64 protein-coding genes (2 of these 64 cut by a window edge) are annotated in these 57671 nt (G+C 29.6%); 42 read left to right on the top strand and 22 right to left on the bottom strand.

Going from position 1 to position 57671, the window contains the following annotated elements:
* The 17 genes from dinB to H0I27_RS00535 all read left to right on the top strand — a co-directional run.
* Positions 1 to 171, top strand: partial view of a DNA polymerase IV gene (dinB, locus tag H0I27_RS00615; RefSeq protein ID WP_218732028.1) — the 3' end only. It extends 912 nt beyond the left edge of the window; only the last 171 of its 1083 coding nucleotides appear in the window; its start codon lies beyond the left edge, outside the window; it ends in the stop codon at positions 169 to 171.
* Positions 172 to 453: 282 nt separating this feature from the next.
* Positions 454 to 906, top strand: coding sequence for a GNAT family N-acetyltransferase (locus H0I27_RS00610; RefSeq protein ID WP_218732027.1), 453 nt, complete (start codon positions 454 to 456; stop codon positions 904 to 906).
* 27 nt (positions 907 to 933) lie between these two features.
* Positions 934 to 2055 (top strand): NAD(P)/FAD-dependent oxidoreductase, encoded by a 1122-nt coding sequence (locus H0I27_RS00605; protein ID WP_218732026.1) that lies wholly within the window; start codon positions 934 to 936, stop codon positions 2053 to 2055.
* Positions 2055 to 2774 carry a methyltransferase domain-containing protein gene (locus H0I27_RS00600; protein ID WP_218732025.1) on the top strand — a complete coding sequence of 240 codons (720 nt, stop codon included), beginning with the start codon at positions 2055 to 2057 and terminating at the stop codon, positions 2772 to 2774. The genes H0I27_RS00605 and H0I27_RS00600 overlap by 1 nt, the downstream gene beginning before the upstream one ends.
* 86 nt (positions 2775 to 2860) lie before the next feature.
* Positions 2861 to 3913 (top strand): type III polyketide synthase, encoded by a 1053-nt coding sequence (locus tag H0I27_RS00595; RefSeq protein ID WP_218732024.1) that lies wholly within the window; start codon positions 2861 to 2863, stop codon positions 3911 to 3913.
* A gap of 28 nt (positions 3914 to 3941) precedes the next feature.
* Entirely contained in the window at positions 3942 to 4613 is a 672-nt protein-coding gene (locus H0I27_RS00590) for a hypothetical protein (protein ID WP_218732023.1), read from the top strand.
* Positions 4614 to 4621: 8 nt separating this feature from the next.
* Positions 4622 to 5065: a 3-hydroxyacyl-ACP dehydratase FabZ family protein gene (locus tag H0I27_RS00585; protein WP_218732022.1), complete on the top strand. Its 444-nt coding sequence runs from the start codon at positions 4622 to 4624 to the stop codon at positions 5063 to 5065.
* A gap of 1 nt (position 5066) precedes the next feature.
* Positions 5067 to 6341 (top strand): beta-ketoacyl synthase, encoded by a 1275-nt coding sequence (locus H0I27_RS00580; RefSeq protein WP_218732021.1) that lies wholly within the window; start codon positions 5067 to 5069, stop codon positions 6339 to 6341.
* Between the two features lie 67 nt (positions 6342 to 6408).
* Positions 6409 to 6660, top strand: a complete 252-nt coding sequence (locus H0I27_RS00575; protein WP_218732020.1) for an acyl carrier protein — start codon at positions 6409 to 6411, stop codon at positions 6658 to 6660.
* Positions 6653 to 7219, top strand: coding sequence for a 4'-phosphopantetheinyl transferase superfamily protein (locus H0I27_RS00570; RefSeq protein ID WP_218732019.1), 567 nt, complete (start codon positions 6653 to 6655; stop codon positions 7217 to 7219). Before H0I27_RS00575 ends, H0I27_RS00570 begins: the two co-directional genes overlap by 8 nt.
* Positions 7220 to 7227: 8 nt before the next feature.
* Positions 7228 to 7686 (top strand): 3-oxoacyl-ACP synthase, encoded by a 459-nt coding sequence (locus H0I27_RS00565; protein ID WP_218732018.1) that lies wholly within the window; start codon positions 7228 to 7230, stop codon positions 7684 to 7686.
* 48 nt (positions 7687 to 7734) lie between these two features.
* Positions 7735 to 8595: a helix-turn-helix domain-containing protein gene (locus tag H0I27_RS00560; RefSeq protein WP_218732017.1), complete on the top strand. Its 861-nt coding sequence runs from the start codon at positions 7735 to 7737 to the stop codon at positions 8593 to 8595.
* A gap of 458 nt (positions 8596 to 9053) precedes the next feature.
* A complete protein-coding gene (locus H0I27_RS00555; RefSeq protein ID WP_218732016.1) occupies positions 9054 to 9671 on the top strand; it encodes a hypothetical protein in 618 nt (205 codons plus the stop codon).
* Between the two features lie 205 nt (positions 9672 to 9876).
* Entirely contained in the window at positions 9877 to 11493 is a 1617-nt protein-coding gene (locus H0I27_RS00550; protein WP_218732015.1) for an aspartate:alanine exchanger family transporter, read from the top strand.
* A 150-nt stretch (positions 11494 to 11643) separates the two neighbouring features.
* Complete coding sequence (locus H0I27_RS00545; RefSeq protein WP_218732014.1) at positions 11644 to 12321, top strand: succinate dehydrogenase cytochrome b subunit; 678 nt, start codon at positions 11644 to 11646, stop codon at positions 12319 to 12321.
* Positions 12322 to 12331: 10 nt separating this feature from the next.
* A complete protein-coding gene (locus H0I27_RS00540) occupies positions 12332 to 14344 on the top strand; it encodes a fumarate reductase/succinate dehydrogenase flavoprotein subunit (RefSeq protein ID WP_218732013.1) in 2013 nt (670 codons plus the stop codon).
* Between the two features lie 10 nt (positions 14345 to 14354).
* Positions 14355 to 15095, top strand: coding sequence for a succinate dehydrogenase/fumarate reductase iron-sulfur subunit (locus H0I27_RS00535; RefSeq protein WP_218732012.1), 741 nt, complete (start codon positions 14355 to 14357; stop codon positions 15093 to 15095).
* A 118-nt stretch (positions 15096 to 15213) separates the two neighbouring features.
* On the opposite strand, the gene H0I27_RS00530 is transcribed toward H0I27_RS00535, so the two are convergent.
* Complete coding sequence (locus H0I27_RS00530) at positions 15214 to 15357, bottom strand: hypothetical protein (RefSeq protein ID WP_218732011.1); 144 nt, start codon at positions 15355 to 15357, stop codon at positions 15214 to 15216.
* Positions 15358 to 15899: 542 nt separating this feature from the next.
* Here H0I27_RS00530 and H0I27_RS00525 point away from each other — a divergent pair.
* The 5 genes from H0I27_RS00525 to H0I27_RS00505 all read left to right on the top strand — a co-directional run bounded on the left by H0I27_RS00525 (position 15900) and on the right by H0I27_RS00505 (position 21430).
* Positions 15900 to 16121, top strand: coding sequence for a hypothetical protein (locus H0I27_RS00525; protein WP_218732010.1), 222 nt, complete (start codon positions 15900 to 15902; stop codon positions 16119 to 16121).
* A 104-nt stretch (positions 16122 to 16225) separates the two neighbouring features.
* Positions 16226 to 16969 carry a GLPGLI family protein gene (locus tag H0I27_RS00520; RefSeq protein WP_218732009.1) on the top strand — a complete coding sequence of 248 codons (744 nt, stop codon included), beginning with the start codon at positions 16226 to 16228 and terminating at the stop codon, positions 16967 to 16969.
* 259 nt (positions 16970 to 17228) lie between these two features.
* Positions 17229 to 17957 carry a GLPGLI family protein gene (locus tag H0I27_RS00515; protein ID WP_218732008.1) on the top strand — a complete coding sequence of 243 codons (729 nt, stop codon included), beginning with the start codon at positions 17229 to 17231 and terminating at the stop codon, positions 17955 to 17957.
* 7 nt (positions 17958 to 17964) lie between these two features.
* The gene (locus tag H0I27_RS00510) at positions 17965 to 20613 is read left to right on the top strand and encodes a carboxypeptidase-like regulatory domain-containing protein (protein WP_218732007.1); all 2649 of its coding nucleotides are present in this window, start codon (positions 17965 to 17967) and stop codon (positions 20611 to 20613) included.
* A 499-nt stretch (positions 20614 to 21112) separates the two neighbouring features.
* Complete coding sequence (locus tag H0I27_RS00505) at positions 21113 to 21430, top strand: GIY-YIG nuclease family protein (RefSeq protein ID WP_218732006.1); 318 nt, start codon at positions 21113 to 21115, stop codon at positions 21428 to 21430.
* A gap of 307 nt (positions 21431 to 21737) precedes the next feature.
* On the opposite strand, the gene H0I27_RS00500 is transcribed toward H0I27_RS00505, so the two are convergent.
* Positions 21738 to 22373: a viroplasmin family protein gene (locus H0I27_RS00500; protein ID WP_218732005.1), complete on the bottom strand. Its 636-nt coding sequence runs from the start codon at positions 22371 to 22373 to the stop codon at positions 21738 to 21740.
* Complete coding sequence (locus H0I27_RS00495; RefSeq protein WP_218732004.1) at positions 22366 to 22938, bottom strand: phosphoribosylglycinamide formyltransferase; 573 nt, start codon at positions 22936 to 22938, stop codon at positions 22366 to 22368. Before H0I27_RS00495 ends, H0I27_RS00500 begins: the two co-directional genes overlap by 8 nt.
* Positions 22939 to 23109: 171 nt before the next feature.
* On the opposite strand from H0I27_RS00495, the gene H0I27_RS00490 reads away from it, so the two are divergent.
* The 6 genes from H0I27_RS00490 to H0I27_RS00465 all read left to right on the top strand — a co-directional run bounded on the left by H0I27_RS00490 (position 23110) and on the right by H0I27_RS00465 (position 28295).
* Positions 23110 to 23346, top strand: coding sequence for an acyl carrier protein (locus tag H0I27_RS00490; RefSeq protein ID WP_004569249.1), 237 nt, complete (start codon positions 23110 to 23112; stop codon positions 23344 to 23346).
* A 6-nt stretch (positions 23347 to 23352) separates the two neighbouring features.
* The gene (fabF, locus tag H0I27_RS00485) at positions 23353 to 24606 is read left to right on the top strand and encodes a beta-ketoacyl-ACP synthase II (RefSeq protein WP_218732003.1); all 1254 of its coding nucleotides are present in this window, start codon (positions 23353 to 23355) and stop codon (positions 24604 to 24606) included.
* A 6-nt stretch (positions 24607 to 24612) separates the two neighbouring features.
* Complete coding sequence (gene rnc, locus H0I27_RS00480) at positions 24613 to 25350, top strand: ribonuclease III (RefSeq protein WP_218732002.1); 738 nt, start codon at positions 24613 to 24615, stop codon at positions 25348 to 25350.
* A 91-nt stretch (positions 25351 to 25441) separates the two neighbouring features.
* On the top strand, positions 25442 to 25912 hold the full coding sequence (locus H0I27_RS00475) for an IPExxxVDY family protein (protein WP_218732001.1): 471 nt from the start codon (positions 25442 to 25444) through the stop codon (positions 25910 to 25912).
* A gap of 2 nt (positions 25913 to 25914) precedes the next feature.
* The gene (gene pyk / locus H0I27_RS00470; RefSeq protein WP_218732000.1) at positions 25915 to 27342 is read left to right on the top strand and encodes a pyruvate kinase; all 1428 of its coding nucleotides are present in this window, start codon (positions 25915 to 25917) and stop codon (positions 27340 to 27342) included.
* 482 nt (positions 27343 to 27824) lie between these two features.
* Positions 27825 to 28295: a CBS domain-containing protein gene (locus H0I27_RS00465; protein WP_218731999.1), complete on the top strand. Its 471-nt coding sequence runs from the start codon at positions 27825 to 27827 to the stop codon at positions 28293 to 28295.
* Here H0I27_RS00465 and H0I27_RS00460 read toward each other — a convergent pair.
* The 3 genes from H0I27_RS00460 to H0I27_RS00450 are packed head-to-tail and all read right to left on the bottom strand — an operon-like array spanning position 28292 to position 29914.
* Positions 28292 to 28996, bottom strand: a complete 705-nt coding sequence (locus H0I27_RS00460; protein WP_218731998.1) for a GIDE domain-containing protein — start codon at positions 28994 to 28996, stop codon at positions 28292 to 28294. The genes H0I27_RS00465 and H0I27_RS00460 overlap by 4 nt on opposite strands.
* Before the next feature lie 35 nt (positions 28997 to 29031).
* Positions 29032 to 29382 carry a hypothetical protein gene (locus tag H0I27_RS00455; protein ID WP_218731997.1) on the bottom strand — a complete coding sequence of 117 codons (351 nt, stop codon included), beginning with the start codon at positions 29380 to 29382 and terminating at the stop codon, positions 29032 to 29034.
* Positions 29372 to 29914, bottom strand: coding sequence for a GNAT family N-acetyltransferase (locus tag H0I27_RS00450; protein ID WP_218731996.1), 543 nt, complete (start codon positions 29912 to 29914; stop codon positions 29372 to 29374). The genes H0I27_RS00455 and H0I27_RS00450 overlap by 11 nt, the downstream gene beginning before the upstream one ends.
* Positions 29915 to 30092: 178 nt before the next feature.
* Here H0I27_RS00450 and H0I27_RS00445 point away from each other — a divergent pair, with 178 nt between their 5' ends.
* On the top strand, positions 30093 to 30428 hold the full coding sequence (locus H0I27_RS00445; protein WP_165731467.1) for a single-stranded DNA-binding protein: 336 nt from the start codon (positions 30093 to 30095) through the stop codon (positions 30426 to 30428).
* An 80-nt stretch (positions 30429 to 30508) separates the two neighbouring features.
* On the opposite strand, the gene H0I27_RS00440 is transcribed toward H0I27_RS00445, so the two are convergent.
* From H0I27_RS00440 to H0I27_RS00425, 4 genes are all read right to left on the bottom strand, one after another.
* A complete protein-coding gene (locus H0I27_RS00440; RefSeq protein ID WP_218731995.1) occupies positions 30509 to 30970 on the bottom strand; it encodes a pyridoxamine 5'-phosphate oxidase family protein in 462 nt (153 codons plus the stop codon).
* Between the two features lie 185 nt (positions 30971 to 31155).
* The gene (locus tag H0I27_RS00435) at positions 31156 to 31452 is read right to left on the bottom strand and encodes a chaperone modulator CbpM (RefSeq protein ID WP_218731994.1); all 297 of its coding nucleotides are present in this window, start codon (positions 31450 to 31452) and stop codon (positions 31156 to 31158) included.
* Between the two features lie 2 nt (positions 31453 to 31454).
* Entirely contained in the window at positions 31455 to 32339 is an 885-nt protein-coding gene (locus tag H0I27_RS00430; RefSeq protein ID WP_218731993.1) for a DnaJ C-terminal domain-containing protein, read from the bottom strand.
* Between the two features lie 85 nt (positions 32340 to 32424).
* Positions 32425 to 32832 carry a hypothetical protein gene (locus H0I27_RS00425; RefSeq protein WP_218731992.1) on the bottom strand — a complete coding sequence of 136 codons (408 nt, stop codon included), beginning with the start codon at positions 32830 to 32832 and terminating at the stop codon, positions 32425 to 32427.
* 136 nt (positions 32833 to 32968) lie between these two features.
* On the opposite strand from H0I27_RS00425, the gene H0I27_RS00420 reads away from it, so the two are divergent.
* The 9 genes from H0I27_RS00420 to H0I27_RS00380 all read left to right on the top strand — a co-directional run bounded on the left by H0I27_RS00420 (position 32969) and on the right by H0I27_RS00380 (position 41562).
* The gene (locus tag H0I27_RS00420) at positions 32969 to 34210 is read left to right on the top strand and encodes a PAS domain-containing sensor histidine kinase (RefSeq protein ID WP_218731991.1); all 1242 of its coding nucleotides are present in this window, start codon (positions 32969 to 32971) and stop codon (positions 34208 to 34210) included.
* Positions 34207 to 35256, top strand: a complete 1050-nt coding sequence (locus H0I27_RS00415; RefSeq protein WP_218731990.1) for a response regulator — start codon at positions 34207 to 34209, stop codon at positions 35254 to 35256. The genes H0I27_RS00420 and H0I27_RS00415 overlap by 4 nt, the downstream gene beginning before the upstream one ends.
* Positions 35257 to 35346: 90 nt before the next feature.
* Positions 35347 to 36186, top strand: coding sequence for a universal stress protein (locus H0I27_RS00410; RefSeq protein ID WP_218731989.1), 840 nt, complete (start codon positions 35347 to 35349; stop codon positions 36184 to 36186).
* A gap of 12 nt (positions 36187 to 36198) precedes the next feature.
* Positions 36199 to 36585, top strand: coding sequence for a hypothetical protein (locus H0I27_RS00405; RefSeq protein ID WP_218731988.1), 387 nt, complete (start codon positions 36199 to 36201; stop codon positions 36583 to 36585).
* 81 nt (positions 36586 to 36666) lie between these two features.
* Positions 36667 to 36969 (top strand): ribosome-associated translation inhibitor RaiA, encoded by a 303-nt coding sequence (gene raiA / locus H0I27_RS00400; protein WP_068447682.1) that lies wholly within the window; start codon positions 36667 to 36669, stop codon positions 36967 to 36969.
* 273 nt (positions 36970 to 37242) lie between these two features.
* Positions 37243 to 38094, top strand: a complete 852-nt coding sequence (locus H0I27_RS00395) for a universal stress protein (protein ID WP_218731987.1) — start codon at positions 37243 to 37245, stop codon at positions 38092 to 38094.
* A gap of 88 nt (positions 38095 to 38182) precedes the next feature.
* Entirely contained in the window at positions 38183 to 38629 is a 447-nt protein-coding gene (locus H0I27_RS00390; RefSeq protein ID WP_218731986.1) for a hypothetical protein, read from the top strand.
* A gap of 234 nt (positions 38630 to 38863) precedes the next feature.
* Positions 38864 to 39325 carry a (2Fe-2S)-binding protein gene (locus H0I27_RS00385; protein ID WP_218731985.1) on the top strand — a complete coding sequence of 154 codons (462 nt, stop codon included), beginning with the start codon at positions 38864 to 38866 and terminating at the stop codon, positions 39323 to 39325.
* 20 nt (positions 39326 to 39345) lie between these two features.
* The gene (locus H0I27_RS00380; RefSeq protein WP_218731984.1) at positions 39346 to 41562 is read left to right on the top strand and encodes a molybdopterin cofactor-binding domain-containing protein; all 2217 of its coding nucleotides are present in this window, start codon (positions 39346 to 39348) and stop codon (positions 41560 to 41562) included.
* Between the two features lie 328 nt (positions 41563 to 41890).
* Here H0I27_RS00380 and H0I27_RS00375 read toward each other — a convergent pair whose 3' ends face one another.
* On the bottom strand, positions 41891 to 44251 hold the full coding sequence (locus H0I27_RS00375) for a hypothetical protein (protein WP_218731983.1): 2361 nt from the start codon (positions 44249 to 44251) through the stop codon (positions 41891 to 41893).
* A gap of 198 nt (positions 44252 to 44449) precedes the next feature.
* Complete coding sequence (metG, locus tag H0I27_RS00370; RefSeq protein WP_218731982.1) at positions 44450 to 46504, bottom strand: methionine--tRNA ligase; 2055 nt, start codon at positions 46502 to 46504, stop codon at positions 44450 to 44452.
* A gap of 172 nt (positions 46505 to 46676) precedes the next feature.
* Here metG and H0I27_RS00365 point away from each other — a divergent pair, with 172 nt between their 5' ends.
* A complete protein-coding gene (locus H0I27_RS00365; RefSeq protein ID WP_218731981.1) occupies positions 46677 to 47624 on the top strand; it encodes an LD-carboxypeptidase in 948 nt (315 codons plus the stop codon).
* Here H0I27_RS00365 and H0I27_RS00360 read toward each other — a convergent pair.
* On the bottom strand, positions 47608 to 47967 hold the full coding sequence (locus H0I27_RS00360; RefSeq protein WP_218731980.1) for a hypothetical protein: 360 nt from the start codon (positions 47965 to 47967) through the stop codon (positions 47608 to 47610). The genes H0I27_RS00365 and H0I27_RS00360 overlap by 17 nt on opposite strands.
* 114 nt (positions 47968 to 48081) lie before the next feature.
* Here H0I27_RS00360 and H0I27_RS00355 point away from each other — a divergent pair, with 114 nt between their 5' ends.
* Both H0I27_RS00355 and H0I27_RS00350 read left to right on the top strand, forming a co-directional pair.
* On the top strand, positions 48082 to 48441 hold the full coding sequence (locus H0I27_RS00355; RefSeq protein WP_218731979.1) for a YraN family protein: 360 nt from the start codon (positions 48082 to 48084) through the stop codon (positions 48439 to 48441).
* Positions 48442 to 48697: 256 nt separating this feature from the next.
* On the top strand, positions 48698 to 49606 hold the full coding sequence (locus H0I27_RS00350) for a DMT family transporter (RefSeq protein ID WP_218731978.1): 909 nt from the start codon (positions 48698 to 48700) through the stop codon (positions 49604 to 49606).
* Here the strand turns inward: H0I27_RS00350 and H0I27_RS00345 are convergent, their stop codons facing one another.
* From H0I27_RS00345 to H0I27_RS00335, 3 genes are all read right to left on the bottom strand, one after another.
* Entirely contained in the window at positions 49607 to 50098 is a 492-nt protein-coding gene (locus H0I27_RS00345; protein ID WP_218731977.1) for a TlpA disulfide reductase family protein, read from the bottom strand. It abuts the gene before it with no gap.
* The gene (locus H0I27_RS00340; protein ID WP_218731976.1) at positions 50098 to 51462 is read right to left on the bottom strand and encodes a thioredoxin-like domain-containing protein; all 1365 of its coding nucleotides are present in this window, start codon (positions 51460 to 51462) and stop codon (positions 50098 to 50100) included. Before H0I27_RS00340 ends, H0I27_RS00345 begins: the two co-directional genes overlap by 1 nt.
* Positions 51463 to 51544: 82 nt before the next feature.
* Positions 51545 to 51895, bottom strand: coding sequence for a hypothetical protein (locus H0I27_RS00335; RefSeq protein WP_165731484.1), 351 nt, complete (start codon positions 51893 to 51895; stop codon positions 51545 to 51547).
* Positions 51896 to 51978: 83 nt separating this feature from the next.
* On the opposite strand from H0I27_RS00335, the gene H0I27_RS00330 reads away from it, so the two are divergent.
* The gene (locus H0I27_RS00330; RefSeq protein WP_165731485.1) at positions 51979 to 52482 is read left to right on the top strand and encodes a CvpA family protein; all 504 of its coding nucleotides are present in this window, start codon (positions 51979 to 51981) and stop codon (positions 52480 to 52482) included.
* A 59-nt stretch (positions 52483 to 52541) separates the two neighbouring features.
* On the opposite strand, the gene H0I27_RS00325 is transcribed toward H0I27_RS00330, so the two are convergent.
* The 6 genes from H0I27_RS00325 to H0I27_RS00300 all read right to left on the bottom strand — a co-directional run.
* Positions 52542 to 53168, bottom strand: a complete 627-nt coding sequence (locus tag H0I27_RS00325) for a carbonic anhydrase (protein WP_218731975.1) — start codon at positions 53166 to 53168, stop codon at positions 52542 to 52544.
* A 150-nt stretch (positions 53169 to 53318) separates the two neighbouring features.
* Positions 53319 to 53948 (bottom strand): carbonic anhydrase family protein, encoded by a 630-nt coding sequence (locus H0I27_RS00320; protein WP_218731974.1) that lies wholly within the window; start codon positions 53946 to 53948, stop codon positions 53319 to 53321.
* Positions 53949 to 54087: 139 nt separating this feature from the next.
* A complete protein-coding gene (locus H0I27_RS00315; RefSeq protein ID WP_218731973.1) occupies positions 54088 to 55680 on the bottom strand; it encodes a SulP family inorganic anion transporter in 1593 nt (530 codons plus the stop codon).
* A gap of 80 nt (positions 55681 to 55760) precedes the next feature.
* A complete protein-coding gene (locus H0I27_RS00310) occupies positions 55761 to 56054 on the bottom strand; it encodes a hypothetical protein (protein WP_218731972.1) in 294 nt (97 codons plus the stop codon).
* Positions 56055 to 56107: 53 nt separating this feature from the next.
* Entirely contained in the window at positions 56108 to 56866 is a 759-nt protein-coding gene (locus tag H0I27_RS00305) for an SH3 domain-containing protein (RefSeq protein WP_218731971.1), read from the bottom strand.
* A gap of 58 nt (positions 56867 to 56924) precedes the next feature.
* Positions 56925 to 57671, bottom strand: partial view of a BatD family protein gene (locus H0I27_RS00300; protein ID WP_254713116.1) — the 3' portion only. It continues 1020 nt past the right edge of the window; the window shows 747 of its 1767 coding nt (coding positions 1021-1767); its start codon lies off the right edge, out of view — the gene reads right to left on this strand; its stop codon occupies positions 56925 to 56927.

Below are 57671 nucleotides of genomic sequence, written 5' to 3'. Positions count from 1 at the left end.
AAAACTAAAGATTATTTTATGCAAACTAAAAACGAATTTTTTCCTGTAGTAAAAGAGTTGTTGCTTCAAGATAAAATTACCAATTCGGTACGTTTATTAGGTTTGTCTTTTGGTAATTTAAACACCGAAAATAAAGAACCTGTTTGGGTACAATTAAAGTTTGAATTCTGACGCTAAGCGTCTTTTTGTATGCTACAAAATTATGGTAAGTATTACTTAGTAATCTGTTAATTTAAATTATGAAGAGTTCAATTCCCGTAGGCTTGCCTAAAAATGGAAAGGATTAATAATACTTCAAATTGTCATTTCGACGATAGGAGAAATCTCATAACCGTAAAAGCACAAAACTGAAAGAAATACTACGAGGCTTATCATAGAAAGGACTAAATTGTACGTTATTATTTCTGATCGATTTTTTTATCGGGTCTTAGAATGACATAAATAACATTAGAAATGAAAATAGAAATTATTAGAACAAATTCTGAAAACCCAGATTTTATCAATTTGGTAAAACAGTTAGATGCCTACTTAAAACTTATGGATGGAGCAGAACACGATTTTTACAATCAGTTTAATAATATTGATGTTTTAAAGAATGTGGTGGTTGTTTCTGTTGATAAAATAGCAGTTGGCTGCGGAGCAATTAAAAAGTTTGATAATACTTCTTTAGAGGTAAAAAGAATGTTTGTTTCTAAGGATGATAGAGGAAAAGGAGTTGCACAAAAAGTATTACAAGAATTAGAAACTTGGGCAAAAGAATTAGGGTATAAAAAATGTGTATTAGAAACTGGTAAAAGACAAGTAGAAGCTGTTAAATTCTATCAGAAATGTAATTACAAAGTGATTAAAAATTATGGTCAGTATACAAACATGGAAAATAGTATTTGTTTTGAAAAAGCATTGTAAAAGTCAATAAATTAAAATGGAAAACCTATGAACGCAGATGTAATTATTATTGGTGGCGGTTTAGCAGGTTTATGTAATGCAATTCATTTATCAAAATTTGGTAAAAAAGTTTTACTGATTGAAAAAAATGAATATCCGAAACATAAAGTTTGTGGTGAATATATTTCAAATGAAGTATTGCCTTATTTAGAATTTTTAGAGATCAATCCGTTTGATTTTGGTGCGGTAAAAATTAAAAATTTTCAATTATCAACGACCAAAAATAAACTGATTTCAGCAAAATTACCTTTGGGTGGTTTCGGAATTTCTAGGTATCAATTAGATTTTGTATTATCAGAAAAAGCAACAAAAAATGGAGTTACAATACTACAAGATTCAGTAGTAAATATTGATTTTAAAGAGGATGTTTTTTCAGTTGAAACCAAAGAGCATAATAGTTTTCAATCTAAAATTTGTATTGGCGCTTTTGGCAAACGTTCTTTATTAGACGTAAAATTAGAAAGAGATTTCATCAAAAAAAAATCACCTTATTTAGGCGTAAAAATTCATGTAAAAGGAAATTTTAAAGAAGATTTAGTAGCACTTCATAATTTTAAAGGTGGTTATTGCGGTGTTTCTAAAGTGGAAAATGATGCGATTAATTTGTGTTATATCACCAATTACGCGTCTTTTAAAAAGTATAAAAATATTGATGATTTTCAGGAACAAGTCGTTTTTAAAAATCATTTTTTAAAAGAAATATTTAATAATTCTGAAGCTGTTTTTGAGAAACCTTTAACCATTAGTCAGGTTTCTTTTGAAACCAAAAAACCAGTAGAAAACCATATTTTAATGTGTGGCGATTCTGCAGGAATGATTCATCCACTTTGTGGAAACGGAATGAGTATGGCAATTCAGTCTGCACAAATTGCGTCTAAATTGATTCTAAATTACTTAAATGACGAAATCAAGTCAAGAAAAGAGCTTGAAAAGCGATACCTTAGAGAGTGGAATAAAAAATTTAGTTTCCGTTTAAAAGCGGGACATTTTATAGCAATGTTGTTTCGAAAAGATAGAATTGCATCGATTTTATTACAAATTTTAAAGAAACTACCTTTTTTATTACCAATTATAATTAAGCAAACTCATGGTAAACCAATGAAAATTTAATGGACTTTTTTATCAGCACAAAAAATAGAACAGACAAAGAAGAACTGATGGATGATTTTTCTATTGGTGGAGATTTACTGCGAGATACTTTAGATAAGTTAGAAAATATTAATCGATATTTAGGCGGAAATTTAGTTACTTTAAACTCCCTTAAAAAAGTACTAAAAAATCATTCAAAAGAACAAGAGTTAACCATTGTAGATATTGGTTGTGGTCATGGAGATATTTTACGAGATGTGGCAAAATTTGGAAGAAAGAAAGGCTATAAAATGAAATTGTTAGGTATTGATGCAAACCCAACAGCAATAACATATGCCAATGAATTATCTACAGCGTTTCCAGAACTGAGTTTTAAAACGGAAGATATTTTTTCTGATTCTTTTAAAAACAGACAATTCGATGTGGTGTTGGCAACCTTATTTTTACATCATTTTAAAGAAGAACAATTGGTTTCTTTTTTAGGAGACACTTTAAAACAAACAAAAATAGCAATTGTAGTAAACGATTTGCATCGACATAAATTGGCGTATTATCTGTTTATGTTATTGTCTCTTTTTATCAAAAATAAAATGATTATTGAAGATGGATTAACATCCGTATTAAGAGGATTTAAAAGAAAAGATTTAGAAAGAATCTCTCAAAAATTAAATGTAGAGCCACAAGTTTCTTGGAAATGGGCATTCCGTTTTCGATGGATGCTATCAAGTTTAAAGTTTTAGATTTTTAATTTAAACCACAAACAACATCCGGTGAAACCTGTGTCGAAATAAATTAGTGCGAATTCGTGAAATTAGTGTCTAAAAATATGAAAGTAAAAATAACATCGGTTGCAAAACAACTTCCAAAATATTATAGAGAAACCAAAGATATTATTCCGTTTGTAAAATTATGGATGCAAGATCAAGATACTCGTTTTCAAAGAAAAGTTATTAAACTTTTTGAAGGAGCAGGAGTAGATAAAAGGTATTCAATTATGGATCCGGAAGAAGTTTTTATAGCGACTTCTTTTGAAGAAAAAAATAATATTTATACAAGAGAAGTTGTAAAACTAGCAGAACAATCTTTAACAAAATCATTAGAGAAAGCAAATTTAGAACCTACGGATATCGATTATATAATTACGGTAAGTTGTACCGGAATTATGATTCCGTCTATGGATGCTTATTTGATTAATTCTCTGCAAATGAAACAAGATATTGTACGTTTGCCCGTTACAGAAATGGGTTGTGCAGCAGGAGTTTCTGGTATTATTTATGCGAAGAATTTTTTGAAAGCGAATCCGAATAAAAGAGCTGCTGTAATAGCTGTTGAAGCACCAACAGCAACGTTTCAGCTAGAAGATTATTCGATGACAAACATTGTAAGTGCTGCTATTTTTGGTGATGGAGCTTCTGCTGTTATTTTGTCTTCTTATGAAGACGATAAAGGTCCAGAAATTATTGATGAAGCCATGTATCATTTTTACGATGCTACTTCTATGATGGGTTTTAAATTGGTAAATACAGGTTTACAAATGATTTTGGATAAGGAAGTTCCACAGAAAATATCAGATCATTTTCCGGCAATTGTACATCCGTTTTTAGAAAGAAATAATTTAACGATTGATGATATAGATCACTTAATTTTTCATCCGGGAGGAAAAAAAATTGTACAAACTGTAGAAGATTTATTCGGTGTTTTAGGCAAAAATATAGACGATACAAAAGAAGTTTTACGATTATACGGTAATATGTCTAGTGCAACCGTTTTGTATGTTTTAGAACGATTTATGGACCGAAATCCTGCAAAAGGAGAACGTGGTTTAATGTTGAGTTTTGGTCCAGGTTTTTCTGCACAAAGAATTTTGTTGGAGTGGTAATTTCCTGTCAAGAAATCAAACAAATAAAATGAAACTAAGTAAAACTCGAGAAATTGAAGTATTTATAAGGGATGTAATCAATAATGGAAAAACTTGTATTGATTGGGGTAGGTTAGAAAAGGAAAATAAAACATTTTTAACGAAAGTGAAAGAATTATTCAAGTTTGAAAATGATAATTCTTGGAAGTTTTTAACTTCATCTTTAGATGTTATTGGAGATTCGGAATTTGCAATTAATAAATTTTTAGAAAGTAAAAATATTCAGGTTAAGGATGATGGTGAAGCGTATTTAAAGATTTATGGAGTCTTTTCAGCAGTATATATTCAATACAAATCGATAAAAACTATTGCTAAAATAGTAAAGTTAAAAAATGAGAAAAAGTTATATAAAGACTTTGAAAAACTTGATATCATATTTTTGAGACATATAGTTTCAGCCCATCCAATAGATTTTAAAAATAATGAAAGCCTATTAGAATCTTATAAACTTGATAGAAGTTCTGTGAAAAATTTTAATTATTTCACTGTTATTAATGAAACGAATGAATTTAGTGAGTACAACATATTTAATTGTATTGAAAAATTTAATGAATTAACCAATTTTTATTTGAAGTTAGTAGCTGAAAAAATTATAGAGAATAGATACTCTAAAGGTTCTGTCAAAACTAAAAACTTAATAAGTAAATTAAATATGATATAATACTAAAAATGAAATCATCAGAAATCATAAAATTATTACCTTACAAAAAACCATTTTTGTTTGTTGATGAATTGACAGAAATTTCAGAAAATGGAGTTACTGGAAATTACACATTCAATGAAAGTGCCTTTTTTTATGAAGGTCATTTTAAAGGAAATCCGATTACTCCTGGTGTTATTTTAATCGAAACTATGGCGCAAATTGGCGTTGTTTGTTTGGGTATTTATTTATTAAAAGAGGAAATTTTATCAACAAAGAAAAAAACACAAATTGCGTTAACTTCTAGTCAGGTTGATTTCTATTTACCTGTTTTACCAAATGAAAAAGTAACGGTAATTTCTGAGAAAGAATATTTTAGATTCAATAAATTAAAGTGCAAAGTAAAGATGATGAATGCCAAAAATGAATTGGTTTGTAGAGGAACTATTTCTGGAATGATAATAGCTAAATAAGATGAAAAATAGAGTTGTAATTACTGGTTTAGGAGTTGTAGCTCCAAATGGAGTAGGTTTGCAGGAGTTTACAAAAGCAATAAGATCAGGGAAATCTGGAATTACCTTTCATCAGAATTTAATGGACAAAGGGTTTTCTTGCTGTATTGGTGGAATTCCGGAAGTTTCCGAAGAAAAAAAAGCAACATATTTAACATCTTTACAACTACGTGGGTTTAATAGTACTTCTATTTTATACGGATGTATGGCAGGAATTGATGCCTGGAAAGATGCAGGTTTTTCTGTAGATGAAAACTCTAAATTAGACTATGATACAGGTTCAATTTTTGGAACAGGAACCTCTGGAATTGAAAAATTTAGAGAAGCAATTTATAAAATTGACGATAAAAATGTAAGACGTTTAGGAAGTACTTCTGTAGTGCAAACCATGGCAAGCGGAATTTCGGCTTATTTAGGCGGGATTCTAGGTTTAGGAAACCAAGTAACCACAAATTCATCTGCTTGTACAACAGGTACAGAAGCCTTGTTATTAGGTTTCGAACGTATTAAAAACGGAAAAGCAAAACGAATGTTGGTTGGCAGTTCTAGCGACAGTAGTTTGTATACTTGGGGCGGATTTGATGCCATGAGAGTGATGTCTTATAAACACAATGAAACTCCAGAAAAAGGATCGAGACCTATGAGTGAAACTGCATCTGGATTTGTTCCAGGAAGTGGTGCAGGAGCTTTGGTTTTAGAATCTTTAGAGAGTGCTTTAGCAAGAAATGCGACTATTTATGCAGAAGTTTTAGGAGGAAATATAAATTCTGGCGGACAAAGAAATGGCGGAACGTTAACGGCTCCAAATGCAGAAGCTGTTCAGAAATGTATTACGGATGCAATTTTAGATGCCAATATTTCTGCTGATGAAATTGATGTTATTAACGGACATTTAACAGCAACCTCAAAAGACAGTTTAGAAATAGAAAATTGGACCAAAGCATTGCAAAGAAAAGGAACAAATTTTCCACATATTAATTCATTAAAATCTATGGTTGGCCATTGTTTGGCTGCTTCTGGCGCTATTGAATCTGTAGCTGCTGTTTTACAAATTAAAGAACAATTTGTGTTTCCGAATATCAATTGTGAAGATGTTCATCCAGAAATTTCTGAATTAATTTCTACAGATAAAATTCCGACAAAAATGATGGAAAAAAACATTACTATTTTAGCAAAAGCAAGTTTTGGTTTTGGCGATGTGAATGCTTGTGTTATCTTTAAAAAGTATAAACTGTAACTAATTTAAGAAAAAGAAAGACCTCAAAGGTTTTAAAAGTTGTGAGGTCTAAAACAATAAATAAAATATGACAAAAGAAGAAATTATATCAAAGTTAACTACAATTGTAAAGCCTTATGTTCAAAATGAAGATGGGTTTAAAAAGTTAAATGAAGAAACAGATTTTATAAATGATTTAGAAATAAATTCTGCAAATCTCGTGGATATTATTTTAGATGTAGAAGACGAGTTTAAAATAGAAATAGACAATGCTTCTATGGAGAAAATGCTTTCTGTAAAGGCAACCATTGCTGTAATTCAATCTAAAATGGATGCATAATATTGGTAATGATATTGTAGATTTAAACCTTGCTAAAACCGAAAGTAATTGGCAACGAAAAGGGTTTTTAGAGAAGCAATTTACCCAAAAAGAACATGAAGAAATTCGTAATGCAGACAATCCGTTTATAAAAGTTTGGCAATTTTGGTCTATGAAAGAAGCGGCTTATAAGAGTTATACTCAAAAAGTAGAAACACGTTTTTTTGCGCCTCAAAAATTTGAATGTAGTTTCATTTCGTTAACAGAAGGGGTTGTTCTTTTTGAAGATCATAAATATTATACAAATACAAGTTTAAACTCATTTTATATCCATACAATTGCCAAAGAGTTGAAAAGTGAGGATGCCATTTATTTTAAGATTGGCTCATCAAAAAATATTCATATCGATTTAAAAACACAGTTGGCGATAGAAACAGGAGTTTTATCCGATGAAATCGTAAAAATAAAAACAACTGTTGGTGCTCCTTTGTTTTATCACAAGAAAAAAATATTAACAAAATCTTGCTCAATTTCGCATCATGGGAATTATGGTGCCTTTGTATTTACTTTAGAAAATTAAAATAATATATGTCGCAATTAAAAGTTAAAGAAGCACTTTATAAGCAATGTGAAACTTTTGTAAATAAACGCTTAGATACGGTTACTGAAATTATTTCCTCTAATCAAAAAGCATTGCAATCAGAAACTAAAAGTTCTGCTGGCGATAAGCACGAAACTGGTAGAGCCATGTTGCAGTTAGAAATGGAAAAAGCGAGTCAGCAACTTGTCGGAATTACACAAATGAAAGAAATTTTAGCTAAAATTGATGTTTCAAAAACGTCAAATATTGCACATCTAGGCACGGTGATTGAAACAAATATGACTAATTATTTTTTATCTATTTCTGCAGGTAAACTTACGGTTGATAATAAGGTGTATTTTGCTATTTCTGTTTCGTCTCCAATCGGTAAGTTGTTGTTAGGTAAAAAGATAGAAGATGCGATTGTTTTTAATGGAAATACAATAATTGTAAAAGGACTAAAATAATAATCTGTATTTTAGAGTTTTAAACACCTTAAATAAATGTCGATTAACATGCATAGAACTCATAATTACTTAAAGCTCCAACAATCAAATTTTGATATTGTAAATTTTCTGGACTTAGAGAAGTTCGAAAGTGAAGAAATTCTTACAGAAAATCATAAAGTAGATTTTTATGCATTAATTTTTATAACAGAAGGAAAAGGCAAACACTCAATTGATTTCTCTGATTATGAGTATGATAAAGGGACTATTTTGGCTATTAGAAAAGATCAAATGCATCGGTTTTATTTAAATAAGGCAACAAAAGGTTTTCTATTATGTTTTAAAGAAGAGTTTTTAAATAGTTATTTAAATGAAATTGAGGTTGCAAATGCAATTCAGATGTTTAATGAGTTATTAGTTTCTCCAAAAACACAATTAAAAGACTGCGATTTTGAGAGTATTTTTAAATTAATAAAAGGAATAGAAAAAGAAGTTTTAGTTGTAAATGATATTTACTCTTTTAAACTGATAAGGAGTTTACTACATATTTTAATTACTTTGATTTATAGAATAAAATCGACCGGATATAACACTTTGCAGCAAAGTAAGTATTTAAAAGAGTTTATTATATTTCAAAATTTACTAGAAGAAGATTACTACAAAACTAAAAAAGTTTATGATTATGCAAATAAGTTAGGGTATTCTGCAAAGAAGCTTAATATGGTTGTAAAATTTATAGCAAATAAATCTGCTAAAGAGTTTATAGATGATACTGTTATAATTAAAGTGAAAAGATTGCTGATACATTATAATCTTTCTATAAAAGAGATTGCTTTTAAAACTGGTTTTAATGAGCCTACTAATTTGTATAAATATTTTAAAAAACACACTAATTCTACACCAGAAGAATTTAGAAAAAAATATGTGTAATATTTTTTTTGAATATAAAATTTATTTAAATAACATTAAGCTTCTATGATTTAAAGGCTGTATTCTCTTAAAAAAATATATTCTGAATAGGTGAATTCTTATTTATTTTCCCATTTCTACAGTTTTTAGGAGTATTATTATTCAAAAATGTTTTTAATTAACTTTAGTTTTGCTACAAATAATTAAGATTTCCCCCAATTTCTTCAATTTTTAGGAAGCGATTCCTGTTTTTTAAAAACATATATTTAAATCATTTTAATTTTTATAATTAAGATGATTTTTTTTGTGCTAAATTTTTAAAATTGATTAATATTAAATATTACTACTTTGAATTTAAGACTCATAAAGAAGTTTGCTGTTGAAGGCTTTTTTTTAAATAAGTGGTCTTGAAGTTTACGCATCAATTTTTTTTCAATTAAAAGGAGTATTTTTGTTTTTTACAAATCATTATTTTCAAAATGAAAAAGACACTATTTCTCTTAACGATGCTCTTTGCTGTACATTCATTTGGACAATCTAATTTTAAAAGTTTTTTTAAGCTCTCTCCACCAATTAAAAAATGGGTGTTTTTTCATCCTTTTAAAGCAACAAAATCTTTAGAAATTTCTAAAGAAACAAATAGGGTTGCAGATTCAATTGCAAAAACAGACTTGTTAGATAAAGATGGAGCAGGTGGGCAGGTAGATGCTTTTAGGCATGCTTACTGGATGGCAAGATTAGCACAAGAAATGGGTGTGAGTTCTGCACGTTCTTTAGGAGAAGCACATGAAAAAGAAAATTATTTAACATACAAAAAACAAAAATTAGAAGATGGTGTTGTGCCAGATGAAATTTCAACTGAAATGGATTTACACAATAATGAAGAAGGGTTAAAACTAATAACAAAAGGAAGTGTTGTTTCTAGAAAAGGGTTAATCTATAGAATTGTAAATGCTATTGAGGAGGGAAAAATGAAAATCATAAAAAAAGATAAAAAAGGTAATTTTTTAACTTGTAATGGAGAAGTGATTCACAAAGAGGGGCTTAGAGGTAAATGGGAAAATGATAAATGTCTAATCTCTTCGGATACTAAATAAGTGGCTTGTTTTAATTGGTAAAATATACTACAACGTATTCGTTCAATAGATATAGTGGTTGGAGGGCGTGTAGTTTTAAAATATCAGTAACAGCAAGGTTTCTAGTGATAATTATCATAAAAATTAAATACACTAAAGACCTACTTTTGTCTACTTAAATTAAAGTCAATTTTTATAAAAAATAATAAAATTAATATTAAAAATTATGGAATTTTTTTTAGAATTACTCACTAAAGATTACTTTGTGTTATTTCTAGTTATTGGTTTAGGAATCGCCTTAGGAAACATTCGTATAAAAGGGATAAGTTTTGATACTTCTGCGGTTATTTTTGTCGCTATCTTTTTTGGATATCTGTACAATTTAAATGGCATTACTTTTAATATTCCTCCAATTATTCAAAGTGTAGGTTTGGTGTTATTTATTTACACCATAGGTATGCAAGCAGGACCTTCTTTTTTTAGTTCTTTTAAAGAACAAGGAGCTAAATTAATCCTTTTGGCAGGTATTACGGTTATAACAGGTGGTATTACTGCTGTGTCTATTTCTTATATTTATGATGTAGATATGAATATGATGAGTGGTTTGTTAACAGGAGCACTAACATCTACACCTGGTTTGGCGGCTTCTATAGAGGCTTCTCAATCTCCTTTAGCGTCTATTGGTTATGGTATTGCATATCCGTTTGGAGTTTTAGGTGTTATTTTGTTTGTAAAATTAGGACCTGCATTATTTAGAATAAACATTAAGAATGAAGAAAAAGATTTTGAAGAAAAATCGAAATCGAGCACTCCAATGGTGATCAATAAAAACTTAATTATCTCTAATGAAAACGTAAATGGTAAAACGATTAGAGAGTTGAGAATTCGTTTTATGACCAAAGCGAATATTTCACGTATAATGAAGCCTAATCAGTTACCTATTTCTCCTACAAAAGATACTATTTTAGAAACGGGAGATATTATAAAAGCAGTAGGTACGGTAAATGCGTTACAAAGAATAGAGGTTTTATTAGGTAAAGTTACCGATATTAAAATTCCTAGAAGTGGAACTTACGAAGTAAAGTGGTATGTAGTAAGTAATGATGCTGTGGTAAATAAAACCATTGAAGAACTTAATCTTCTAGAAAATTATTCTGCTACCATAACACGTATTAGAAGAGCTAGTATCGATTTAGCTCCACATCCATCAACCAAAATAAAATATGGTGATAAGATTTTAGTCTCTTGTTCTAAAGGAAATGTTCCTGCGGTGACACAACTCTTTGGAGATAGTTTAAAAAGAATAGGTCAAACAAGTTTTTTACCTGTAGCATTTGGTATTGTTATCGGTATTCTTGTAGGTGCTATTGCTATTCCGTTAGGAGGAATTGGTTTAAAATTAGGGCTTACAGGGGGTGTACTTTTATCTTCTATATTTTTAAGTTGGAAAGGAAAGTTTGCTACTGTAATTTGGAATTTATCAGGTCCTGCAAACCAAATATTACGTCAGTTTGGGCTTTTGTTATTTCTTACTCCTGTTGGTTTAAAAGCAGGACAAAGCTTAATTTCAGCAATCGAAAAACATGGTTTTATTTTATTTCTATATGGCGCTTTAATTACTTTGATTCCTATGATTATTACGGTGCTTGTTGGGCGATTTCTCTTAAAAATAAACTTTTTGTCTGTTTTAGGAGCCTTAACAGGAGGTATGACTTCTACACCAGGATTAAGTGCAACAGACTCTATGACCGATTCGGATGCTCCGCAAATTGCTTACGCAGCTGTGTATCCTTTTTCATTGGTGCTTATAATTATTGTAGCAGAAGTAATGTCAGTGTTATAACACGTTAAAAAATAAGGTAATATTTAAAACAAAAACATCATATTAAAACGATTCTAAATAACCAAAAAACAACCATTATTATTTCAGTAAAGCGTATCTAAATGGTACATTTGTAAAACAACAATTATAACTTAATTATACATTTATACAATGAGCGGATTTTTCAAATCTTCAGTTGGAAGAAAGATAGCCATGGCGCTTTCTGCATTCTTTTTAATGTTCTTCCTTTTACAGCATTTTGCAATCAATCTTTTATCAGTTCTAAGCCCAGATACTTTTAACGAAGTTTCACACTTTATGGGAACAAACCCTTTAATACAGTTTGCCTTGCAACCAGTATTAATTTTTGGTGTAGTTTTTCATTTTGTAATGGGATTTATCTTAGAATTAAAAAACAAAAAAGCAAACGGAGTTGGGTATGCAAAAAACAATGGTGCAGCTAATTCATCTTGGATGAGCAGAAACATGATTTGGAGTGGTGCTGCTATTTTAGCATTTATCATTTTACATTTTATCGATTTCTGGTTTCCAGAAATTAACACAAAATTTATTCAAGGCGATTGGTCTGGTACTTTAGAAGGAATAGAAGGTTACCGTTACCATGAGGAGTTGTTGCATAAATTTGTAAACCCTATTAGAGTTGCTGCTTATGTTGTTGCTTTTGTTTTCTTAGGATTGCATTTAGCACACGGGTTTACATCAGCATTTCAATCTATGGGTTCTACATCTGGACGAAAAAAAACATTACAAACAATAGGTAAAGCATATTCAATTATAATTCCTTTAGGATTTATTTTTATTGCACTTTATCATTACTTAAACCATTAATCTATACAATATGGCTTTAGATTCAAAAGTACCTCAAGGTCCAATTAAAGATAAATGGACAGATTATAAAAATAAAATAGACTTGGTAAACCCTGCAAACAAACGTAATATAGACGTTATTGTTGTAGGTACAGGATTAGCTGGTGGTTCTGCCGCAGCAACATTAGCAGAGTTAGGGTATAATGTAAAAGCATTTGCTTACCAAGATTCTCCAAGAAGAGCGCATTCTATTGCTGCACAAGGAGGTATCAACGCTGCAAAAAATTATCAAGGAGATGGAGATTCTACTTACAGGTTATTTTACGATACTGTAAAAGGTGGAGATTACCGTTCTCGTGAAGCAAACGTGTATCGTTTAGCTGAGGTTTCTGCAAATATCATCGATCAATGTGTGGCACAAGGAGTTCCTTTTGCACGTGATTATGGTGGTTTGTTAGACAATCGTTCTTTTGGTGGAGTTTTAGTTTCTAGAACTTTCTATGCAAAAGGACAAACTGGTCAACAATTATTATTAGGAGCTTATTCTGCAATGAATAGACAAATTGCTCGTGGTAAAATAGAGATGTTTAACAGACATGAAATGTTAGACGTTGTTATTGTTGATGGAAAAGCAAGAGGAATTATTGCTAGAAATTTAATTACAGGAGAAATTGAGCGTCATTCTGCACATGCTGTTGTAATTGGTTCTGGAGGTTACGGTAACGTATATTTCTTATCTACAAATGCAATGGGTTCTAATGCTACTGCAGCTTGGAAAATCCATAAAAAAGGAGCATATTTTGCAAATCCTTGTTATACACAGATTCACCCAACATGTATTCCACGTTCTGGAGATTATCAGTCTAAATTAACATTGATGTCTGAATCTTTACGTAATGATGGACGTATTTGGGTTCCTAAAAACATGGAAGATGTTTTAGCTATTAGAGAAGGAAAGAAAACGCCTAAAGATTTAACAGAAGACCAAAGAGATTACTATTTAGAAAGACGTTATCCTGCATTTGGTAACTTAGTACCGCGTGATGTTGCATCTAGAGCAGCAAAAGAACGTTGTGATGCTGGTTACGGAGTAAATGCAACAGGAGAGGCTGTGTATTTAGATTTTGCATCTGCTTTTGAACGTTACGGAAAAGAGCAAGCAAAGATTCATAATATAGAAAATGCATCGCCTGCAAAAATAAAAGAATTAGGACAAGAGATCGTTAGAGCAAAATATGGAAACTTATTTCAGATGTATGAGAAAATCATAGATCAAAACCCGTATGAAACTCCAATGATGATTTATCCAGCGGTACACTATACAATGGGTGGTGTTTGGGTTGATTATAACTTAATGACAACGATTCCAGGATGTTACTGTATTGGAGAGGCAAACTTCTCTGATCACGGAGCAAACAGATTAGGAGCTTCTGCATTAATGCAAGGTTTAGCAGATGGTTATTTTGTATTACCTTATACTATTGGAGATTATTTATCTGATGATATTAGAACTGGAAAAATTTCAACAGAAACTCCAGAATTTATTGAAGCAGAAAAAGAAGTTACAGAAAGAATTAATCACTTTATTAATAATAAAGGAACAAAATCTGTAGATTATTTCCATAAGAAATTAGGAAAAGTAATGTGGGACAAGGCAGGAATGTCTAGAAACGCAAAAGGTTTAACAGAGGCAATGGCCGAAATTAAAGCCATTCGTGAAGAGTTTTGGAAAGAAGTTTCTGTACCAGGATCTTCAAATGAAATGAACCCAGAATTAGAAAAAGCAGGTAGAGTTGCAGATTTCTTAGAATTAGGTGAGTTATTTGCTAAAGATGCTTTAATGAGAGCAGAATCTTGTGGAGGTCACTTTAGAGAAGAATCTGCAGAATTAGATGGTCCTCAAAAAGGAGAAGCAAAACGTAACGATGTAGATTTCGCTTTTGCAGCTGCTTGGGAATATAAAGGAGAACCTGCAGATGCGGTTTTACACAAAGAAGAATTAGAGTTTAACGATATTGAATTGAAACAACGTTCATACAAATAAGAAAGACAAGATGAATTTAACACTTAAAATTTGGAGACAAAAAGACGCTGGTTCAAAGGGTCAAATGGTAGACTATAAAGTGAATGATATTTCAGAGCACATGTCTTTTTTAGAAATGATGGATGTTTTGAATGAACAATTAGTAAATGGTGGTGAAGAACCAGTTGCTTTTGATCATGATTGTAGAGAAGGTATCTGTGGTGCTTGTTCTTTATATATTAATGGAGAAGCTCATGGACCAGACAGAGGTATAACAACCTGTCAGTTACACATGCGTATGTTTAGCGATGGAGATACTATTACAATAGAGCCATTTAGAGCAGCAGCATTTCCTGTTATAAAGGATTTAGTAGTAGACAGAATGGCTTTTGAGCGTATTCAGCAATCAGGTGGTTACATTTCTGTAAACACTTCTGGTAATACACAAGATGCAAACTCTTTACCTATTTCTAAACACGCAGCAGATGATGCTATGGATGCAGCAACTTGTATTGGTTGTGGTGCTTGTGTGGCTACTTGTAAAAACTCTTCTGCAATGTTATTTGTTGGTGCAAAAGTATCTCAGTATGCTTTGTTACCACAAGGACAAGTAGAGGCTGCAGATCGTGTTAAAAACATGGTTGCACAAATGGATTTAGAAGGTTTTGGTAACTGTACAAATACAGGTGCGTGTGAGGTAGAATGCCCTAAAGGAATCTCTTTAGACAACATTGCAAGAATGAATAGAGAATTGATGAAGGCTAATTTATAATAAGATAGTTTAAACGTCATTGCGAGTTTTAACGAAGCAATCTTAAAGTAAATTAATAAATATAAAAACCCAAAACTATTTTAGTTTTGGGTTTTTACTTTTTGTTTGTAATCTACAATTAGTCTTTATAATCTTTAAAAAATTCCTTTGGAGAAATAGCTAATTTATTTAAAATAAGTAATAAGCGTTCTACATCTAACTTTGTGTGTCCTTTAATAACCTTAAAATAACCATTTTCTGTTAAGCCTAAATGAAGTGCCATTTCATAACGGCTTACACCAACTTGTTTTCTTTTTCGATGTAAAAATAAGTAAAATTAGTATTTAAAATATTTCCATTTTGGCATACCTGAAAACAGTGATTCAGTATACCTATAATTGGGTATGCTATAATGGAAAGTGATTCTTTAGGTTTTTAAAAATATCTTTTCCATCTTTGGAAAGAGAAAAATACTGTGAAAAAGAAAATTTCTTCCCTTCAAAATAACATTATTACTACGAGTTTTACGCGAATTAATCTATCAATAGATTATAACGAGTGTTATTCCGTAAAGAGAGTTCATTAAAGTGATTTAAGAACCTCTTAATTAATAGTAAAAAAAAACTCCGCTTGCGGAATTAAGAAATATAAAAATGAAACGATTGTCATTTCGAAATGAGCTTTTTTAAGCGATTGAGAAATCTCATTGATGTGTAAGCCTTTTTCTACCAATTTTATAGAATTTTAAACTTGTTAACTCATCTAAAGTTCTAAATATTTTTAAATCAATAAACCTAAATAATTTAGGTTACAAAATTTTATAGTATGAAAAAAGTGATTTTAGCAATGGTTTTTATTTTTGCAACAGGAGCTATGATGAGTTCAACCAATATTTTAAATGATGTGTGCTGGGATAATGCGGAATCTGCTGTTTATTTCGCAGAGATTGAAGCTACGCCTTGGTATGGTTTTGGAGGTTTAAGCTATGAAGAATCGTATGATGTCTTTGCAGAAGCTTATGATTCGTACCTTGGAAATTGGCAATAATGAAAACGGTTTTACAGTTTTTCACTATCAAGACAAAAAAAAATAATAATAAATTAAAGACCTCAAGAATTGCATCTTGAGGTTTTAATTTAAAAAAAATCAATATGAGAATACTTAAAATAACAATTATATTATTTTTTATTACTTATAACATAAACTCTCAAAATTCATTTAGAGCATATTATAATGTAGAAGTAATAGATAGTACAAAATTTAAAGTTCCTGAAAAGTATTTGGGAACCAAACATGAAGTGTTACTTATAAAAAGAAAAAAAGAGACACTTAAAACTATTTCACTTTCAAAAAAAATAGACTTTATTTTAGATTTTGATAATATGAAATCTATTTTTTATTTACCAAAACAGCTAGACATAAAAAAAGGATATATTTCTATAATTAAAAGAATAGGAAGATTTAAGGGTACTTACTTTACAAATCAAGAAGGCGTTTTATGGGAAAAAAATTCTTTTGGTCAAGATTTCTTAGTTACACTTCCTGCAAATAAATGGAATATTACGAACTTATCAAAAAAATGTGGAAAGTACTTGTGTTATAAAGCAACTTTAATAAATGAAATTGAAACTAGTAGAGGTTTAAAAAAAAGGCACATTACAGCTTGGTTTTCATCCGAAATTCCCTTTAGTTTTGGGCCAAAAGAATTTAGTGGGCTTCCAGGTTTAATTATGCAATTGCAAGAAGGTAATATGCAATATCAATTAAAAGAGATTGTTAAAGTTGACAATTCAAAAATTGGACAAACCAAAATTGGAAGGAAAATTAATTTGTATGAATTCAATTTGTTGAGTAAAAAAATGTACAAAAGTTTAAAATTAAAAAATCCAGATTAGTATTTATCATTTTTTTGTTTACATTTTAACCCTTTAGTTGTGATGATTTAACAGGGGTAATTCTAGAATTAGTAACGTACAGGAAAATATATTATGCTAATAAAATTACTTTAAACCTAAAATAGTATTTGAAATAATTGACGGAATTAAAATAACTAAAGAAGCATATTCAGATTTTTATAAAATTTAGTTTTTTTATAATTGAAACCTTTTATTTTTTATTTCGTTTTTAATAGTAAAGTTGTATAAATTAATTGACATGAAAAATTTTATAACCCTTATAATTTGTTGCTTTTCAATAACGGTTTTTTCTCAGAAAATAAGTGGTAAAGTTACTTATGTGGTTTCTATGGAATCATTTTCAAAAGAAAAAATAGATTCCATATCTAAAAAATTGAAGTCAAAAAAAGTAAAAATGGACAAATGGATGCGAGATGTTTTTGAAAACACACCCAATGTAAATGCCTATTTAGAGTTTTCTAATGATGAGTCTTTATATTACGTAGAGGATAAAATGCAAAATGATGGAAAACCCATTTTTAATGTAAATAGAACTTTTGCTGGAGGAGATAATAGATATTACAAAAACACAAAAACGAATGAGTATTTTAATGAAAGTAGCACTTTTGGAGAATTATTCTTAATAGAAATTAATCCTAAAAAGTGGAAAATAACACAAGAATCTAAAAAGATTGGTAGATATCTATGTTTTAAAGCAATTGATATTGAATCAACCAGCAAAAAAATGAAACCTGTAGTTTGGTTTACACCAGAATTACCTGTTAGTTTTGGTCCTTTAAAGTATAATGGTTTACCTGGTTTGGTGCTTTTAGTAGAACTGTCTAAAAGAACTATTAGTGCATCAGAAATAATTATAAACCCTAAAAAAGAAATTGTAATTAAAAAACCTACAAAAGGTAAAAAAATGACAGCAGAAGAGTCTAGAAAAAGAGGAGAAGCGTTTTGGAAAAGTATTGAAAAACAATAAACATTCTATGAAAAAGAAAAGTCTATTTGTATTATTTGTTGGAATCTCTATTTCGTTTTTTGCACAGAAAGTAACCCTTTCAGGTTCTGTAAAAGACAGTTTACAAAATCCAATGCCGTATGCAAATGTAATAGCAAAACCCAAAGATGTTTCTAAAAACTTACAATTTGCCATAACAGATAACGAAGGCTATTATAAGTTGCTTTTAGAAAAAGGAGACACCATAACAATTAGTATTTCTTATTTAGGATATAAACCTATAGAATATCAATTTATAGCCTTAAAAACCACTAAAAAAGACTTTGTATTACAGCAATCTTCAGAACAATTAGATGAGGTAATTATAGAAATGCCAGTTACGGTTAGAGGAGATACCACTACTTATAAAACCGATAAATTTATAAACGGTACAGAACGCAAACTTAAAAATGTTTTAAAAAAATTACCTGGAGTAGAAGTAAGTAAAAACGGAACAGTTACCGTGCAGGGTAAAAAAGTAACCAAAATGTTGGTAGATGGTAAAAAGTTTTTTGGTGGTAATTCTAAATTGGCAGTAGAAAACATTCCTGCAAATGCTGTTGGTAATATAGAAGTAATCGATAATTATAACGAAGTTTCATTTTTAAAAGGATTAACAGATTCTGATGAGATGGCAATGAACATCAAACTAAAAGAGGATAAAAAACGCTTTCTTTTTGGTGATGTAGAAGCGGGTAAAGGCAACAAAGACTTTTATAAAACTAGCGCCAATTTGTTTTATTATTCACCCAAAACCAATGTCAATTTTATAGGAAACATTAATAATATAGGCGAAAAAACATTTACGTTTAGAGATTATATGAGTTTTTCTGGCGGTATGAATGCTATATTTAGCGGTAATTTTAAATGGAAAGGTGGTGATTTTTCTCAGTTTTTAGAAAGTAGAGATTTGCAGACAAGTAGCCAAAAATTTGGAGCTTTAAACATTACAAAAACGGCAACTTCTACCTTAGATGTTTCTGGTTATGCTATTTTTTCGAATACAAATACCAGTAGTTTTGTAGAAAACCAAAACGAATACACCACGTTTACAGAACAAAGAACTAATAAAACGGCTACAGATAATTTGTTAGGTATTGGGAATCTAAATATAGAGTACACACCAAATAATAAAGAAAAATGGTATGCAAGAACACAAGTAAAAAGGACTAATAACACCAAAATAAATACAGTTGCTTCCTTAATAAATGCCAACACAAATACCATTGCTACAGACAGCCATTTAACAGCAACGTATATCAACCAAAATATAGAATGGCACAAAAGACAAAATGATAAACACACGTTTTCATCCATTTTTAATTATGTGTTTGATAAAAGTGATAAAACCAATTATTGGCAAACGCAAGATGCTATTTTACAAGGTTTAATTCCGGCAGATACAAATCAAGAATTGTTAAGAATTCATCAACTAAAAAACACCAAAGAACAAAATATTGATGCTATTTTTAAACACTTTTGGGAAATTAACAACAGCAATCATATTTACACAACGTTGGGTAATAAATTTTTAAACGAAGATTTTGTTAGTGATGATTTTCAGACGTTAGATAACGGCACCACAAATAATTTTTCTTCGGATGATTTTGGCAACGATTTAAATTTAAAGCTAAACGATTTCTTTGTAGGATTGCATTATAAGTTTAGAGCAGGAATTTTTACTTTAAAACAAGGTGTAGAATTACACAATTACAAATGGCAACTAGACAAACAAACCCATTTAGAAAACAACAAATGGATTGTTTTACCCTATTTCTTAGCAAAAATTGAGTTTAATAAATCCAAAAAAATTACCATTAATTACAATTTAAAAACGTCTTTTTCTGATGTAGATAAATTTGCCAATCGTTTTTATTTACAATCGTATAATTCGGTTTTTAAAGGAAATGATACGCTAGAAAATAACTTGTATCACGCAGCGCGTATTTATTACAGCCGTTTTAGTTTGTATAAAGGCTTAATGCTTTTTGCAAACTTAAACTATAGTAAACAGATAAAAGGAGTTAGAAATACAGTAGATTTTAATGATGTTAACCAGTTTTTAACCGTAAAAATGTTCGACAATCCGTCTGAAAATCTTCATGGAAATATACATTTAGAAAAAAGTATTAAAAATATAAAATATAAGTTTGATGTTGGTTTTAGTAACAATAAGTACCTACAAGAATTAAACGGAAATACCCAAACCAATAAAAATAATGGGTATAATTACGAAGTAGGTTTCGAAACCTTGTTTGATAATTTTCCGACAATAGAAGTTGGTGTAAGTAGAGATATTGGTAAATTTATTTCTAGTAATGCTACTTCAAAATTTATAACTACAGAACCTTTTGTAACCGTAGATTACGATTTTTTAAAAAGCTTTATTTTTAATTTCGATTATAAGTTAAGCAACTATCAGAATAAAACATTGGGGCAAAAAAATGTGTATGAAATAGCAAATACAACCTTGTCTTATCAAAAAGAAGATGCTGCTTGGTCTTATAAAATAAGTGTCCAAAATATGTTTAATACACAATTTAAACAAAGTAATAGTTTTTCAGATTATTTAATATCAGATAGTAAAACTTTTATTTTACCAAGAATAATCATGTTTAGTATTGGGTATAATTTGTAGTTTTTTTCATACAGTTTTGTCATTCCGACGATAGGAGAAATCACATAATACTGTTGAGTTTTGTGTTATCACTGTTATGCGACTTCTCAATACTTCGAAGTGACAAGTTTTGTGGTTTATTTTCATACAGTTTTGTCATTCCGACGATAGGAGAAATCACATAATGCTATTCAGTTTTGTGTTATCACTATTATGTGACTTCTCAATACTTCGAAGTGACAAGTTTTGTGGTTTATTTTCATACAGTTTGTCATTTCTACGAAAGGAGAAATCACATAATGCTATTCAGTTTTGTGTTATCACTGTTATGCGACTTCTCAATACTTCGAAGTGACAAGTTTTGTGGTTTATTTTCATACAGTTTGTCATTTCGACGAAAGGAGAAATCACATACTGTTTGATAGGTTTTGTGCTATCACTGTTATGCGACTTCTCAATATTTCGAAGTGACAAGTTTTGGAGATTCTTTTTATAATACATACCTTTTAAGAAAAAAAGGATGCTAAACCCACAAAAAGGATTTCATAGTTATTATGTTTATATAATTACTAATAGTTACCGTTCCACGTTTTATATTGGAGTAACGAATAACTTAAAAGAACGTTTACAGCAACATAAAACGAACATACTTGAAAAAAAGAAAACTTTTGCTGCAAAATATAATATTGAGTTCTTAGTGTATTACGAAAAACATGCTTGGATTCAATTGGCTATTGCAAGGGAAAAAGAATTGAAAAAATGGAGGCGTGAGAAGAAACTAACACTTATAAGAGAAATGAACCCTTCTTTTACTTTTTTGAATAATGAATTTGATTAATAATGTTTGGTTTTCATGCAGTTTGTCATTTCGACGATAGGAGAAATCACATAATGCTGTTGAGTTTTGCGTCATCACTGTTATGCGACTTCTCATTACTTCGAAGTGACAAGTTTTGTCGTTTATTTTCATCCGGTTTGTCATTTCGACCTTTTAGGAGAAATCACATACTGTTTGATAGGTTTTGTGTTACCACTGTTATACGACTTCTCATTACTTCGAAGTGACAAGTAGTATGTATTAATAAGAATTGTTATGTTTTCTATTGGATAGAAGTCATAGAATTTTTAAAATCTGATAACTGAAATCACTTCCTCCCAAAATCTGCAGGAATTTCTCCCCAAGCTTTGGTTTCCCATTTTAAAATGGGGTTTTTAAACGTGTTTTCTTTTAGCCATTTTTCGGCTCTTTTTATCAATTCTAATAAATCTTTGTTAGAAGCATCAAAATGCATGTTGGTTTTGCATCTTTTTTGTTTTACCCAACTCATGGCAATTTTAGAATCGGAGTAAATAGGGATATTTTCCTTGTTCTTGCTCTTTAATAAAGCGATTCCGTGGACTAGAGCTAGAAATTCGCCAATATTGTTAGTTCCTCTAGCAAATGGGCCTTTTATAAAAATTTGTTGCTTATTATGCGTTAAAACACCTCTGTATTCCATTTTACCAGGATTTCCAGAACAAGCTGCATCTACAGAAATACTTTCTAAAATAGGTCTCCCAATTTTTTCTTTTTCTGTTGATGATAACGTCTTCTTTTTAGTATCTTTCCCTACATAGTCTGCATAATTTTTGGTTGCAGCTATTTCGGCTTCATTTAAATCTGCGAACGATTTATATTGAGCACCTTCAAAACCATCAATTTGCTTTTTACAGACTTTCCAAGAAGTAAAAACTCCTTTTCTGTGTCCGTTCCAAACTACATAAAACTTTTTTTTACTCATTTATGGCTAAAATTACATCTTCAATAACTCTAGGAAAGTAACGTTGCTCTAAAATATGAATCTTTTCTGCAATATTACCAGGAGAATCTGCTTCATTTAAGGCTGTTTTTGCCTGATAAATGATGGCACCTTCATCATAATTGGCATTTACGTAGTGAATTGTAATACCCGTTTCTGATTCTTTATTTTCTTTTACTGCCTTATGAACGTTCATACCATACATCCCTTTTCCACCATATTTTGGTAACAAGGCAGGGTGAATATTTATAATTTTATTTGGAAAAGCATCGATAATTTTGGTTGGAATTTTCCATAAAAAACCTGCTAAAATAATGTAATCTGCCTGCTCTTTTAATAGGTTTAGTATTTCATCCGAAGTAAAAAAAGCTTCTTTTTTAAAGTGTAAACATTTGATGTCTAATTTTTTACATCTATCAAATACTTTGGCATGTTCATTGTTACATAGCACAGTGGTAACCTTAGCGGTTTTAGTATGATTAAAAAATTTAATAATGTTTTCTGCGTTCGTTCCAGAACCAGATGCAAAAATAACAATACGCTTCATAACTTCATTTCTAAGCTACAAAAAAAAGAATAATTATTAACAAATTGATTATTTTAAGAGAAGATTAAATATTTTTATTTACTTTTAAGAATCATTTTTAGGACAAAAATTAGTTTTAATTGCTAAGATTTGTATTTTTGCCCCGATTAAAATTTTAAAAAACACAAAATTATGTCAGACATTGCATCAAGAGTAAAAGCTATTATCGTAGACAAATTAGGCGTAGACGATAACGAAGTAACAACAGAAGCTAGCTTCACAAACGATTTAGGAGCAGATTCTTTGGATACTGTTGAATTAATTATGGAATTCGAAAAAGAATTTGATATTCAAATACCAGATGATCAAGCAGAGAACATCGGAACAGTAGGTCAAGCAGTAAGCTATATTGAAGAAGCTAAAAAGTAAATTTATATGCAGTTAAAACGAGTTGTAGTCACTGGACTTGGCGCACTTACGCCAATTGGTAATAATATTGAAGAGTATTGGAATGCTTTAGTTAACGGAGTTAGCGGTGCAGCACCTATCAAGCGGTTTGATGCTGCCAAGTTCAAAACTCGTTTTGCATGTGAATTAAAAAACTTTGAGGTAACGGACTTTATTAATAGAAAGGACGCTAGAAAAATGGATCCATTTACGCAGTATGCAATGGTAGCTTCTGATGAGGCTATTGCAGATGCAAATTTTGATCTAGAAAAATTAAACAAATTACGCGTTGGTGTAATTTGGGGAGCAGGAATTGGAGGCTTAGAAACTTTTCAAAACGAAGCTATAAATTTTGGAGCCGGAGATGGTACACCAAAATTTAACCCATTTTTTATCCCAAAAATGATTGCAGATATTGCGCCAGGAAATATTTCTATTAAAAATGGATTTATGGGGCCAAATTATACTACGGTTTCTGCATGTGCGTCATCTGCTAACGCAATGATTGATGCTTTAAATTATATTCGTTTAGGTACTTGTGATGTTATTGTAACTGGTGGCTCGGAAGCTGCAGTTGTAATTTCTGGTGTTGGTGGTTTTAATGCCATGCACGCCTTATCTACAAGAAACGAAAGTCCTGAAACAGCATCTAGACCTTTTGATGCAGAACGAGATGGTTTTGTATTAGGTGAAGGAGCAGGTGCTTTGGTTTTAGAAAGCTATGAGCATGCTAAAGCTAGAGGAGCAAAAATTTATGCTGAGGTTATTGGAGGAGGAATGTCTTCTGATGCCCACCATATGACGGCACCACACCCAGAAGGAATTGGTGTGATTGCTGTAATGAATAACTGCTTAGAAAATGCAGGTATTAAACCAGAAGATGTAGATCATATTAATACACATGGTACTTCAACTCCTTTAGGAGATGTTGCAGAATTGAAAGCAATTTCTGCAGTTTTTGGAGAACATGCTAAAAACATTAATATTAATTCTACAAAATCTATGACAGGTCACTTGTTGGGAGCTGCAGGAGCTATAGAGTCTATAGCTGCAATTTTAGCCATGAAAAATGGTATTGTACCTCCAACAATTAATCATGTTAATGTAGATGAAAATATCAATCCAGAATTAAACTTAACTTTAAATAAAGCTCAAAAGCGAGAGATTAATATTGCTATGAGTAATACTTTTGGTTTCGGTGGACATAATGCATGTGTTGCATTTAAAAAACTTGATGAATAATACTCTATGAATTTTATTCGTAAAATAGTAAAACCTCACAGTGAAGAGGATGCACAATTATACAACGAATTAAAAAAACTACTTAATTTTTCTCCAAGAAGAATAAATAAATACAAAAAGGCATTTACACATAGGTCTGTGCAAATGTTAGACAGCAAAGGAATACCTATTAATTACGAACGTTTAGAATTTTTAGGTGATTCTATTTTAGGATCTGTAATTGCATCTTATTTATACAAAAAAGTACCTACAGGTAGTGAAGGCTATCTTACACAAATGCGCTCTAAAATTGTTAGTAGAGAGCATTTAAATGAGTTAGGAAAAGATTTAAACCTAATACGTTTTGTAAAAAGTAATATAGATCAAGCTAACGTTGGAGATAATATTCATGGTAATATATTTGAAGCATTAGTAGGCGCTATTTATTTAGATAAGAACTACAATACTTGTCAGAAATTTATTTATGAAAATGTAATTGTACCCTACGTAGATATCGAAAAACTAGAGGGTAAAGTTACAAGTTACAAAGGGCTTATTATAGAATGGTGTCAGAAACAAAAGAAGAAATATACTTTTGATACCTATGAAGATTCTGGTAACGAAGCTATCAAACATTTTAGTGTAAAGGTAAGTATCGATGGAGAGCAAATAGCCAAAGGTAGAGCTACTTCTAAGAAAAAAGCAGAAGAGCAAGCTGCTAAAAGAGTCTATTTTGCATTTCAAAAAGAAATTAATTTAGGCTAATTCACGATAACGTTTTCGTTAAAATTAACGGTAAAGTTCATAAACAATTAGTAATTTTGGTTTTCATAAAAACGAGTATTAGTTATAATCTATGCAGGTACACGCTTTAGAAATGGACGAATTTTGCGAAGAAGAATATTCTTTAATAGGAATCCATTCTACTTTAGAAGATTATAAACTTGCCTACTTATTAAATAAAAACCTTAATACCAGGTTTTATAAAGCAAAAGAAGATTTAAAATTTGTTATAGAAGAAAAGAAAGCCTCTTTTTCTATATATAATTATGAAAATATAGAATATGATTACAAGTGGTTTTTAATAACAAACAGTTATAGAACAGAAAACCAAACAGCAGCCAATGGGTTGTTATTAACATCAGAAACAATAACATATCTGATTCCAGAAAAGAAAAAAGTAGATTTTTTTTTAAAAATATGTGGAGATTCAGACGATGGTTTTGTTACGAAAACAGTAAATAGAATTAAAAGTATTGAGAATGTAATTACCGCATATTCAATAGATAAAAACACCTTAAAGTCTAAAGACTTTTTAATATTTTAAACATGAAAGACTACAAAAAAACAAAAATAGTTGCAACCTTAGGTCCAGCAATAGACACTAAAGAAAAGATGAAAGAGTTGGCAGTTGCAGGTGTCAACGTTTTTAGAATTAATTTTTCTCATGCAGATTACGATGTTGTAAAACAAAATGTGCTAAGAATTAGAGAAATTAATGAAGAAGAAGGATTTAATGTTGCCATTTTAGCAGATTTACAAGGACCAAAACTTCGTGTAGGAGTAATGGAAGAAGATGTTATTTTAAATGATGGAGACTTGTTTACTTTTACTACAGAAAGATGTATTGGTAACAACAAAAAAGCATTTATGACCTACCAACGTTTTCCTAAAGACGTAAAAGTTGGAGAGCATATTATGGTAGATGATGGTAAATTGTTATTTGAAGTAGTTTCTACAGATAAAGACAAAGAAGTTGTAGTAAAAACAGTAGTTGGTGGACCTTTAAAATCTAAAAAAGGAGTAAACTTACCAAACACAGCTATTTCTTTACCAGCTTTAACAGAAAAAGATAAAGAAGATGCCGTATTTGCATTAGGTTTAAATGTAGATTGGATGGCACTTTCTTTTGTAAGAACACCAGAAGATTTAAGAATGTTACGCGATTTAATCGATGAGCATTCAGATTATAGAGTACCCGTAATTGCTAAAATTGAAAAACCAGAAGCAGTTGCAAATATTGATGCATTAATTCCTTTTTGTGATGGTTTAATGGTTGCTCGTGGAGATTTAGGAGTAGAAATTCCTATGCAAGACGTTCCATTAATTCAGAAGAAATTAGTAAGACGTGCTAAGAGAGCAAGAATTCCTGTAATTATTGCAACTCAAATGATGGAAACAATGATTGATAATCCTGTTCCTACAAGAGCAGAAGTAAATGATGTTGCCAATTCTATTATGGATGGAGCAGATGCAGTAATGTTATCTGGAGAAACTTCTGTAGGGAAGCATCCTTTAAAAGTAATTCAGAAAATGTCTGAAATTATTAGAGCTGTTGAAAACTCTAGAATGATTAAAGTACCACATGAAGCGCCACATATTAGAACAAACAGATTTATAACAAAATCGGTTTGTCATCACGCAGCTTTAATGGCAAATGATATCGATGCAACCGCAATTTCTACTTTAACAAATAGTGGTTATACAGCATTTCAAATTTCAGCATGGAGACCACAAGCTAAAATATTAGCATTTTCATCAGAAAGAAGAATTTTAGGAAAACTAAACTTACTTTGGGGTGTAAAAGCTTTTTATTACGATAAAAACTTAAGTACAGATGATACTGTTGTAGATATTAACAAAATATCTAAAGAAAAAGGATTTGTTAAAGAAGGAGATTTAATGATTAACCTTACTTCTATGCCAGTTGAGGCTAAAGGTATGGTAAATACATTAAGAGTTTCTGAAATAGACTAAAAACAACCTAAAATTATATTTAAAAAGCATCTAGAGATCTCTCTGGATGCTTTTTTTTATGCGTTTACTTTCTAGAAGCTATTTCCAGCTTTCTACTATATCTTTTTTCTTCTGTTCTCGATACAATTTTTCTTCCTTCGTCATAAAAACCACTCGAACTGACAGAAAAAAGGATGCCGTTTCAATCTGGGCTAAACTTGTTTGGTAGCTATTTTTATTTCTTTAAAAGTCAAAGTGGATTATTTATAGAGAATTCTGTTTAGACGCTATTTTATTTTCGATAAAATGTAGGTTTTAAATCAGAAAAACTCCAAAGAATAACGCCAGTAATTATAAATACAGATATAAGAGAAGAAAAGGATTTTATTTGATGATTTGATAAAAAAAAATATTTAAATGTAGGAAATAAAAAAAAACTTGATAGAAAAGTTGTTTAAAACAGAAAAAACAGTAAATTTAAGAGAACCAAAAACGAAACTATTATGGCAATTAAAAGCTTTCAAGGAAAAAGAGATACCAGTCAGGGAAAAGAAGATGCTCAAATTTTAGTATCTGATTATATGACAAAAAAATTGATAACTTTTAAAGCTGAGGATACCTTAGATCATGTAATTGAACAATTAATTACACATAAAATTTCTGGTGGGCCGGTTGTAAATGATAAAAATGATTTAATAGGTATTATTTCTGAAACTGATTGTATTAAACATATTTCTGAAAGTAAATATTACAATATGCCTTCTGATGTTAATAATACAGTAGGTAAGTATATGGCTACTGGTGTGGATACTATTGATAAGAATACGAATATTTTTGATGCTGCTTTTAAATTTATTAGTTCTCACAGAAGAAGATTTCCTGTGGTAGAAAACGGAAAGCTAATTGGTCAAATAAGTCAAACAGATGTTTTAAAAGCTGCCATTAGTGTAAAAGGAAATACCTGGAATAGTTAAAACCTTTTTTTAGATTTAATATTTGGTAAATCTGTAATAATTAATTTTTGTTTATCAGAACTTTCTAGTTCGGCTATTTTAGAATATGAATAGCCTTCTATGGGCTCTCTTAAACTTTTCCACTTTGCAATACCTGCAACGGTAATTTCTTCTCCAATTTCTATAATTGCTTCAGAATAGCGTAAGGTTTTATTTAGGCCTAAAAAATTATCACTTTTAATATGATAGCTTTCTAGTAGTGCTTTAAACTCTCTTGTTGGATCATTAAAAGTACCCGATTTTATTTTTTTATCAGCTACTAAATAACTGGTGTAGTTTTTAGGATTTTGATGGAGTCTTACCATGGCAAAATCACTATTTTTTTCTAGGAAAAAATCTTGTACTTTTTCTTCATGTACAATTGTTCTCCAGCGTTGTTGTTTTCCGTTACTTTTTTGCTGTTCAATTTTTATGACATAAAACACACATTTTCTTTTGCTAAAAGGTGCAATTAAAGGCTCTTTTACATGTAAAGCTTTACCTGTAAACCTTGTAAGTTCATTATTTTTTAAGCTTCCTATTTGTTTGATTGGTAGTTTAGAAAGAGCTCTTATAATTTTTTGTTTTGTACTAAAATAGTAAGTTATGAATAGTATTAAACCAACGATTACAATAAATAGCATCGGAATTAAAAAAGGTTCGAAATCTGTAACTAAAAACATTTTAAACAAGTATAAGTTGCAATTTATATAAGGTTTTACTCTTTTCTGATTAATAAAAAAGTCTCATTTTCTAAAGGCAAATAGCCTTCATTGTAAACGTAAAAATAGGTATTCCCAGTTTTTGTTTTGTAAATAGAAGTAAAGAATTGAAAATCGAAACCTTTATCGTATAATTTGGTTCTGGTTACTTTTGTTTTTCCAGTTGTATTTAATTCTGATAAAATCTTGTAATTTTTTCTAAGTCGGTTGTTTATATTTCTAATGAGATTTTTACTGTCTTTGTTCACACGATTGTTATACGCATTTCTACAATAATCAGAACAGAACTTCTTATCAACTCTACCTTTAACAATTTCGTCACACTCTAAACATTTTCTACTTTCCATAGTTTTCTTTCTTTAGTTCGTACCAATTTACCAGCTCATTACCTTCTTTAAATTCGTTTACAAATTGTAATCCAATTTTTTGTAAAATTTTATTAGAACCAATATTTTCTATTTCTGCAGCACCATAAATAATGTCTAAATTCATTGTTTTAAAACCATATTCTAAACAAGCAATAGCAGTTTCTAAACCGTATCCTTTTTTCCAATATTTAGGAATGAAACGATAGCCAATATCAATAAAATCTTGAAAACCATTTAAGCTTTCTTTTGTTCCTTTATTTAGTTTTAAGCCAGACCAACCTATAAAACTACCTGAAGATTTTTCTATAACAGCAAATCGACCAATACCGTTTTCCTTATACTGTTTTAGAATAAATTCAATCATTTTTTTTGCTTCCTCTTTCGTTTTAATTGTCTTTTTTCCTAGATATTGATGAACTTTTGGGTTAGAATCTAACTCAAACATGCCATCTACATCAGTTATTCTAAATTCTCTAAGAAGTAGCCTTTCTGTTTCTAAATGAAATTTCATAAGGTAAATATACTTAAATTTTATCCGTTTACAAACGACTACAAATAATTACAACCGAAAGTAATTGTTTTGTAACCGAATAAAACTGCAATGGTGTCGCAACTTTGCAGAGTCAAAACGAATTGACAAAAACAAATTATAAATCTGCATTCAATAAAAATGCATAAAAACTTATCTTATGAATACGTTAAGAAACAAAGTACAGTTAATTGGTAGATTAGGTCAAGATCCAGAAATAGTAACTTTTAAAGATGGCAATAAAATGGCTAAATTTTCTATGGCTACAGATGACAGTTACAAAGACAAAGCAGGTAATAAAGTAGAGCGTGCTTATTGGCATAATATTGTTATTACTGGAGGTTTGGTTAAAGTAGTAGAAAACTATGTAAATAAAGGGCAAGAAATTGCTGTTGAAGGGAAGTTAACAAACCGTTCTTATGATACCAAAGAAGGTGAAAAAAGATATGTTACCGAAATTATGGTGAATGAATTATTGCTTTTGGGAGCTAAATAATTTACATAGAAAGAGGCTGTCTAGAAAGTATTGAACTTTTTTAGATGGTCTTTTTTTAATTAGATATTTACGTTGTCTGATTAAGAACGCTCGTTTGTAATTTTTTTACCGGTCATTTCATCAACAGTAATTCTAAAAACAATTGGAATTTTTTTCTGTGTTCTTTTATTAGAGAAATCGCTTATGCAATGCAAATTTCTGTGTTCATTTTTTAGAATAATTGCTTTAATACCTTCGGTAAAATCGTGCAAATATTTTTTTGCTACAGAACCAGATAGTTCTTCATAAATACCATGAACTAAAACAGAATTACAAGTATTACTGTCTGCTCTTTCTGAAACCTGCAGAGAAACTTTTCTATAATTTCTCATTGCCTTTGTTTTATGACCTTCTTCGGAATAGCCTACAATACTATTTTTCTTGTCAAAAAAATAAGTCATGGGTACAATAAAAGGTCTTTCTATATAAATATAGCTCAGTTGCCCTACATAGTTATTTTCTAATATGTTTATGCATTCATTCTCTTTTAAATTAGTTATCATGATGCTTAGTTTTGGTTAAAGGGAGTAACTAATGTATTAAAAATCAATTAAATAAAATATGATAAAAATCAGTTTATTAATTTTTTATTTAGAATTATATGATTTTTTAGGTGTAAAAAGCCTAAAAATTGTAGGAGGTAAAGCTAAAATAAGGAACTATTTTTATATGAAATTATTTTAGAATTTTATTCGTTTTCGTAAAACTTTAGCTTGTTTTGTAAATCGGTTATTTCTTTTTTTAAAGAATCCACTTGGTTTAATAAGTTGGAAATTACATCAACGCCTTCTAGGTTTATGTTTAAATCATAATGTAAACGAATCATTTTTTCAACTTCTGTTATTTGAGTGATTTTAATATAATGATCATCGTTTTCTACAATAATCTCTATTAATTCATACTCTTTTAACTCATTTATAAAAGCTGTAGGAATGCTGTAGTGGGCACAAAACTGCTGAATAGATATTAAATTTTGAGTTTCCATGTTTAGCGTAGTTTTTGTAATTCTTTAATTAGTGCTATTTCTTTTTCGTTTAATTTAGTTGGTATTTTAAGTTGATAAGTAATATATAGATCTCCAAATTGATCTTCTTTTTTATATTTAGGAAATCCCTTTCCCTTTAGTTTTACCTTGGTTCCGTTTGCTGTTTCTTGCTTAACGGTTAATTTTACTTGTCCATCAAAAGTATCAACGGTTAATTGTCCGCCTAAAAGAGCGGTATATAAATCTAAATCAACATCAATATAAAGATTGTCTTTGTCTCGTTTAAATTTGGTGTTATTTATAATAGAAAACTGAATGTATAAATCGCCATTCGGACCACCATTTACACCTTTTCCTCCATGCCCTTTTATTTTGATAACTTGTCCGTTTTCTACACCAGCCGGAATTGTAATTCTAATGTTTTTTCCATTAACAGTAATTACCTGTTTTTGTGTTTTGTAAACATCGTTTAAGTTTAGTTGAATTTCAGAATTGTAATCTTGCCCTCTAAATTTAGCATTCGTTCTTCTTCCTGAAGAAGCGCTACCAAACATGTCTCCAAACATATCAGAAAAATCTTCTTGAGAGTAACCACCTTGATTACTCTGAGACCTACTTTGATGTTCTTGCTGTCTTCGTTTTTCTTGTTCGTAAGCTTCTCCGTTTTGCCAATGCTCTCCATATGCATCGTATTTCTTACGATTTTCTGGATTGCTTAAAACTTCATTTGCTTCATTAATTTCTTTAAAGCTTTTCTCGGCAGTTTTATCATTTGGGTTTAGATCTGGATGGTATTTTCGTGCTAATTTTCTGTAAGCTTTTTTAATATCAGCTTCAGAAGCACTTTTGGTAATTCCTAAAATTTTATAATAATCTATAGAAGCCATCAGTTAAGGTGTTTAAAAAGTAATATACGTATTTTTTTTAATTTGGTTGTGTATTACAACTTGGTTAAAATAATACTTAAATTTATTATTTTTCAAGTTCTAAACTTAGTTTTGCAACCAATCTTAATTCAGATTTATTTAAATCTGCAACAGATGCAGCAATTTTAGTTGCTGTTTTTATAATTAGACTTTTTATTTCTTCGGTAAATAAGGAAGGATGTTCTTTTTTAAAATCGATAAACTCATTGTAACAAGTTTCTGAATTAGAAAAACTTTCAATATTTAACCAATCGAACACGGTTTCTATTTGATAGGCTGCATCAGAATGAAAATCATCATCTACAGGATCTATTTTAGTCCATTTGTCTTTTACTATTTTTTTTAAAACATTAAATTCTACTTCTTCTACAATGTTATCTGCAGCTGCAATTGCGAAAAATAATTTACCTAAGTTTTCATAAAAAGAAATAATTGTGTTTTGTGATGGTTTCATAATTAAGAATTTATGAATATGAGTAAAGTTATATAATTATGAGCTATATAATTATGATATTAGTCATAAATTACTATAATTTGAATATAAAATGTAGTATTTTTAATCTTTGTTTAATTAGATAATTTATTGTCAAATGCTAAGTAAAGATCGGGATGTTTTTAATGTGCTTTTTGAGGCTGTTTCAGAGGGAGTTGTTGTTGTAAACGATAAGCAAAACATAGTTTCTGTAAATTCATCTGTAGAGAGAATGTTTGGTTATGATTCGGGAGAACTCATAAATAAACCACTCGATATTTTAATCCCTAAAAATTATCACTCAGGTCACGGAGCCCATTTTAAGGGTTTTATGAAGAACAAAGAAAAAAGACAGATGGGGAATGGGAGAGACTTGTATGGAGCCCGAAAAAATGGAGCTATTTTTCCGTTAGAGGCAGGTTTAAATCCGTTTCAAATTAATGGACAAACTTTTATAATGGCTTTGGTAATCGATATTTCTGTTCGAAAACAACAAGAAGAAGAAATACATCAATTAAACAATGAGCTAGAAAAAAAGGTTTGTGAGCGAACAAAAGAGTTAAGTAAAACAGTTCATGAATTAAAAGCTGTAAATATAGAGCTAGATACAGAGAATCATAAACGGCTAGAAGCAGAGAATAAAATTAAAGATGCTTTAAAAAAGCAAAAAGAACTCAATGAATTAAAAACAAAGTTTTTGTCATTAGTTTCTCATGAATTTAAAACACCTTTAAGTGGTATTTTAACGTCTACAATGCTTTTAGGTAAATATAAGTTAGCAGAACAACAAGAAAAAAGAGATAAGCACTTAGAAACCATTACCAATAAAGTACATTATTTAAATAATATTTTAAATGATTTTTTATCTATAGAAATACTAGAAACGGGTAAAGTAAATTACAAGTTTCATACTTTTAAATTGAGTAAAGTAGTAGATGAGGTAATTTATAATGCAAACATGCTTTTAAAAGTAGGGCAAAGAATTAAATACCCAGAAGATATAGATGATATTTCTTTACTGCAAGACGAAAAAACAATCGCTTTGGCATTATCTAATTTAATAAACAATGCTATTAAATATTCGCCAGAAAATTCTGAAATAGACATTAAAATAAAGCAAGACAACACGACGACTACCATTAAAATAAAAGATCAAGGAATTGGGATTCCGAAGGCAGATCAAAAAAATATATTTAACCGTTATTTTAGAGCAGAAAATGCATTATTAACGGAAGGAACAGGAATTGGTTTAAATATTATTAAAAGTCATTTACAAAATTTAGGAGGAACGATTACTTTTGAAAGTGAAGAGAATATAGGATCAACTTTTACATTGAAGATTATTAACAAAGCAATATGAGAAAAATACTATTAATTGAGGATGATGTAGTTTTAAGAGAAAACACATCAGAACTTTTAGAATTATCAAACTATGAAGTTATCAGTGCTGCTAACGGTAAAATAGGGGTACAGCTAGCAAAAAAAATAGTACCAGATATTATTGTTTGTGATATTATGATGCCAGAGTTAGATGGTTACGGTGTTTTAGAAGCTTTAACTAATAACGAAATAACGCAACACATTCCGTTTATATTTTTATCAGCAAAGACAGAAAGATGTGATGTAAGAAAAGGAATGGATTTAGGAGCAGATGATTATATAACAAAGCCTTTTAATGAAGATGAACTAATTAGTGCTATAGAAAGCAGATTAGCAAAAGCAGCGATACTAAAAGATCGTAGAGAAAAAATTGAAGTCGTAAAAGAAGAGGAAGAAGACATAAGAAGCCTTAATGACTTAAAAAATTATTTTGAAGATAATGGAGAAACTTTTACTTTTCTAAAAGATGCAAGCATTTATAAAGAAGGGAATAACTCTAATTATATTTATTTAATAAATAAAGGGCTTATAAAATGCCATAAGCTAGATGAACAAGGAAAACAACTTACAACTGCTTTATATAAAGAGGATGATTTGTTTGGCTATACTTCTTTTTCTCAAAATTTAGCATATCAAGAATCTGCAACGGCAATTCAGAAAACAGAATTAGTTGGTCTTTCTAAAAAAACATTAACGGGTGTTTTAAATAAAAATCATAAAGTAACACTAGAGTTAATAGAATTGTTAACAGAAGACTTAGCTGTTGTAAAAGACCAACTTTTGCAAATGGCGTATAGTTCTGTAAGTAAAAAAACAGCGAAGACAATTTTAATGTTTGCAGAAAAATTAAATAGAAAACCAGAAGATCAAATTAAAATTTCTAGAAATGATTTAGCTAGTGTTGCAGGTATTGCAACAGAAACTTTAATAAGAACCATGTCTAGTTTTAAAAAACAAGGTTTGATAGAAATAGAGGGTAGAACAATTAGAATCTTAGATTTAGAAAAACTAAAAGAAATTTCTTGATAATAAATGTATTAGTGGCCATATGACTAATATCATTTTTTAAAAAGTATTCTAGCAATAAATTTGTCTTTTAGATAAAGATGAATTTAAATGAAAGCAATTTTACTCCCTACAGATTTTTCAGACAATTCTTGGAATGCAATTGAGTATGCTTTAAATTTTTATAAGCACGCAACGTGCAATTTTTATTTGTTACACGTTAATAGGATAAATAATGTTGTAGTAGATGATTATTTCTATGATAACACGCAAGAAGTTATTGTAGATGTAAACATAGAAAATGCAAAAAAACAATTAAAAGGACTTCAGCAAAAAATAGCTCTAAACTTTAATAATAAGAACCATAATTTTTACACTTTAACAGATACTAATTTTTTTATTGAGTCTATAAGACAGCAGGTAGAAGAAAAAAAAATAGATGTTATTGTTATGGGCACCAAAGGAGCTAGTGGCTTTCAAGGATATATTACTGGGAGTAATACGGGAGATGTTATTACAAAGGTAAAATGTACAACCTTAGTAGTACCTGAGAATGCCAAATTTAAGAAAATAGAAGAGGTGGCATTTCCTACAGATTTTTCTTTATATAATGAATTACAAATATTAGAACCAATAATAAAAATCTTAGAAGAAAAAAGCGCGTCTTTAAGGGTTTTAAATATCAGTAAAAAGGTAACCTCATTAAATGAGGGGCAACAAAAAAGTAAAGAACTATTAGAAGATTATCTTTATAATTACCAACACAGTTTTCATTTTTTAACAAATAAAAAAGTAGAAGATGCTGTGCAATGTTTTGTAAATAGTAGAAATATAGATATGATTGCTATGGTGGCAAAAAATCTTAATTATTTTCAACAAATACTATTTCATACCAAGGTAGCGGAAATAAGCTATCATACCGATGTACCTTTTTTAGTACTACATGAATAAAAACAATATGTTATGGATAATTCAATTTTTTTAGCAAAGTTTTGGGGTTATTACTTACTTATTTTTTTCGTTATACTAAGTTTTAATCCAAAAAGGATTAGGCAAATATTTAATGATTTAGAAGATCAAAAATTTCTGATTATTTTTTCTTTTTTAGCCATTATTATTGGATTGATAAATATTCTATTCCATAACATTTGGGAGCCTAATTGGAAACTTATAATTACCCTAATTGGTTGGTCATCATTACTTATAGGGTTATCTCTTTTTAGTATTCCTAAGCAAACCATACATTGGTTAAAACTTGTAAATATTAGATTTGTACAGGCAATTTATACACTACTTTTTCTAATAGGTTTATACTTATTAAATATTGCATATGCTATTATAATAATTTAATTAAAAAGGATTATCTTAGAACTACATATGAAACGATAGGTTTCAATAATTTTTTTATTAATAACTAAAAACACCATAAAGATGAAAATGAATATTCAATTTGTTAACATGTCTACAAGTGAAACTATGGAAGCTTATACAGAAAAAAAGCTAGATGGTTTGGTTAAAAAATTCGAAACAATTATTAAAGCAGATGTGTTTTTTAAAAAGGAAAATGATTCTAAAAACAAAGGCGTAATTTGTGAAATAGAATTAAGTGCACCAGGACCAAGATTATTTGCATCTTCAAATGAAAAAAATTACGAGCTTGCTGTAAAAAATACTATTTCAGATTTAGAAAAGCAATTACAAAAGAGAAAAGCAATTACAAAACCTTATCTGTAAATACAGATAAATGCTCGGTTAAATTATCATCAGGCTAATAAAGACTTTTTTTAGTCTGATAATAATTCTGCAACAGATGTGCTTTATCTTTCTGATAGATATTTAACTCTTTATTAAGGAGAATCTAAGAAATTTAGAGGTCCATTTTATACTTAAAAAGCAACACATTCTATTTTAAAACCATATAGATAAAATAAATTTATAGGTAAAAATCTCTTCTAGGAAGATTATGGAATAGGAAATGTAATTAAGAATTTATTAAAAACAAACATCATGAAAAATATACTTTTACCTACAGATTTTTCAGATAACTCATGGAATGCAATTCAATATGCAATTCAATTATTTAAGGACGAAAAATGTAATTTCTTTATAATGAATACTTATACACCAATGATTTATGATGTAGAGTATATGAACCCAGGTGTTGAAGGTTTTAATTTAGTTGATGTTGTAAAAAACACATCAGAGGAAGGACTTGATAAACTTCAACAAAAAATTGAAAATCAATTTAAAAACCCAAACCATACGTATCGTAAAATAGCTTCATTTAATACTTTAACAAATGAGATAGAAGAGTTGCATAAAAAACATGTAATGGATCTTATTGTAATGGGAACCAAAGGAGCAACGGGTTTAACCGAAATTTTATTTGGTTCTAACACCGTGCATATCATTAAAAATGCAAAATGCCCAGTGTTAGCAATACCAAGTAATTATGCTTTTGAAGCTCCTAATGAAGTATTATTTCCTTCGGACTATGAAGTTTCTTTTAATGAAAAACAAACAAAGTTAATTGTAGATATTGGCCTTTCTAATAGTTCTAGAATAAATATAATAAACACTACTTATGGTGATGATTTATCTAAAAATCAAATAGAAAATAAACAGAAGTTAGATAAAATATTAAAAAATGTTACCCATTTATTCTATAGTGTAAGCAACCAAAGTGTAACAGGTGCAATTTCTGAATTTCAATTAAAAATGCGAATAAATCTGTTAGTGATGATAAACAATAAGCATTCTTTTTTCGAAAATCTATTTTTTAAATCAACTATTAGTCAAATAGGTTTTCACTTAAATGTACCTTTCTTAGTAATTCCTTCAGGGGAAAAGACAATCTAATTTAGATGATATTAATCATTTTATAAGCTTGTTATTTTAGGTAAATTAGGGGTAGATAAGTTTTTTAGTGTAGAATTTAATACTATTTATGATGAAAATTAAACATGTAAATACAAGTTATATAAAATGGTTAAGTGCAGAAGAAATGCATAATGATTCTAAAGAATGGCGTTTAGAATTAGAATTTTTAAATGATGAATATCTCTTTTTCGAAGACTTAATAAAATGGAACACGCTTCAGTTAATCGATTTTCAATCTTATGGTAAGAGTAAAGAAATTATTGAGAAATTAAGTAACTCTATAAAGACAAATGATGCATTAATTCAATTGGTTCAAAAACATGAAAATAGCCTCGAAGTTATAGATATTAAGGCTGATAAACAAAAAGAAACTTATAAGAACGAGCATAAAACACTACTTATTTTATTTAAAAATCACTTAAAAGAACATAGAGAGTTAAAACTAAATTTATTTGATATTTTAAAAAAGATAAAGAAGACAGAAAAACAAAAACGAATTATAGATGTGGAGTAAAGAAATAGTAAGATAAAGCTGCGTAAAATTGATTTGAAAAAGTTGAATCCACCCTTTCTTAGGGTGGATTTTTTTTAGCTTTAAACTGTTTTTTAAACTACTATAGTGTTGTTGTTTAGGTGATTATGGATTTTTTTTGTTAAAATAATCCCAAAATGTATTCATTTAACTTCTAGTTAAAATAACAAAAGCAATTTTTTGTAACTTCCAACATCAATTTAAAACCGACTTTCTATGCCAAATTATACACTTCATATTAACGGAACAGCCCGAAAAGTATCTGCAGATGCAGACACTCCATTGTTATGGATTTTAAGAGATGAATTCAATTTGGTAGGTACAAAATTTGGTTGCGGTATTGCACAATGTGGTGCTTGTACAGTTCATATAGATGGTGTTGCAACAAGAAGTTGTCAAATGCAAGTTTCTATTTTAGATGATGTAAAAATTACCACTATAGAAGGGTTGTCAACTGAAGGTAAACATCCAGTACAAGAAGCTTGGAAAGAGATTGATGTGCCACAATGTGGATATTGCCAAGCGGGACAAATAATGACTGCTTCTGCTTTTTTATCAGAAAATAAAAATCCTTCAGAAGAAGAAATTAGAGAAGCCATGCACGGTAATATTTGTAGATGCGCTTCTTATAATAGAATTGAAAAAGCGGTAAAAGTTGCTGCAAATAAAATGTCTTAATCATAAAACTACTTCACAAAATGGAATCTATATCAAAGAATAATTTTAGCAGAAGAAACTTTTTAAAGACATCAGTTTTAGCAAGTGGTGGTTTATTAATTGGGTTTAATTTATTAACAGCTTGTAAACCAGAAGCAGTAATGCCTGTGGATATTACAAAATTAAACTTCAATGATTTTAATGCATTTATCAAAATTTCTGATGATGGCTATGTCACTATTTTTTCTCCGAACCCAGAAATAGGGCAAGGTGTAAAAACAGCAATGCCTATGCTTATTGCAGAAGAATTAGATGTAGAATGGAGTAAGGTAAACGTAGCTCAAGGTAATTTAGACACTAATAATTTTACCAGACAATTGGCTGGTGGAAGTCAGTCTATTCGTTTTGGTTGGGATGCTTTAAGGCAAACAGGAGCAACTACTAAACAAATGTTGATAAACGCTGCAGCTACAAAATGGGGTGTAGATGCCAATACGTGCAAAGCATCAAAAGGAATTATTACCAATGCCAATGGAGACACATTAGGTTATGGAGATGTTGTTAAAGAAGCTGCATTATTAGAAGTTCCGGAGAATGTAGCGTTAAAAGAAACGAAGGATTATACCATTATTGGTCAAGAAATTGTAAATGTAGATATTGATAAAATTATCACTGGAAAACCTCTCTTTGGGTTGGATTATAAAACAGATGGAATGGTGATTGCAACTGTTTTAAGACCACCAGCTTTCGGGCAAATATTAGAAAGTTTTGATGCTACAGCCGCAAAAAAAGTAAAAGGCGTTATTGATGTAATTACTATTGGTGATAAGATAAGACAGTATGTGGCATCTGGTAAGACAAATTGGACATTTACCATGTCTGAAACAGATAAGGTGGTTGTTATTGCAGAAAATACTTGGGCGGCAATAAAAGGAAAAAAAGCACTTACTGCAATTTGGAAAGAAGATAGTAATTTAGAATCTACAGAAAACCATGATACAGTTTTAACCGATATTTTAGATGGAAAAAAACTAAATACAAGAAGAGAAGATGGAGATGTAAAAAAGGCTTTTGCCACTGCAGATAAAGTGATTGAAAAAACATATCATTCTCCTTTTTTACCACACAATTGTATGGAGCCCATGAATTTTTATGCTGATGTTACATCAGAAAAAATACATTTAGCGGGACCTGTACAAACACCAGAATTTGCAGCAAATGTAGTTGCAGATTTATTAGATTTTGATATCGAAAAAATCTCTTTAGAAATGACCAGAATGGGTGGTGGTTTTGGTAGAAGATTGTACGCTGATTTTGTGTATGAAGCTGCAGAAATATCTAATGCAATTAAGAAACCTGTAAAATTGGTTTCTACCAGAGAAGATGATATGACAACGGGAGTTTATAAGCCAGCTGTAAAATATAGAATAAAGGCAGCTTTAAAAGACGGAAAGGTAACTGGTTATCATTTAAAGGAAGCCGCCGTAAATGGAAACATGTACGGATTGATCCCTAACTTTTTTCCTGCAGGATGTATCCCTAACTATAAAGTAGAAACAGGTAGTTATAATAGCAATATAACAACCGGAGCATGGAGAGCTCCTTACACCAATTTTTTAGCGTTTGCAGAACAAAGTTTCTTTGATGAATTAGCAGCAGAATTAAATATAGACACCATTCAATTACGTTTAGATTTATTGCAGTCTGTAAAAGGATCTACCGATGAAAAGATTGAATATTCTGGACAAAGAATGGAAGATACTATTAAATTAGTGAGAGAAAAAGGAAATTGGGGTAAAACAAAAGAAGGTGTTTACCAAGGTTTTTCTGCTTATTATAGCCATAATACACACGTTGCGGAAATTGCCGAAATAGTGTTAAAAGATGGTTTTCCTGTAGTTAAAAAAGTAACTGTTGCCGTAGATTGTGGTATTGTTGTAAACCCAACGGGAGCAAGGAATCAGGTAGAAGGTGGTGTTTTAGATGGAATAGGGCATGCTATGTATGCAGGTTTCTCTTTTAAAGACGGAAAACCAAATGCAAAAAACTTTGATACATATCGTTTAATTAGAATGCAAGAAACGCCAAAAGTAGTAGTTCATTTTGTAGAAAATGATTTATCTCCAACCGGATTAGGAGAACCAGGTTTACCACCAGCAGGAGGCGCAGTGGCAAATGCAATTAACGCTGCATTGGGTAAGAGACTATATCGTCAGCCTTTTGTTAATGAATTGAATAAGAGTGAAATTTTAGGATAGTTAAAAGCATTATTAAAGTAAAATGAAAATCGCCAAAATAAATTAATGTTTTGGCGATTTAACAAAAGTGAGGGTAACTTTTATTTGTTAAAAATTATAGGGATTTCTTAACATGTTACTTCTCTAATATCTTTAAGGTAAAAATGTTTTTCTACTACAAATTTAATTCATTAGGTATTAGAAAAAATATTAATTCGTTAAAAAGAACATAACTTTCTGTGAATTGTTTGTGATTATCGGTGAAAAGTTAAACTTTAAGATGCATTTTTTGAATAAAATTCAATTATTATTAATAAATAAGGCATAGTTTTTAAAAGAACTAATTCTATTATTCTACATCAATTGATAGCTTCTTAGAAATAAACTGACCATCTGCAGTAATTCCTTCAACAAATAGATTCACATTTTTTTGATCCGTATTTTTAAATGTTACTTTTAAAGTTCCGTCTTCTTGAATTTTGTTCTTTGGGAGCCAATCTATAACACCATAACTTCTATAAAATGAGTTTTGATAATTTTTATATTTTGGCACATAAAACTTTTTAGAAGAGCTAAATGTAATAGGGAAATTAAACTTTCTTACAGTCTTTTTTTTATTTACGGAATTTAATAAAGGATCTGTTTGTATTCTTATAACACCCCCAGCACCATATGCTAGACCACCAGATAAATCTCGTAAATTAATGTCTATATATTCCACATTATAAAGATTATAGTAGAATAATAAACGTCTACTTGTTACTTGAAAACCATCTAGAAAGAAAGTTATTGGAGATTTATTTGAGCGATTTATTGCTACTATTTGTCCAGATTTAAAGTCGTCGTAAGCATAAATACCAGGTTTAAAACCTATAAAATTCGCAAGTGTTCGGTTTTTATCAAAATCATTTAATAGGAAGAAACTTCCCATAGATTGGTTTCTGAGTTTTTCAATTCTTTGTTCTTTTAAGTTTACTTTTACAGAAATTTCATCTAAAGTATTTGTTTTATTTAAAAAATAAAAATTAGAATAATTTTCAACTTTAGGATCACTGTAGTATATTTTAGATTCTAATACTTCTTTTGTCTCATCTAGTTTTGGAATATGATTTGGATAATATTGAATATAAAGAGGAGGTCCTTCAAGTTTCTTTTTTTTATTTATTTTTGAAATGAATAGATTCTCATTATTCATAGGGAAATAAGAATACAATTGAAAAGATTTTACTTCTTCTTTAAAACTTAAAATATTTCCATTTCTATTAGATAAATGATGAATTAAATAATCACTTTCGTTTTCAACATTAGGAATATTTACTTTTATACTTATTCCTTTTTCAAATTGATGTATTCTGTTTTGTTCTTTATCTGTGATAGATTTCCAATCAAAACTACTCCAACCTTGAGTAATCAACAGATTGTCTAAATCATATTTTTTTTGGTCGTTGATGTTTTTAAAATAATAGCCTCCATTTTCTACAATGCCTTTTAAATAAGGGTTTAAAAGTGTTTGAGAAATGATATTTGAACTTTTATTATAAGATTTAGTTCTTTTTGGAAGTATAGAAATACTTGCATTACTATTTTTAAAATTAATTTTATCATCAAATTTTAAATAAACTTCTAAAGAGTCTTTTACTGTTTTTACAGAAGTTTTATTAAAATCTAAAAGAGGTAATCCTTCGTAATTAAAAAATAATCTTTCGGCTATAGGGTTGTTTTGGTCATCAACTAAAGTAAAAATATTTACTCCATAAGCTAAATTATCAAGTTTTATATTTTTAATTATAGAGGTATTTTTTACGAATTTAATTTTTAGTTTATTTATTTTTTCACCGTTATGAAAATTCAAAAAATAATCTTTGTTTTTAATTTTTGGCAAGGAATTTTTATTGGTAATTAAAGAAACAAAGATCTCTTCTTGGTTTTTTGTAATTTTTAGTAAAATGCCATTTATTTTGGTATTTGTATTAATAGGTTTCGTTATTTTTTGTCCATTAAATTTTATACTAGCATAGTATTTTTTGTTTTTTTCAATAGTAAAAGACGTTCTACCAATACCTAATTTATTTAATTTAAAATCTCCTATTATAAGGTTGTTTTCTAGTATTTCTCCAGAAATATTAGGAATTCCATATCCTAAACTATCTTTTGCAATTATACCAATTGTGTTGTGAACATTATTTAAAAAAGTACCACTTTCAGGTAAAAACTGAATGTCGATTTTATCATTTTCAGTAATGTTGATTTTTTTATTTGGTTTACCAGGAGCAATAATTTTAATTGTTTCTATAAAGTAATTTTGTTCCTTAAAGTTTAACATCCAGTTTGTGTATGTCTTAACCTTATAGCTTCCTGTTGTAAAAACGGAATCTATTTTAAAACTACCGGATGCAATACCGTTTTCAACTTTTACCAGTTTTTCTTTTAAAACATTATCTTTTTTATCTGTAATAACACAGTAAAGATTGGTTGTTAAAAGAGAGGGTTTTTTTGTTTTTTTATTGAAAACATAAGAAGTAAAACCTATTTCTTCCCCTTTAATGTAGGTCGATTTATTTAGATGAGAATACACCGTTTCTTTATAATCTAACGGAACATTTTTATCAATGTTTTGATTGATTTTACTTTGTCCTTGAAAAAGAAGAATTGAAAAAAAAATAAAATAAAGTGTTGCTGTAAGCTTTTTGCTAAGTTGTTTTTTTTTCATAGTTTTTTTCAGAATTAGCATCAATATTCATGCCGTATTTGAATAAAATGTAAGTAAAATTGATTTTTATTATGTGTTTATTAGTTTTTTATGAAAAATTAACTAATTTTTCATAATTCTAAAAATTATGTGATAATAAAAAAGCCATTGACTTTCAGATGAAAATCAATAGCTTTTAACTATTTGTATTTTTAGTGATTAACTTACTTGTTGTCCGTTTTTAACTTCTTTTTCTGGTTCTACAAATGCTAATTTCCCATCAGGAGTATCTGTCATTAAAATCATTCCTTGGCTTTCTACACCTCTTATTTTTCTTGGCGCTAAGTTTACCAAAACAGACACTTGTTGCCCAATAATATCTTCTGGCTTAAAACTTTCTGCAATACCAGAAACAATTGTTCTTGTATCTATACCAACATCAACTTTTAGTTTTAAAAGCTTTTTAGTTTTTGCTACTTTTTCTGCTTCTAAAATAGTACCAATTCTAATATCTAATTTGGTAAAATCATCAAAGTCAATCGTTTCTTTTTGAGGTTCTACCACTTTGTTTTCTTGTTCGTTGGCAATTTTTGTAGCTTCTAATTTTTCAATTTGAGCTTCTATCGTTTTATCTTCAATTTTAGAAAATAATAATTCAGCTTTATTTATTTGATGATTTTCTGCAAGTAAAATATCTTTTTCAGTAATATCTGTCCAAGAAAGTGTTTCATCAAGATTTAAAATACCTTTTAATTTTGCTGATGTAAAAGGGATAAAAGGTTCTGAAGTTACAGCTAAAGCCGCAGAAATTTGTAACGCAACATACATAATTGTTTGTACACGTTCTGCATCTACTTTTATCACTTTCCAAGGTTCTTCATCTGCTAAATACTTGTTACCAAGTCTTGCTAAATTCATTAATTCTTGGCTAGCTTCTCTAAATCTGTAACGTTCTATAGATTTACCAATAATATTTGGAAACTCTTTTAGAGCAGCTAAAACATCTTCATCTACTTCTGTAAAATCATTAGGTGCTGGTACAATTCCGTTATAATATTTGTTGGTTAAAACGACAACTCTGTTGATAAAGTTACCAAAAATGGCTACCAATTCGTTGTTGTTTTTTGCCTGAAAATCTTTCCAAGTAAAATCGTTGTCTTTACTTTCTGGTGCATTTGCCGTTAGTGTATAACGTAAAACATCTTGCTGATTTGGAAATTCTTCTAAATACTCATGCAACCAAACCGCCCAGTTTTTAGAAGTCGATAATTTATTTCCTTCTAAATTTAAAAATTCATTGGCAGGCACGTTGTCTGGTAAAATATAATCTCCGTGTGCTTTTAACATCGCAGGAAAAATAATACAGTGAAAAACAATATTGTCTTTTCCTATAAAATGAACAAGTTTCGTATCGTCTTTTTTCCAATAGTCTTCCCAGTTTTTTCCTTCTCTCGCAGCCCATTCTTTGGTTGATGAAATGTAACCAATAGGTGCATCAAACCAAACATATAAAACTTTGCCTTCTCCGCCTTTTACAGGTACAGGAATTCCCCAATCTAAATCTCTAGTTACGGCTCTTGGTCTTAAACCATCTTCTACCCAACTTTTTACTTGTCCGTAAACATTAGGTTTCCAATCTTTTTTATGACCTTCTAAAACCCATTCACGTAAAAAAGCTTCGTGTTTATCTAAAGGTAAAAACCAGTGTTTTGTTTCTTTTAAAGTAGGAGTATTACCAGTAATAGCAGATTTAGGGTTGATTAAATCTGTTGCGTTATGACTTGTTCCACAGCTTTCGCATTGATCTCCGTAACTTTCTTCGAAACCACATTTTGGGCAAGTTCCTACCACAAATCTATCTGCTAAAAATTGATTTGCTTCTGCATCGTACAATTGTTCAGAAGTTTCTTCTATAAACTCACCATCATTATACATCTTTGTAAAAAACTCTGAGGCAGTTTTATGATGAATTTCTGCTGAAGTTCTCGAATAGTTGTCAAAAGAAATTCCGAAATCTTCAAAAGATTTTTTGATGATTCCGTGGTATTTATCGATAATTACTTGCGGAGAAACTCCTTCTTTTTTTGCTCTCATTGGTATGGCAGCACCATGCTCATCAGAACCAGAAATATAGGCAACGTCATTACCAGTTAATCGTAAATAACGTGCATAAATATCTGCAGGAACGTAAACGCCTGCTAAATGCCCAATATGTATTGGACCGTTTGTATATGGTAATGCGGCAGTAATTGTATATCTTTTAGGAGCACTCATGTGTTCTGTGTATTAATTATGTACTGATTTTTGAAGTGCAAAAGTACGAAAAAGAGACTTTTAAAAACCATTGAAAATTGATACATTTACAGGAAATAGATTTTTACTAGATTAGAACCCATAAATAAGACATATTTTGAATAAAAAAACACTTTTTACACTTGCACTCTTTATGATTTTTTCAACAATATATGCACAAGAAAAATTAATTACACCAGCTTATTTACAACCAGGAGATACGATTGCAATTCTTGCACCTGCTGGAATTTTAAAAAATAGAGAAGCAACCATATATAGAGCTAAAAAAATGGCCGAAAGTTGGGGTTTAAAAGTGATTTTAGGGAAACATATTTTTAATCAGAATAGTCATTTTGCTGGTACAGATAACGAAAGAGCTGAAGATTTTCAAAACGCATTAGACAACCCAAATATTAAAGCAATTTGGTCGGGTCGTGGCGGTTACGGTTCTGTGAGGGTTTTAGATAAATTAGATTATAGTGCTTTTCTAAAACAGCCTAAATGGATCATTGGGTATTCAGATATTACAGCTTTTCATAGCCATATTCATAATTTAGGCGTAGAAACGATGCATGCAATGATGGGGACAAGTGTAGATGAGAAACCAGCGTTAATTGTAGAAACAGTAGCTAGTTTTAAAACAGCAATTTTTGGCAAGCAATTAAAGTACACGATTCCTTCTTCTAATTACAATAAAAATGGAGTGGTATGCGGACAAATAGTAGGAGGAAACCTTGCATTATTATCCTCTATGTTGGGATCCAACAGTCAGATAGATACCAGTGGAAAGATTCTTTTTATTGAAGAAATTGGTGAGTATAAATATTCTATAGATAGAATGTTACAAAGTTTAAAGCGTGCTGGTTATTTTGATAATTGTGCGGGTTTAATTATTGGTGATATTTCTAAAATCAAGAGTAATTCTACTAATTGGGGTAGCTCTATAGAACAACTTGTTTTAGATGTTGTAAAAGAGTATGATTTTCCTGTGATGTTTGATTTTCCTGCAGGACACGAACCAGATAATAGAGCTTTAATTTTTGGAAGGAATATTCAGTTAACTGTTGGCTCTGGACAGAGTTCTGTTATTTTTGAAGAATAGATTTTATTTTAAATAGAGAAGTATCTAAGTCATTGTAAAGTTTTAAAAAACGTTGTTTACGGTTTTCTTGTTGTTTAAATTCTTTGCCTTTAGAACCACCGATGATGTTTAACCATCTGTATTTTTGATGATTATGATTTTCTTCATTTAAATTGAAATCAATTTTTACAATTTCTTGTTTTATCTCTTCTGATGATAAAAGATTATTGATGTTGTTTATAAACAGTTTTATTTCAATTTTTAACTGATTGATTTCATCATCTGTAATAATTTTATCATTAGAATGTCTTAAGCACTCCGTTTTTAGAAATTCCAAATATTTAATCAAGGTTTCTTCACTCATAGTTTATAAAAGTAATCAATATTGTGTAAATTAACACATTGGTAATTTCATTTAATAATAATTTAAGGTTTAGTTATGACTGAAAACTGCCACTGAATACTGTAAACTCATAATATGGCAGAACACAACGAGCTTGGTAAAAAAGGAGAAAAATTAGCCATTGCGTTTTTGTTAAAAAACGACTATAAAATTTTAGAAACAAACTACCGATATTTAAAGGCTGAAGTAGATATTATTGCTCAAAAAGGAGGAGTATTAGCTGCTGTTGAGGTAAAGACAAGAAGTTCAGACTATTTTGAAGAACCACAAGATGCTGTAAAAGCTAAAAAGATTAAATTATTAGTTTCTGCAATCGATTATTATGTGGTAGAAAAAGATTTAGATGTGGAGGTTCGGTTTGATATCATTGCCATTATTCATCAAAAAAATAAAACAAAAATTGAGCATTTAGAAGATGCTTTTCTACATTTTTAATCGCAGGGCGATAGCCAAGTATTTAATACCCCATAGACTTTCCTATAAATGAAAAGTATTAGTATCGGAAGCATACTCCTTGCCAGTGTAGTTTATCAAGGTTGTTTATTAAGTTTTTGACAATCGATATTTTATAGTGCTAAACGTATTTAGGTAAATCTAAATCTCAGAATTAATGGCGTAGATGTCTTTCTGAACATCGTAATTGTTTAATTCTAAAACAACTTTATAAAACGGTAAGTTTTAGTTTCGTTTTATGATGAAAAAAAACTTTTGGTTGGGTGTTTTCTTAGGTGTCTTGGGCATTGTGCTTTTTTCTTCTAAAGCGGTAATGGTTAAGCTTGCATACAAGTATAATGTAGATGCAATAACCATGTTGTTGTTAAGAATGTTATTTTCCTTTCCGTTTTACGTAGTGATTGCCTATTTATACCGAAATAAAAATAAGGAGATCAAAACTACCAAAAGTGATTATTATTGGGTGGTATTTTTTGGGGTAGTAGGTTATTATCTAGCAAGCTATTTCGATTTTGAGGGTTTAACTTATATTAAAGCGAGTTTAGAACGTATTATTCTATTTGTGTACCCCACAATTGTAATTTTATTAAATAGACTTTTTTTTAAGCAGCCGATTACTAAATTTCAAGCTTTAGCCATCTTTTTATCCTATTTAGGAATTGTAATTGCTTTTTCTGATGAAGTAGATGTTTCTGGAAACAACGTTTATTTAGGAGGCTTTTTTGTGCTTTTAAGCGCTATAACCTATGCTTCTTATTTGGTTGGAAGTGGTTGGTTAATTCCTAAATTCGGAGTTGTAAAATTTACAGCGTATGCCATGTTAGTTTCTTGTTTTTGTGTGTTTATACACTTTAGTTTTATGGGAGAAACAGATTTGTTTAATTTGCCTTGGCAAGTATATGGTTTCGGACTTTTAATTGCTGTTTTTGCAACGGTAATTCCTTCGTTTTTAGTAAGTACTTCTATAAAAATGATTAGCTCCTCAAATTTTGCAATTGTGGCTGGTGTTGGGCCAATATCTACTATTGTTTTAGCCTCTTTTTTCTTAGGAGAAAGATTAACGTTACTTCAGTTTTTAGGAGCATTTTTAGTAGTCATTGGTATTGTGATTACTTCTTTAAAGCAAGCAAAGAATAAGAAAACGTAATTACTTTAATGCTTCAATAATAGCTTTTCTTAAATCCTTGTCATTAGATTTTTTACTGCCACTATCTATGTATGCAATTTTCCCTTTTTTGTTGATGATAAAATAGGATGGATAAACTTGTTGTTTATTAAATTTCTGACTAACATCCATCGCAGAATAGGCTATTTTAAAGCTAAATGGATGCACTTTTAGCAATTTTTCTATAACAGGTTTTCTATCTAAAGCAGGTGCAATAAAAAGAATGTCATCTCTCTTTTTAAACTCTTCTACAAGGTTGTTTAACTTAGGAATATCTGTTAGGCAAGGCATGCAAGAGGTAAACCAAAATTTTAAAACAACTACCTTTTCTTTGGTGTCATTATTTGTTAATTGACTGCCGTCTGTAAGCCATAACTTAAAATCTGGAGCAGTATCATCAATTTTAAAAAACTGTTGACTTGCAGCAGAAAAATGAATAAATAAAACTAAAAGAATAAGTAGTTTTTTAGTCATTATTTCTTATTAAAAAATAGTTTTACATCTTTAAAATGTTCTGGTTTTGCAATGATTTTTTTGTTAGTATCTAAAATAAAATAGCTAGGAGTAGAAACAATGTTATAAGTTCTAGCAGTTTTATTTTCCCATTTATTTAAACCTAAAACATGGTGCCAATTTGGTAATGTTTTCTTGAAACTATTCCAACCGTAACTATCACTCTCCAAAGAATAAGCAATTACTTTTACTTGGTCGTTTTCGGTTAAAAAGGTATGTACTTGTGGTATTTCGGTTAAACAATGTGAGCACGTAGTACTCCAGAAAATTAATAGATAGTTTTCTGCATCATTTAATTTAGAAAGGGTTAATTGTTTGCCGTCTTCTTTCCATGTGAAATCTGGTGCAATTCGGCCAAATTCTGCAGCAAATAACGCCTCTTTTCCTTCTTTAAACTCTTTGTCTTGTAAGTTAGTAGGTAATTTATAATAATAGTTATCAAACAAATAATCTATTAATTCAAGGTTCATATCCGATTCAAACTGGTTGATTAAAAACTCAATGATTTCCTTTTTATAAGAAATGTTACCAATCTTAGAAAAAACTTTATCTACAGATTGTTTATATAATTTTTGTTGTGTTGCTGGATCTGGAGAGTAATTGATGTAAAAAACATAATCGGTAATTTTATCTGTAATAAAAGCAGAGTTTACTAGCGTTTTGTTATTAAAGTCTATAGGGTCAAAAAAAGAATCAATCATATTAGACATATAGTTCTCTGGAGTTTCTATTATTTCTGGAAGATTATTTCTTTTTGAGGCTTTAATAAAAGGCTGTACATACATTCCGTTTGAAGCTTCTAAATACCCTTTCTGAATATTATTTACCTTTTTTAAAGCCTCTTTGTATTCGTTTTTTAAATTTAAACCTTGGTTTTGTAAAACTGCAACTTGTATAGAGTCTAATGTTGCTTGTGCTGTAGAAATTGTATCTACATAATCCTTATACAACATGTTTTCTTTAGAGGTTGTATAAGTGACTGTTTGGTTTGCGTATTCTGGGTGAAAACCAAAATTTACATCTTCTTTATTAAAAACAAAATCTAGAAAACCTGCATTTTCCAATCTATACGTTATTCTATAAGAACCTACTTTTGTGTTTTCTGGAAGTGTAAAACTAAAGCTACCTATTGCTTGTTTTTTTCCTTGAATAGCAACAGAATCTATTTTAATTTTTGTGTTTTGTATAAACTTTTGTGTTGCTCCTTCTATTTTGTATAAAATAACCCAATCTGTATCTATTGTAGGAGACATGGTTCCGTTAACAGTATATTGTGCTTGTGCAAATGAAGAAATTAAGAATATAAGAGCGAGTATTTTTTTCATCTTTCTAAATTGATTTTTTGGTCTTGTTAAACTATTTTCAAGAAGCATACCAAAAGTACTATTTCTCTATTTTAAAGTCTTATTAATAATTTAAAGCTTCAAAATAATTAATAATAGCTTCTTTCATTAATACCGTTTGTTCACCAGGTTTTAAGTTTGGTAACTCTGTTAGTGTTTTATAATGTGGCCAAGTATCATCATCATAATAATCGAATTCGTAATAGCCATAAGGTTCTAAAAGCTTACAAATGGCAATATGCATAAGGTTTACTTTTTCGTCTTTTTTAAATTCTCTTTGTCCTTGTCCTAATTCTTGTACACCAATTAAATAGATAATTCCATCCATATTTAATTCGTCTCCATCTGCAAATTGATTGGTTAATTTACTAACTAACAATTCCCATTTTTCTTTTAAGGTGAGTGTTTTTGGCATCTTACTTTTTTTATAAGTTGTAAAGATACAACTGGCATTTTTAAATTGACAAAAAATTATGTAGGTTTGATAAAATTAATTTCATGAATATTTTTGACATTGTTATAGCTTCTTTATTACTTTTTGGTTTTGTTAGAGGGTTATTAAAAGGCTTATTTGTTGAAGTTGCTTCTTTGGTAGGACTTATTGGTGGTGTGTATGGTGCAATTCATTTCTCTTATTTTGTTTCAGATTTTTTAAAAGAGTATGTTTCTTGGAATCCAGAATATATTTCTTTAGCGGCTTTTGCCGTTACTTTTGTTATAATTATTTTAGTAATTGCACTGCTAGGAAAAGCATTGACTAAAATAGCAGATTTTGCTTCTTTAGGAATTTTAAATAAAATATTGGGTGGTGTATTTGGCGCCTTAAAAATAGGATTGATACTAAGTGTTGTTTTCATTTTTTTTGGTAAAATGAATGATACAATTCCTTTTGTAGAAAAGGAAACATTGCAAGAATCTATTTTATATGCTCCAGTTAAAAAGGTAGCACCTACTATTTTTCCATCAATAATAAAGGAAGAAGAACAAGATAAAGCTTTATAAAAATTGCATAAACTTTACGGCAATAAGAAACCCAAGGAATTTTCCTTGGGTTTTATTTTTTAATCCAAATGATAAATTTTCATAATATCATTTAGGTATTTTTCGAAATCAATTTTTAGATCAATTAATTTACCTGTATGTACATCAAAAACCCAACCATGTACTTTTAAACCACGATCTCTATATGCTTTCTGTACAGCCGCTGTTTTAATAAGGTTTACACATTGTTCTTTTACGTTTAATTCTACCAAACGTTCGTATTTTTTTTCTTCGTTTTCAATAGCATTTAATTCTGTAGCATGAATTCTATACACGTCTCTAATATTACGTAACCAAGGGTTTAAAATACCAAGATCTGCAGATTGCATAGCAGCTTTAACGCCACCACAACCATAATGGCCACAAACAATAACATGGCTTACTTTTAAATGATCTACGGCATAATTAATTACAGACATTACGTTTAAGTCTATACTAATAACCATATTCGCAATATTTCTATGCACAAAAACTTCTCCAGGTTTTGCTCCCATTAGTTCTTCTGCGGTAGCTCTACTGTCTGAACAACCAATGTATAGTAACTCTGGTTTTTGACCTTTCCCTAATTCTTCAAAATAGTTTTTATCTGTAGCTAATTTTTCTTTAACCCAATTTTCATTGTTCTTAAATACAGTTTCTAAGTTCATTATTAAAGTTTTAGTTAGTATTTTTTAGTTTATACTTTTTCTAATTGCACATTTATATATGATTATGCTGTGCATTAATAATGGAAAGGTAATTATTATAACTTAATAAAAGAGGCTTGTGCTCCCTCTTTTATTAAGCTGTTTTATTTTTTAATTGATAAAATTAACAGATCCATCATTAATATTGTACATAGCTCCAACAATCATAATTTCACCACTTTCTTCCATTGTTGTTAAAACTTCACTCTCGCGTCTAATTCTTTCAATCGTTAATTCTACATTTCTGGCAGCAACATTATCCACAAAATCTAAGTTAGATGATGTTCTAGAACTAGCTTCTTTTGGCTCTAAAACAGCGTTTACGGCTGGTTTAATATTGTTAAGCATTGCAGTTAAGTTTCCTAATTTTGCATTGTCGCAAGCACCTTTTATGGCGCCACAACTTGTGTGTCCTAGAACTACAACAAGTTTTGTTCCAGCAAGTTTACAACCAAACTCCATAGATCCTAAAATATCTTGGTTTACAAAGTTACCTGCAATTCTAATACTAAAAACATCTCCTAAACCTTGATCAAAAATTAACTCTGCAGAAACTCTAGAGTCGATACAACTTAAAATTGTAGCAAAAGGAAATTGACCTGTACTTGTATCATTTACTTGTTCTAATAAGTTTCTATGTGCCTTTAAGTTATCTTGAAATCTTTGGTTTCCTTCTGTTAAAAAATTTAACGCTTTTTTAGGCGTCATTGTTGCTTGTGTTTCTTTAGTATGTGCTTTCATGTTCTTTATGTTTTGTATTAAAGAAACGTTTGTTTCAATAATTATTTGTTTTAAAATTTAGCACCGTTATCTATTACCTTACAGTATTTGTAGTTTAGATGCTATTTGGTTTTTATATTCTTTTTTAGTCGACTTAGTTTTAACTTAAACTAATACTAGACTTTGGATTTTCCTTAAAGAAATTAATAAAACTTTTTGGGTTTTCTACTGTTCCTCGTTTAGATATAAGTTTAATGTCAATATTTCTTTCTTTGGCTTTGTATAAAAAGTCTTCAAGAATTTCTATAATATCATTATCTAAATACCTTGTTTTAATAAGGTCTATTTCCAAGTAAGAATCTCCAGGTAAGCTGTCTAATTCTTTTAAAATTGCTCCTTTATTAAAGAAAGTTACTTCTTCTGCTAAGGTCATTTTTATCTTATGTTTACCGTTACTATTGTCTTCAATGTGAAGAAAGTGAGAGTTTTGGTAACTTTTTAATAAGATCACAACAATTCCTACTAAAAGACCTAAAGCAATTCCTGATAATAAATCTGTAAAAACAATACCTACAACCGTAACTATAAAAGGAATAAACTGTTTCCAACCTAATTTATACATTTGTTTAAAAAGAGCTGGTTTTGCTAATTTGTATCCTACAACTAAAAGAATTGAAGCTAATACGGCTAATGGAATTTTATTTAATAAAGTAGGAATTAAAACTACTGATATCAATAATAAAATACCGTGTAAAATGGTAGATAATTTTGATTTTCCGCCAGATTGTACATTGGCAGAACTTCTTACAATTACTTGTGTAATTGGTAATCCACCAATTAAACCAGAAATAATGTTACCAGTTCCTTGTGCCAATAATTCTCTATTGGTTGGTGTTACATTTTTGTCTGGATCTAATTTATCACAAGCTTCTACACTTAATAAAGTTTCTAAACTAGCAACCAAAGCAATCGTAAATGCTACAATCCATACTTCATGTTGAAAAATAACTGAAAAGTTAGGAAAACTAAACTGCCCTATAAAAGAACTTAAATCCTCTGGAATTGGTACACTTACCATATGTTTACTAGCAATTGAAAGTGTTTCATCACCTAGAGTAAGCGTATAAAATATAATTCCTGCAACCACAGCAATAAATGGGCCTTGTATAACTTTAAATATTTTTGCTTTCTTACTTAAAATAATGTCCCAAAAAAGTATAATTGCTAAACTTAAAAAACCTATTAAAGCAGCTCCTGGGTTTATGTTACTAAACATTTTAACAAGCTCAGAAAATGTATTTCCACCATCAATTTCAAAAAACTCTAGATCCCAAGCAGATTCTTCATCATAACCAAAAAAGTTTGGTATTTGTTTTAATATGATGATAATTCCAATACCGGTTAACATTCCTTTAATTACTGATGAAGGAAAATAATAACCAATAACTCCTGCTTTTAAAAAGCCAAAAATTATTTGAATAATTCCACCTAAAACTACAGCTACTAAGAAGTTTTCATAACTACCTAAAGTAGCAATGGCAGTTAATACAATAGCTGCTAAACCTGCTGCAGGTCCACTAACACCAAGCTTAGAGCCACTTAGTCCTCCTACAACAACACCACCAACTATACCTGCAATAACTCCAGAAAATAATGGTGCACCACTTGCTAATGCAATACCTAAACACAATGGTAATGCTACGAAAAACACTACAATACTTGCAGGTAAGTCATTTTTAATATTTTTAAACATATGTAATATATTTTTACTCTATTCTTTTTAGAGTAGAGCTATTTGTTAAGTTTTATAAATTTTGTTTTTTTGTACAGAAGTTATAGTACAAACTTAGGTGGAGGAGTAACTATCTTTGGGTATTCAGAAATGTAGTTTTTAGATCTGTAACGTACATTTTTTATCTTCTGATTTTTTCTAAAAGAGATAGAAACATCAGAATAAGGAATAATTTTTACTTCTTTTAAAGTGTTTTTTCCATGATTTTCTTCTTCCTCATTCATGTTAATTAAGACAGAAATGTCTTGGGTACTGTCAATTAAACTAATTACTGTAGGCGTAATTAATAGGGAGGAAAATATCAATATAAAGAAAAGTGCTACTTTAACTTTCAAGTATTTTTTTTGCGAATTTAAGAAAGCTTTTTGTATTTAGTGTTAAAAAAAAATTAAATATCGTTTAATAACTTAATGTCTTCAGCGTGTATCCAACCTAATCTACCATCATTAATTTTAACTTTTTTCCATTCATCCACGCCATCTAAAACTATAATTTTAGTTCCCTCGTGCAACGTAAATATTTCCTCGGAGTTTAATGTAGGTGCATTTCTAACGTCTGTTTCTTCTGCAAAAACGATAGCTTCTTTATTGTTAAGCGCAAAATTATATTGATTATAAGTGATAAATAATGATGCAATAAGAAGTATAAAGCTAATAATACTTGTTGTAAAATAGAACCTTTTTTTAGTAGGTCCATCAGCAAAATAAAAGAGTAAAAATAAGAAGCTACCTAAAATCGAAAATACTACAACTACTATTGCCCATTGGTTGTAAGATAACTTTTGTAAATAATTTGCTTTAAATTTTTGTAAAACAGTTTTTGGCAATTCTTCTATATTATCTAATGCTAAACGTTGTGCAAAAACCAAGTTGTTTTTTACATCAGCATTTAAAGGATCTAATATTAACGCCTTTTCATAATAATAAATAGCTGGTCCAACTTTGTTAAGCTTGTAATAAGAGTTACCTAAATTGTAATACAATTCTGATGATACTAATTCTTTAGTTTCTATTTGTTTGTAGAACTCAATTGCCTCGCTAAATTTACCATCTTTGTATAAAATATTTGCAGAAACAAATAAGCTATCTACATTTTGTGCAGTAACCGAATTGGCAATTATCAACAATAAAAAAAATATTCTTTTCATTCGAAATAGTCTATATTGAAATATACTTAAAAGGTTTTGAAGCCTTCTAGGAAATAGGTTATAATTGTTTATCTAATTGAACAATAACTTGTTTAGCACGCTCAAATTCAGCTTCCATTTCTGTATTTGTTATCTGTGAGTAACGTGCCATATCAGAATGTTTTAAAACTTCTATAAATTGAATAATTGTTGTTGGTTCAACTTTTTTATTTTCTAAAATTTCTGTAATTTTTTCTTTACTAATATCTGCTGTTTCAATACCTAATTTTGCTTTTAGGTAGTTGTGTAACGCTCTTTCTAAGGCTTCGTAAAAAGCTTCTTTTTTACCTAGTTGTTTTTGCGCTTCAGACAAATATTTTTTAGCTAATTTTTCTGCTTTTCTTAATTTATTTCCAATAAGGTCATTACTTCTTTCTTCTGCTTTTTTAGCAATAAAAACACCAATAGGAATTGTTATTAACGGCAACAATAACAAAATGTAAAACAAGTTAGACTTAAAGAAATCTTCTGTGTCTACAAGTTCTAAATTACTTTTTGTTTGTATGTATCTAAAATTATTACCTGTAGAAACCACATCTTGTTTTTGCGTAGCATTTGTATCTATTGCAGGTTTTAATTCTTTTCCTTCTAAGACATCTACAAAGAAATCATCTGTTGTAATTGTATGGTATTTTCGTTCATTTGGGTTAAAATAAGAGAAAGAAACATTCGGTATTTTATACTTTCCTTTATATTGTGGAACTACGGTATATAAATCTGATATTTCACCAGAAACTCCACTAGAATTTACCTGAACTTTTTCTTT

It is taken from the genome of Polaribacter sp. HaHaR_3_91 (assembly GCF_019278525.1).
Taxonomy (GTDB): Bacteria; Bacteroidota; Bacteroidia; order Flavobacteriales; family Flavobacteriaceae; genus Polaribacter.
The sequence above is the reverse complement of the archived record's forward strand: the minus strand, read 5'-3'. Positions and strand labels throughout refer to the sequence as shown.

Coding starts and splice junctions, on each gene's coding strand:
- H0I27_RS00335 (WP_165731484.1), bottom strand. CDS start 51,895: ATGCCAAAAACACTCACCTTAAAAGAAAAATGGGAATTGTTAGTTAGT.
- H0I27_RS00535 (WP_218732012.1), top strand. CDS start 14,355: ATGAATTTAACACTTAAAATTTGGAGACAAAAAGACGCTGGTTCAAAG.
- H0I27_RS00530 (WP_218732011.1), bottom strand. CDS start 15,357: ATGGCACTTCATTTAGGCTTAACAGAAAATGGTTATTTTAAGGTTATT.
- H0I27_RS00420 (WP_218731991.1), top strand. CDS start 32,969: ATGCTAAGTAAAGATCGGGATGTTTTTAATGTGCTTTTTGAGGCTGTT.
- H0I27_RS00360 (WP_218731980.1), bottom strand. CDS start 47,967: ATGAGTGAAGAAACCTTGATTAAATATTTGGAATTTCTAAAAACGGAG.
- H0I27_RS00440 (WP_218731995.1), bottom strand. CDS start 30,970: ATGATAACTAATTTAAAAGAGAATGAATGCATAAACATATTAGAAAAT.
- H0I27_RS00355 (WP_218731979.1), top strand. CDS start 48,082: ATGGCAGAACACAACGAGCTTGGTAAAAAAGGAGAAAAATTAGCCATT.
- metG (WP_218731982.1), bottom strand. CDS start 46,504: ATGAGTGCTCCTAAAAGATATACAATTACTGCCGCATTACCATATACA.
- H0I27_RS00430 (WP_218731993.1), bottom strand. CDS start 32,339: ATGGCTTCTATAGATTATTATAAAATTTTAGGAATTACCAAAAGTGCT.
- H0I27_RS00590 (WP_218732023.1), top strand. CDS start 3,942: ATGAAACTAAGTAAAACTCGAGAAATTGAAGTATTTATAAGGGATGTA.
- raiA (WP_068447682.1), top strand. CDS start 36,667: ATGAAAATGAATATTCAATTTGTTAACATGTCTACAAGTGAAACTATG.
- H0I27_RS00500 (WP_218732005.1), bottom strand. CDS start 22,373: ATGAGTAAAAAAAAGTTTTATGTAGTTTGGAACGGACACAGAAAAGGA.
- H0I27_RS00600 (WP_218732025.1), top strand. CDS start 2,055: ATGGACTTTTTTATCAGCACAAAAAATAGAACAGACAAAGAAGAACTG.
- H0I27_RS00490 (WP_004569249.1), top strand. CDS start 23,110: ATGTCAGACATTGCATCAAGAGTAAAAGCTATTATCGTAGACAAATTA.
- H0I27_RS00595 (WP_218732024.1), top strand. CDS start 2,861: ATGAAAGTAAAAATAACATCGGTTGCAAAACAACTTCCAAAATATTAT.
- H0I27_RS00565 (WP_218732018.1), top strand. CDS start 7,228: ATGTCGCAATTAAAAGTTAAAGAAGCACTTTATAAGCAATGTGAAACT.
- H0I27_RS00525 (WP_218732010.1), top strand. CDS start 15,900: ATGAAAAAAGTGATTTTAGCAATGGTTTTTATTTTTGCAACAGGAGCT.
- H0I27_RS00515 (WP_218732008.1), top strand. CDS start 17,229: ATGAAAAATTTTATAACCCTTATAATTTGTTGCTTTTCAATAACGGTT.
- H0I27_RS00410 (WP_218731989.1), top strand. CDS start 35,347: ATGAAAGCAATTTTACTCCCTACAGATTTTTCAGACAATTCTTGGAAT.
- H0I27_RS00585 (WP_218732022.1), top strand. CDS start 4,622: ATGAAATCATCAGAAATCATAAAATTATTACCTTACAAAAAACCATTT.
- H0I27_RS00520 (WP_218732009.1), top strand. CDS start 16,226: ATGAGAATACTTAAAATAACAATTATATTATTTTTTATTACTTATAAC.
- H0I27_RS00425 (WP_218731992.1), bottom strand. CDS start 32,832: ATGAAACCATCACAAAACACAATTATTTCTTTTTATGAAAACTTAGGT.
- H0I27_RS00320 (WP_218731974.1), bottom strand. CDS start 53,948: ATGAAAGCACATACTAAAGAAACACAAGCAACAATGACGCCTAAAAAA.
- H0I27_RS00495 (WP_218732004.1), bottom strand. CDS start 22,938: ATGAAGCGTATTGTTATTTTTGCATCTGGTTCTGGAACGAACGCAGAA.
- H0I27_RS00450 (WP_218731996.1), bottom strand. CDS start 29,914: ATGAAATTTCATTTAGAAACAGAAAGGCTACTTCTTAGAGAATTTAGA.
- H0I27_RS00415 (WP_218731990.1), top strand. CDS start 34,207: ATGAGAAAAATACTATTAATTGAGGATGATGTAGTTTTAAGAGAAAAC.
- H0I27_RS00465 (WP_218731999.1), top strand. CDS start 27,825: ATGGCAATTAAAAGCTTTCAAGGAAAAAGAGATACCAGTCAGGGAAAA.
- H0I27_RS00375 (WP_218731983.1), bottom strand. CDS start 44,251: ATGAAAAAAAAACAACTTAGCAAAAAGCTTACAGCAACACTTTATTTT.
- H0I27_RS00540 (WP_218732013.1), top strand. CDS start 12,332: ATGGCTTTAGATTCAAAAGTACCTCAAGGTCCAATTAAAGATAAATGG.
- H0I27_RS00560 (WP_218732017.1), top strand. CDS start 7,735: ATGCATAGAACTCATAATTACTTAAAGCTCCAACAATCAAATTTTGAT.
- H0I27_RS00340 (WP_218731976.1), bottom strand. CDS start 51,462: ATGAAAAAAATACTCGCTCTTATATTCTTAATTTCTTCATTTGCACAA.
- H0I27_RS00325 (WP_218731975.1), bottom strand. CDS start 53,168: ATGAACTTAGAAACTGTATTTAAGAACAATGAAAATTGGGTTAAAGAA.
- H0I27_RS00505 (WP_218732006.1), top strand. CDS start 21,113: ATGCTAAACCCACAAAAAGGATTTCATAGTTATTATGTTTATATAATT.
- H0I27_RS00580 (WP_218732021.1), top strand. CDS start 5,067: ATGAAAAATAGAGTTGTAATTACTGGTTTAGGAGTTGTAGCTCCAAAT.
- H0I27_RS00460 (WP_218731998.1), bottom strand. CDS start 28,996: ATGTTTTTAGTTACAGATTTCGAACCTTTTTTAATTCCGATGCTATTT.
- H0I27_RS00365 (WP_218731981.1), top strand. CDS start 46,677: ATGATTTTTTCAACAATATATGCACAAGAAAAATTAATTACACCAGCT.
- H0I27_RS00345 (WP_218731977.1), bottom strand. CDS start 50,098: ATGACTAAAAAACTACTTATTCTTTTAGTTTTATTTATTCATTTTTCT.
- rnc (WP_218732002.1), top strand. CDS start 24,613: ATGAATTTTATTCGTAAAATAGTAAAACCTCACAGTGAAGAGGATGCA.
- H0I27_RS00575 (WP_218732020.1), top strand. CDS start 6,409: ATGACAAAAGAAGAAATTATATCAAAGTTAACTACAATTGTAAAGCCT.
- H0I27_RS00305 (WP_218731971.1), bottom strand. CDS start 56,866: ATGAAAAGAATATTTTTTTTATTGTTGATAATTGCCAATTCGGTTACT.
- H0I27_RS00555 (WP_218732016.1), top strand. CDS start 9,054: ATGAAAAAGACACTATTTCTCTTAACGATGCTCTTTGCTGTACATTCA.
- H0I27_RS00610 (WP_218732027.1), top strand. CDS start 454: ATGAAAATAGAAATTATTAGAACAAATTCTGAAAACCCAGATTTTATC.
- H0I27_RS00445 (WP_165731467.1), top strand. CDS start 30,093: ATGAATACGTTAAGAAACAAAGTACAGTTAATTGGTAGATTAGGTCAA.
- fabF (WP_218732003.1), top strand. CDS start 23,353: ATGCAGTTAAAACGAGTTGTAGTCACTGGACTTGGCGCACTTACGCCA.
- H0I27_RS00605 (WP_218732026.1), top strand. CDS start 934: ATGAACGCAGATGTAATTATTATTGGTGGCGGTTTAGCAGGTTTATGT.
- H0I27_RS00405 (WP_218731988.1), top strand. CDS start 36,199: ATGGATAATTCAATTTTTTTAGCAAAGTTTTGGGGTTATTACTTACTT.
- H0I27_RS00550 (WP_218732015.1), top strand. CDS start 9,877: ATGGAATTTTTTTTAGAATTACTCACTAAAGATTACTTTGTGTTATTT.
- H0I27_RS00510 (WP_218732007.1), top strand. CDS start 17,965: ATGAAAAAGAAAAGTCTATTTGTATTATTTGTTGGAATCTCTATTTCG.
- pyk (WP_218732000.1), top strand. CDS start 25,915: ATGAAAGACTACAAAAAAACAAAAATAGTTGCAACCTTAGGTCCAGCA.
- H0I27_RS00545 (WP_218732014.1), top strand. CDS start 11,644: ATGAGCGGATTTTTCAAATCTTCAGTTGGAAGAAAGATAGCCATGGCG.
- H0I27_RS00435 (WP_218731994.1), bottom strand. CDS start 31,452: ATGGAAACTCAAAATTTAATATCTATTCAGCAGTTTTGTGCCCACTAC.
- H0I27_RS00475 (WP_218732001.1), top strand. CDS start 25,442: ATGCAGGTACACGCTTTAGAAATGGACGAATTTTGCGAAGAAGAATAT.
- H0I27_RS00315 (WP_218731973.1), bottom strand. CDS start 55,680: ATGTTTAAAAATATTAAAAATGACTTACCTGCAAGTATTGTAGTGTTT.
- H0I27_RS00380 (WP_218731984.1), top strand. CDS start 39,346: ATGGAATCTATATCAAAGAATAATTTTAGCAGAAGAAACTTTTTAAAG.
- H0I27_RS00455 (WP_218731997.1), bottom strand. CDS start 29,382: ATGGAAAGTAGAAAATGTTTAGAGTGTGACGAAATTGTTAAAGGTAGA.
- H0I27_RS00390 (WP_218731986.1), top strand. CDS start 38,183: ATGATGAAAATTAAACATGTAAATACAAGTTATATAAAATGGTTAAGT.
- H0I27_RS00330 (WP_165731485.1), top strand. CDS start 51,979: ATGAATATTTTTGACATTGTTATAGCTTCTTTATTACTTTTTGGTTTT.
- H0I27_RS00570 (WP_218732019.1), top strand. CDS start 6,653: ATGCATAATATTGGTAATGATATTGTAGATTTAAACCTTGCTAAAACC.
- H0I27_RS00350 (WP_218731978.1), top strand. CDS start 48,698: ATGATGAAAAAAAACTTTTGGTTGGGTGTTTTCTTAGGTGTCTTGGGC.
- H0I27_RS00385 (WP_218731985.1), top strand. CDS start 38,864: ATGCCAAATTATACACTTCATATTAACGGAACAGCCCGAAAAGTATCT.
- H0I27_RS00395 (WP_218731987.1), top strand. CDS start 37,243: ATGAAAAATATACTTTTACCTACAGATTTTTCAGATAACTCATGGAAT.